Source organism: Vibrio kagoshimensis (genome assembly GCF_050337535.1).
Lineage (GTDB): Bacteria > Pseudomonadota > Gammaproteobacteria > Enterobacterales > Vibrionaceae > Vibrio > Vibrio gallaecicus.
This window is the reverse complement of sequence record NZ_JAKJSZ010000018.1, coordinates 1-57,671: the sequence shown is the minus strand read 5'-3', so window position 1 is coordinate 57,671 and position 57,671 is coordinate 1. Positions and strand designations below refer to the sequence as shown.

47 protein-coding genes and 2 tRNA genes (1 of these 49 running past the window's edge) are annotated in these 57,671 nt (G+C 41.5%); 31 read left to right on the top strand and 18 right to left on the bottom strand.

The features are described 5' to 3' along the window. On the bottom strand, positions 1-383 hold the 5' portion of the coding sequence (locus tag L4C37_RS16820; RefSeq protein WP_273294410.1) for a helix-turn-helix transcriptional regulator. 346 nt of this gene lie to the left of the window's left edge; the window shows 383 of its 729 coding nt (coding positions 1-383); it begins with the start codon at positions 381-383; the stop codon falls past the left edge of the window. Positions 384-457: 74 nt separating this feature from the next. Between L4C37_RS16820 and L4C37_RS16815 the strand changes: the two genes are divergently transcribed. Next, positions 458-775: a hypothetical protein gene (locus L4C37_RS16815; protein WP_429769241.1), complete on the top strand. Its 318-nt coding sequence runs from the start codon at positions 458-460 to the stop codon at positions 773-775. A 97-nt stretch (positions 776-872) separates the two neighbouring features. Then, positions 873-1,724, top strand: coding sequence for a hypothetical protein (locus L4C37_RS16810; RefSeq protein ID WP_429769240.1), 852 nt, complete (start codon positions 873-875; stop codon positions 1,722-1,724). Between the two features lie 117 nt (positions 1,725-1,841). Here the strand turns inward: L4C37_RS16810 and L4C37_RS16805 are convergent, their stop codons facing one another. The 4 genes from L4C37_RS16805 to L4C37_RS16790 form a co-directional block, all read right to left on the bottom strand. Next, on the bottom strand, positions 1,842-2,318 hold the full coding sequence (locus tag L4C37_RS16805; protein ID WP_372266440.1) for a hypothetical protein: 477 nt from the start codon (positions 2,316-2,318) through the stop codon (positions 1,842-1,844). 105 nt (positions 2,319-2,423) lie between these two features. Continuing rightward, a complete protein-coding gene (locus L4C37_RS16800) occupies positions 2,424-5,249 on the bottom strand; it encodes a M16 family metallopeptidase (RefSeq protein ID WP_429769239.1) in 2,826 nt (941 codons plus the stop codon). Further along, positions 5,246-6,949 (bottom strand): ABC transporter ATP-binding protein/permease, encoded by a 1,704-nt coding sequence (locus L4C37_RS16795; RefSeq protein WP_429769238.1) that lies wholly within the window; start codon positions 6,947-6,949, stop codon positions 5,246-5,248. The genes L4C37_RS16800 and L4C37_RS16795 overlap by 4 nt, the downstream gene beginning before the upstream one ends. Before the next feature lie 77 nt (positions 6,950-7,026). Then, entirely contained in the window at positions 7,027-9,378 is a 2,352-nt protein-coding gene (locus L4C37_RS16790) for a TonB-dependent receptor plug domain-containing protein (protein WP_429769237.1), read from the bottom strand. Between the two features lie 515 nt (positions 9,379-9,893). On the opposite strand from L4C37_RS16790, the gene L4C37_RS16785 reads away from it, so the two are divergent. From L4C37_RS16785 to L4C37_RS16755, 7 genes are all read left to right on the top strand, one after another. Further along, positions 9,894-10,637, top strand: a complete 744-nt coding sequence (locus tag L4C37_RS16785) for a DUF3450 domain-containing protein (protein WP_429769236.1) — start codon at positions 9,894-9,896, stop codon at positions 10,635-10,637. A gap of 2 nt (positions 10,638-10,639) precedes the next feature. Next, a complete protein-coding gene (locus L4C37_RS16780; protein ID WP_429769235.1) occupies positions 10,640-11,989 on the top strand; it encodes a MotA/TolQ/ExbB proton channel family protein in 1,350 nt (449 codons plus the stop codon). Further along, the gene (locus L4C37_RS16775) at positions 11,983-12,495 is read left to right on the top strand and encodes a MotA/TolQ/ExbB proton channel family protein (RefSeq protein ID WP_429769234.1); all 513 of its coding nucleotides are present in this window, start codon (positions 11,983-11,985) and stop codon (positions 12,493-12,495) included. Before L4C37_RS16780 ends, L4C37_RS16775 begins: the two co-directional genes overlap by 7 nt. Further along, entirely contained in the window at positions 12,485-12,889 is a 405-nt protein-coding gene (locus L4C37_RS16770; RefSeq protein ID WP_429769233.1) for an ExbD/TolR family protein, read from the top strand. Before L4C37_RS16775 ends, L4C37_RS16770 begins: the two co-directional genes overlap by 11 nt. Then, positions 12,864-13,523 (top strand): energy transducer TonB, encoded by a 660-nt coding sequence (locus tag L4C37_RS16765; protein ID WP_429769232.1) that lies wholly within the window; start codon positions 12,864-12,866, stop codon positions 13,521-13,523. Before L4C37_RS16770 ends, L4C37_RS16765 begins: the two co-directional genes overlap by 26 nt. Positions 13,524-13,527: 4 nt before the next feature. After that, positions 13,528-14,709 carry a tetratricopeptide repeat protein gene (locus L4C37_RS16760; protein ID WP_429769231.1) on the top strand — a complete coding sequence of 394 codons (1,182 nt, stop codon included), beginning with the start codon at positions 13,528-13,530 and terminating at the stop codon, positions 14,707-14,709. 433 nt (positions 14,710-15,142) lie between these two features. Continuing rightward, entirely contained in the window at positions 15,143-15,928 is a 786-nt protein-coding gene (locus L4C37_RS16755) for a substrate-binding periplasmic protein (RefSeq protein WP_137375307.1), read from the top strand. Between the two features lie 49 nt (positions 15,929-15,977). Here the strand turns inward: L4C37_RS16755 and L4C37_RS16750 are convergent, their stop codons facing one another. Continuing rightward, entirely contained in the window at positions 15,978-16,727 is a 750-nt protein-coding gene (locus tag L4C37_RS16750; RefSeq protein WP_429769230.1) for a phage tail protein, read from the bottom strand. Positions 16,728-17,264: 537 nt separating this feature from the next. Between L4C37_RS16750 and L4C37_RS16745 the strand changes: the two genes are divergently transcribed. The 9 genes from L4C37_RS16745 (at position 17,265) to L4C37_RS16705 (ending at position 30,404) form a co-directional block, all read left to right on the top strand. Further along, on the top strand, positions 17,265-17,465 hold the full coding sequence (locus L4C37_RS16745; RefSeq protein ID WP_429769229.1) for a hypothetical protein: 201 nt from the start codon (positions 17,265-17,267) through the stop codon (positions 17,463-17,465). Next, positions 17,462-19,234 (top strand): thiamine pyrophosphate-binding protein, encoded by a 1,773-nt coding sequence (locus L4C37_RS16740; protein WP_429769228.1) that lies wholly within the window; start codon positions 17,462-17,464, stop codon positions 19,232-19,234. The genes L4C37_RS16745 and L4C37_RS16740 overlap by 4 nt, the downstream gene beginning before the upstream one ends. Then, positions 19,222-20,961: an FAD-binding oxidoreductase gene (locus L4C37_RS16735; protein WP_429769227.1), complete on the top strand. Its 1,740-nt coding sequence runs from the start codon at positions 19,222-19,224 to the stop codon at positions 20,959-20,961. Before L4C37_RS16740 ends, L4C37_RS16735 begins: the two co-directional genes overlap by 13 nt. Positions 20,962-21,348: 387 nt before the next feature. Next, a complete protein-coding gene (locus L4C37_RS16730) occupies positions 21,349-25,425 on the top strand; it encodes a protein kinase domain-containing protein (RefSeq protein ID WP_429769225.1) in 4,077 nt (1,358 codons plus the stop codon). 15 nt (positions 25,426-25,440) lie between these two features. Continuing rightward, entirely contained in the window at positions 25,441-26,358 is a 918-nt protein-coding gene (locus L4C37_RS16725; protein WP_429769224.1) for a hypothetical protein, read from the top strand. Between the two features lie 68 nt (positions 26,359-26,426). After that, complete coding sequence (locus tag L4C37_RS16720; protein WP_429769223.1) at positions 26,427-27,665, top strand: YcaO-like family protein; 1,239 nt, start codon at positions 26,427-26,429, stop codon at positions 27,663-27,665. Continuing rightward, the gene (locus L4C37_RS16715; protein WP_429769222.1) at positions 27,662-29,002 is read left to right on the top strand and encodes a TfuA-like protein; all 1,341 of its coding nucleotides are present in this window, start codon (positions 27,662-27,664) and stop codon (positions 29,000-29,002) included. Before L4C37_RS16720 ends, L4C37_RS16715 begins: the two co-directional genes overlap by 4 nt. Then, positions 28,999-29,343 (top strand): hypothetical protein, encoded by a 345-nt coding sequence (locus tag L4C37_RS16710; RefSeq protein WP_137375316.1) that lies wholly within the window; start codon positions 28,999-29,001, stop codon positions 29,341-29,343. Before L4C37_RS16715 ends, L4C37_RS16710 begins: the two co-directional genes overlap by 4 nt. Positions 29,344-29,420: 77 nt before the next feature. Then, positions 29,421-30,404: an FHA domain-containing protein gene (locus L4C37_RS16705; protein WP_137375317.1), complete on the top strand. Its 984-nt coding sequence runs from the start codon at positions 29,421-29,423 to the stop codon at positions 30,402-30,404. A 92-nt stretch (positions 30,405-30,496) separates the two neighbouring features. Here the strand turns inward: L4C37_RS16705 and L4C37_RS16700 are convergent, their stop codons facing one another. From L4C37_RS16700 to L4C37_RS16670, 7 genes are all read right to left on the bottom strand, one after another. Then, positions 30,497-30,991, bottom strand: a complete 495-nt coding sequence (locus L4C37_RS16700) for a P-loop nucleotide/nucleoside kinase family protein (protein WP_137375318.1) — start codon at positions 30,989-30,991, stop codon at positions 30,497-30,499. Between the two features lie 181 nt (positions 30,992-31,172). Continuing rightward, positions 31,173-31,601: a hypothetical protein gene (locus L4C37_RS16695; RefSeq protein ID WP_137375319.1), complete on the bottom strand. Its 429-nt coding sequence runs from the start codon at positions 31,599-31,601 to the stop codon at positions 31,173-31,175. 242 nt (positions 31,602-31,843) lie between these two features. Continuing rightward, entirely contained in the window at positions 31,844-33,154 is a 1,311-nt protein-coding gene (locus L4C37_RS16690) for a DUF1501 domain-containing protein (RefSeq protein ID WP_429769221.1), read from the bottom strand. Next, the gene (locus L4C37_RS16685) at positions 33,151-34,806 is read right to left on the bottom strand and encodes a DUF1800 domain-containing protein (RefSeq protein WP_429769220.1); all 1,656 of its coding nucleotides are present in this window, start codon (positions 34,804-34,806) and stop codon (positions 33,151-33,153) included. Before L4C37_RS16685 ends, L4C37_RS16690 begins: the two co-directional genes overlap by 4 nt. Before the next feature lie 581 nt (positions 34,807-35,387). Next, a tRNA-Gly gene (locus L4C37_RS16680) sits at positions 35,388-35,462 on the bottom strand. 37 nt (positions 35,463-35,499) lie between these two features. After that, positions 35,500-35,574, bottom strand: a tRNA-Gly gene (locus tag L4C37_RS16675). A 160-nt stretch (positions 35,575-35,734) separates the two neighbouring features. After that, entirely contained in the window at positions 35,735-37,270 is a 1,536-nt protein-coding gene (locus tag L4C37_RS16670; protein ID WP_429769219.1) for an EAL domain-containing protein, read from the bottom strand. A gap of 219 nt (positions 37,271-37,489) precedes the next feature. On the opposite strand from L4C37_RS16670, the gene L4C37_RS16665 reads away from it, so the two are divergent. Beyond that, a complete protein-coding gene (locus L4C37_RS16665; protein WP_137375361.1) occupies positions 37,490-38,653 on the top strand; it encodes a threonine/serine exporter family protein in 1,164 nt (387 codons plus the stop codon). 48 nt (positions 38,654-38,701) lie between these two features. Here L4C37_RS16665 and L4C37_RS16660 read toward each other — a convergent pair whose 3' ends face one another. Next, positions 38,702-38,968: an alternative ribosome-rescue factor A gene (locus L4C37_RS16660; protein ID WP_429769218.1), complete on the bottom strand. Its 267-nt coding sequence runs from the start codon at positions 38,966-38,968 to the stop codon at positions 38,702-38,704. A 358-nt stretch (positions 38,969-39,326) separates the two neighbouring features. Between L4C37_RS16660 and L4C37_RS16655 the strand changes: the two genes are divergently transcribed. The 3 genes from L4C37_RS16655 (at position 39,327) to L4C37_RS16645 (ending at position 40,721) form a co-directional block, all read left to right on the top strand. Then, on the top strand, positions 39,327-39,536 hold the full coding sequence (locus tag L4C37_RS16655; protein ID WP_137375363.1) for a cold-shock protein: 210 nt from the start codon (positions 39,327-39,329) through the stop codon (positions 39,534-39,536). A 113-nt stretch (positions 39,537-39,649) separates the two neighbouring features. Then, complete coding sequence (locus tag L4C37_RS16650) at positions 39,650-40,189, top strand: YaeQ family protein (RefSeq protein WP_372268200.1); 540 nt, start codon at positions 39,650-39,652, stop codon at positions 40,187-40,189. Next, positions 40,182-40,721, top strand: a complete 540-nt coding sequence (locus tag L4C37_RS16645) for a hypothetical protein (protein WP_429769217.1) — start codon at positions 40,182-40,184, stop codon at positions 40,719-40,721. Before L4C37_RS16650 ends, L4C37_RS16645 begins: the two co-directional genes overlap by 8 nt. Before the next feature lie 171 nt (positions 40,722-40,892). Here L4C37_RS16645 and L4C37_RS16640 read toward each other — a convergent pair whose 3' ends face one another. Together L4C37_RS16640 and folE are read right to left on the bottom strand one after the other, a co-directional pair. Then, on the bottom strand, positions 40,893-42,428 hold the full coding sequence (locus tag L4C37_RS16640) for a sensor domain-containing diguanylate cyclase (RefSeq protein ID WP_429769216.1): 1,536 nt from the start codon (positions 42,426-42,428) through the stop codon (positions 40,893-40,895). Positions 42,429-42,824: 396 nt separating this feature from the next. Further along, positions 42,825-43,478: a GTP cyclohydrolase I FolE gene (gene folE / locus L4C37_RS16635; protein WP_137375367.1), complete on the bottom strand. Its 654-nt coding sequence runs from the start codon at positions 43,476-43,478 to the stop codon at positions 42,825-42,827. Positions 43,479-43,663: 185 nt separating this feature from the next. Here folE and moeA point away from each other — a divergent pair, with 185 nt between their 5' ends. The 7 genes from moeA (at position 43,664) to L4C37_RS16600 (ending at position 52,267) form a co-directional block, all read left to right on the top strand. Further along, entirely contained in the window at positions 43,664-44,899 is a 1,236-nt protein-coding gene (gene moeA, locus L4C37_RS16630; RefSeq protein ID WP_429769215.1) for a molybdopterin molybdotransferase MoeA, read from the top strand. A 12-nt stretch (positions 44,900-44,911) separates the two neighbouring features. Further along, positions 44,912-45,661 carry a molybdopterin-synthase adenylyltransferase MoeB gene (moeB, locus tag L4C37_RS16625; protein ID WP_429769214.1) on the top strand — a complete coding sequence of 250 codons (750 nt, stop codon included), beginning with the start codon at positions 44,912-44,914 and terminating at the stop codon, positions 45,659-45,661. Positions 45,662-45,868: 207 nt separating this feature from the next. Beyond that, on the top strand, positions 45,869-48,019 hold the full coding sequence (locus tag L4C37_RS16620; RefSeq protein ID WP_429769213.1) for an LruC domain-containing protein: 2,151 nt from the start codon (positions 45,869-45,871) through the stop codon (positions 48,017-48,019). A 14-nt stretch (positions 48,020-48,033) separates the two neighbouring features. Further along, positions 48,034-48,495 carry a hypothetical protein gene (locus tag L4C37_RS16615; RefSeq protein WP_273295149.1) on the top strand — a complete coding sequence of 154 codons (462 nt, stop codon included), beginning with the start codon at positions 48,034-48,036 and terminating at the stop codon, positions 48,493-48,495. A gap of 167 nt (positions 48,496-48,662) precedes the next feature. Further along, complete coding sequence (locus L4C37_RS16610) at positions 48,663-48,992, top strand: hypothetical protein (RefSeq protein WP_429769212.1); 330 nt, start codon at positions 48,663-48,665, stop codon at positions 48,990-48,992. Further along, on the top strand, positions 48,992-49,846 hold the full coding sequence (locus tag L4C37_RS16605; protein WP_429769211.1) for a sulfurtransferase: 855 nt from the start codon (positions 48,992-48,994) through the stop codon (positions 49,844-49,846). Before L4C37_RS16610 ends, L4C37_RS16605 begins: the two co-directional genes overlap by 1 nt. Positions 49,847-49,972: 126 nt before the next feature. Continuing rightward, complete coding sequence (locus L4C37_RS16600; RefSeq protein ID WP_137375374.1) at positions 49,973-52,267, top strand: bifunctional diguanylate cyclase/phosphodiesterase; 2,295 nt, start codon at positions 49,973-49,975, stop codon at positions 52,265-52,267. 132 nt (positions 52,268-52,399) lie between these two features. On the opposite strand, the gene L4C37_RS16595 is transcribed toward L4C37_RS16600, so the two are convergent. Beyond that, positions 52,400-53,767, bottom strand: coding sequence for a glycoside hydrolase family 18 protein (locus tag L4C37_RS16595; protein ID WP_429769210.1), 1,368 nt, complete (start codon positions 53,765-53,767; stop codon positions 52,400-52,402). Between the two features lie 178 nt (positions 53,768-53,945). After that, positions 53,946-54,950 carry a sugar-binding transcriptional regulator gene (locus L4C37_RS16590; RefSeq protein ID WP_137375375.1) on the bottom strand — a complete coding sequence of 335 codons (1,005 nt, stop codon included), beginning with the start codon at positions 54,948-54,950 and terminating at the stop codon, positions 53,946-53,948. 452 nt (positions 54,951-55,402) lie between these two features. On the opposite strand from L4C37_RS16590, the gene tal reads away from it, so the two are divergent. Both tal and L4C37_RS16580 read left to right on the top strand, forming a co-directional pair. After that, positions 55,403-56,353 carry a transaldolase gene (gene tal, locus L4C37_RS16585; protein ID WP_137375376.1) on the top strand — a complete coding sequence of 317 codons (951 nt, stop codon included), beginning with the start codon at positions 55,403-55,405 and terminating at the stop codon, positions 56,351-56,353. A gap of 89 nt (positions 56,354-56,442) precedes the next feature. Further along, positions 56,443-57,671: transketolase family protein (locus tag L4C37_RS16580; protein ID WP_429769209.1), on the top strand; the 1,229-nt coding region annotated here is incomplete at its 3' end.

Below are 57,671 nucleotides of genomic sequence, written 5' to 3'. Positions count from 1 at the left end.
GATTTTAACCCACTCACTTTTCGTCGTTTATCAGGTGATAAAGATGCTTCTAGCTGCCTCTTAATCGCCGCAAGATTTGTCAAGAAAAGCGGTGACCCCATTTGTTCGGCTATCGCCATACTTATCATCAATTCAACAGCTTCAATATAACTAAGATTCAACCGACCAACGCCCCAATTTCGGTCTACCCGTACTCCTCCTCCTCGCCCGCGATCAGCATCAATAGGAACTCCTTGATCTCTTAACAGCTGGATGTCTCTCGCAATTGTACGTTCACTCACGCCGTGGAGAATAGCCAGTTCTTTCTGAGTACAAAGATGATCTTGTTTGAGATCGGCTGCCAGCTTTTCTAGCCGCTTAATTCGAGTATTAGTATTAGTCATTCATTTAATATGACAGAAATTGTCATATTTATAAATACACTGAATACAACAACCACACTAGACAAGGAAATACTATGTCAGCTATTACTATTTTTGCACCTATAACACTCGCGCAAGGATTCACAGAAACCGACCTATTAAATGCATCTGCCAATTTCCAAAAGGATTTTGTCGCTAATCACACAGGGATATTGCGCCGTGAGCTTGTTAGGAAAGGAGATGGATCTTATTTAGATATAGTGAAGTTTCGTAGCCGAGAAGACATGGAAGATGTCATAGAAAAAGAACAAAGCTGCGAAGCGGCAGCAAAGTTTTTCTCAATAATGGATCTATCCGACTATAACCCTGAAGAAGAAATGGAAACTTACGCTTCTTTAGTGACCTACAAATAAGGGTAATCATTGATACTAAAATTCTAGATAAAAGGAATAAAGGTTGCCAATAGACGCTGCCTTTCATTAGATGATAACTCTCAAAGGTTTACCCCACATGATCCGATCACCCATCATTCCCGACGCGCCAAAAGCCATTACCAAAGGTGTGCCACTAAAGCTGTTAATTAATGATCCAGCTATTGAGTGTTTAGCTCTCAATATTGTTTACGTCTATCGCCAGTTTAATGTTGATGCCTTTTGTAATCAGGCTAAATCAGGTTTAGAAGCACTTTCATTGATGGAAAGAGGAAAGCATGTTGCCGTGGCTTTGAAATCGAATCTTCCTCAGAATTACACCCAAGCTATAACTATTATAATGAACTCACTCACCCCGGAAGAAGCGTTTACCGAAGAGTTTGGTCTCTCTGGTTTCTTTTATCTGCCTCATAGCTTTTTCATTTCAGAGTACGGACTTGATAAAGAAAATAATGGTGGGGAAGATCCTTTTGATGTCTCGATGAATGCGATGTTTAAGCTCACTAAACGTTTTACAGCTGAATTCGCCATTCGCCGCTTCCTCATTGAACAGCAAGATCGAACTTTAGCGCACCTCGAAAAAAGACTAAATGATAACTGCCCAAATATAAGGCGACTATGTACGGAAGGCACCAGACCCAAATTACCATGGGGAAAGAGAATCCAATCTTTCGTCATTAACCCCCAACCAACGCTTCCATTTATTGAAGCATTGAAAGATGACGAATCACTATTTGTGAGAAGAAGTGTCGCGAATCATCTTGGGGATATTGCAAAAGATCACCCACAGATCGTCTTCACATTATGCGAGAGTTGGCTCGAACAAGGAGCCTCCGATGAAGTCAAATGGGTAATAAGACACGCACTGCGCTACCCAGCAAAACAGAAGAACTCACAAGCCCTTTCAATAAGAAATGCAGCTAAAATATAAGAAGTTACAAGTAGATAAACAAGATCTAAAAACGTGATATTTGAGCAAAGGTATAATGAAAATTGATTAAAAAAGCATATCAAGCGCTTGATATGCTAAATCATCTAAAACGTTAAACTATTTGCAGCTTGGCAGTAATGTCTGATACATCGTTTTAAAGCCTCGTAACGAGACAGCGATCTTCTCAACTTCTTCCCCATCACCTTGCAGTTCCACCTTCAAGGATTCTGCGCTATAAAACGACTCCAGTAAGTCTAATGGTACCGTTGCCCAATGTGTTTTACCTTTGATCCAAACATCCATTGTGAACGTTTCAGCATTCTTAAATGATGCGCTTGCAGAATAACCCAGCTCTTGCCTTGGTAAACCATTAAAAAACAATAGGTTCACACCCTCTGTTGTACATCGCAATGCGACAGTTTCCGTATTACCATCACTCTTAACACTAGAGACCCCAAGAATCACCGCTTCGCCCGTATCGAAACTCTTCGATTCATAATGTTCCCAATCTTGATAAGTATTCGCTAACTCCAAACCGGCGACGGCATTAAAAGTACATATGGAAAGTAACCCGAGTAATAACTGTTTTTTCATCTTTATTGTCCGATAAATAAGTCACACACTAGCGCCAATCATTCTACGTAACTCATATGTAGAATGATTAAAACGCTTGCGTGACTTAGATATTTATTTGAATTATTAGTTTGACTTATCCGCAGCCAATTCAGGTAGCAGCACAGCCTCAAAACGATTAGCCTGAGTTAAAAACTGACGCATAACTCCATCAATTATCAACTTGTTCGCCTCACTGTTCGCTCGGCGTTGAGCTTGAATTAAGCGCGGGCTATCCGTCAGTAGATAAGATTGTTCCATCGCATTTAACATACCTAGATCTGAACGCAGGTAACGGTCAATTTGGTCGTCACGTTGAACTAATTTATTCTCAAGCACTTGTTCATCGGCTCCTTGAATTGCAACTGAATTCAGCACTGAATGCGTCAGTGATATTAATTCATCGACTCGCTCCGGTGCGCAAGTGAACAAAATTCGTCCTTCGGCTTGCGAGCTGTAATTATCTTGCCAAAACCAACTCGCCACACCATAAACTCCCGATGCCTGCTCTCGAAGCTTCAAGCGTAACTGCTCTTGAACTAACTCGCCGCTCAACTCCAAGTAGTAAGCATTATCTGGTCGCCACTGAGAATCTTGAACTAAGTAGATCTCAACTTCTGCTCTCGGCTCTTTAGAATCGGCTTTGCTGTAACGCACTTCTGGCGACGACGCTCTTAACTCGTAGTGATCTCTCGAAGGCTCTTTCACCTCAACCGAGGATAAATAGCGCGCGGCAAGTTGTTCAAGTTGATGAGCGGTAATATCGCCCACGACAAAATAGGTGTAATCCGTTTTACCAGCGATGTATGCTTGATAAACATCACTAAGCCCTTGTGTCGTATAGGATCCCGCTTGTTCACCATTATCGCTATACACTGTCGGAATGTCAGGAAAGCGTAGCTCCGAGACCTTTCTAACAAAGCGATCGGCACCGTCAAACTGGCTGCCAGTTAAACGCTGCTCCATCTCAACTTGGTACTCTTTTAGTGATTTTTCCGATACTGGACTTGCCGCCAATTTTAAATGAAATAGCTTTAACATCTTTTCAAAACTGTCGGTCTTCGCCCAACCAGAGAAGCCTTGTTGGTAATCTCCAACCAGTGTCGACATCACTACAGGGTTACCACGGAAGATGGTTTGAATATCAGCCTGTGGGACAATACCGACTCCCGTATCATCCACTAGACTGACCGCAGTTTTTAGAGCTTGATAATCTTGTTGAGGAATTGAGCGTAAACCGCCTTCAGTTAACGCTTTAAAGTGGACTTGACCAGGGTTGCTGTCGCTATAGCGATAGACAAGTTTACTTCCATTGCTCAAGCGATATTCAGTAATACGATGTTCCGCCCACTTTTTCTCTTGCTTGAGTGTCCCTAACTTTGGGTCAACAACTGGCAATACAGCTTGGCTGTCATCGATAACCCATAGCGGCTGTTTGCTAAGCATGTTCGACTGCCATTCACTCTCAATCCACTCAGTCGCCAATTTAGGTTGTCGCTTATTAGTTGGTTGAGTTAACAAAACTAAACGCGATTTAGGTTGTATAACTCGTCGGAAAGCTTCATTCACTTGCTTAACGTTGATACGGTCTAAAAAGTATTTGTTAAGCTGATAAGCTTGCTCTTTATCTATCAATATCTGTTTGCTAGCGGCTGATACCATAAGGTCTCCAGCAAGGTCGATACTGTAATTTTTTTTGTCTTGGTTTCGGTCAATAACACCTTTAAGACGACTGATTTCTCCGCGCACTTCCTGTTCAGAAAAGCCGTGCTGAGTGAGCTGAGCAACAAATTGGAACAATCCTTGTGTTGCCTGCTCATACTGCCCTTCAACAAGTTGTAAAGAGAACACCGCTTGTGATGTTTCTCTACCTACATTTGACGAGTAAAAGTTTGCTGCGTTGACCACGTTATCTTCATCTTGTTCCCAACGTTGAAGACGAACATTGAGCAGACGCGTCGCTATTTGATGAGCAAGATCCTCTTGGTAGCGAGCGTAGCTAAGATCTGGTTGGAAAGTTGAGAAAAAGCTGACCTCCACTGATGGCGATGAGTACCCCTCTTCTGATACCACTTCACTACGCCAGTCTTCCACTAGTGGGATGCTGTAATCAACGGTCTCTAACGGTGAATCAGGCGCTTTGGCATCACCTAATTTACGAGTAATTAGCTGTTTGATTTGTTCAGTTTGAACATCGCCAACGACCACAACCGACATATTGTCTGGGCGATACCATTTAGTATAAAAGTCCGCAACTCGATACTTTGATACATTTTTAATGGTGTGAGGGTCACCAATTGGGTCACGCATAACATAGCGTGAACCAGCCATTTCAATCGCACTTTTCTTATCACCCAACCTTAACATTGGACCTAATCGAGCACGCCACTCCTCCAAAACAATGCCACGTTCTGCATCTAAATCCCCTTTGAGCATAGTGACATTACTTGCCCAATCAGAAAGTACATCCATCACCAATTCAAGAGTTTCCGGATCGTTACTCGGCAAGTTAAGGGTGTAAACCGTATTTTCAAAGTCGGTAAACGCATTGATGTCGACACCAAATTTCATTCCCGCTTCTTCCAATACTTTAATGACTTCATTCCCGGGGTAATGTTTTGTGCCATTAAAAGCCATATGTTCAACGATATGAGCGACACCTCTTTGATCATCGTCTTCGCTCATTGAACCAGCATTAACGACCAAGCGGACATAAACTCGCGATTCAGGATTAGTATTTTCAGCAATGTAATAGCTCAAGCCATTTTCAAGCTTGCCGACTTCTACGTTGCTGTCAAAACTCAACGTCTGAGATAGGTCCAAAGTCGAATCTACACTTTTAGTCGGTGTAATCACCTGACAAGCCCCTAAAAGTGCCGCGCTTGCCAATATCAGTATTTTGTTAATCTTCATAAATATTTAAACGATTGTGTTTGTGTGCATAAAATAAGTTGGTTTTGCTCTTCTTCGTGACTCTCGCGATGTGAGACTTCGACGATATAGCTATCTGGGAGTTGCACCTTCATTACTTCACGAATTGAGCGGTAGCTTTCAGGATCGAGCGCCGACATTGCTTCATCCAAGAAAAGCCATTGCGGCTTTTGAACCAAACTGCGTGCCAGCATGATTTTCTGAAGCTCACCGCCTGAGACATTTTGCTGCCAGTTATTTTGCATATCGATTTGATCACTGAACTTAGCAATACCTGCGAGCGTTAACGCTTCAGACAACTCTTCATCAGATACTGAATTGCAGTTCGGATACAAAAGAATGTCACGCAGAGTCGCATTAGGCAGATACGGTTTTTGTGGAATAAACATACATTCGCTGTCGTCAGGCATGCTGATCTCACCATTTTGATAAGGCCACAGCCCTGCTAACGAGCGAATAAAGGTACTTTTCCCGCCTCCAGACACACCTTTAATGACGATACTTTGAGAAATAGCACCACTTTGTTCCGAAAGTAACGGCTGTTGTTCAGGTGAATACAAATTGAGATCACGCCACTCTGGCTTCTCTGATCGTGGTAATGAATTTGCATTTGGTAACGCTTCTAATTGAGCGTGGAATGTGATTAATCGGTCGGTGACGGCGCGCCAATCTGAAAGTTCTTCATAAGAGTCGACAAACCAACTGAAGGCTTCTTGAACACGATAAAAACCCGTTGCAGTTTGCATCATATCGCCAAGTTGTAACGCACCACTCATCAATCTTGGTGAAGCAACCAAGTATGGGAAAATTCGCGCAACCTCATTGTAGCCACTGGTAAACGCACCATATTTTAGCTTCATGCCAGTGAGCTGTTGCCAGTTGTCCCAAACCTTACCGAATAAGGTTTGTGTGCGGCTGTTTTCTGCTAGTTCGCCACGTTGTAAAGCAATAGATTCCGCATGCTCTCGTACACGCATTAAGTGGAAACGAAAGTCGGCTTCACTTTTTTCTTGTTCAAAGTTCAGTGGTACCAAACGCTTGGCAATTTTATGCGTCAACCAAGTACCAATGATGGAATAAACAATCGCAACCCACACCATGTATCCAGGAATCACCCACTCACTATCAGCAAACTCAAACGTTAGGCTCCCAGACAAATTCCAGAGAATGACTACAAACGAAAATAAACTGGTTACAGTTCGAAGTAACCCCAACCCCATCTTCAACGTTTTATCACAGAAATCTTTCACATCCTGCGAGATTCGCTGATCTGGGTTATCACTGTCTGCATAACTGAGTTGATGGCGGTACAAGCGTTTTCCGCCTAACCACTTTTCGAGGAAAGTATGAGTAAGCCAACGACGCCAGCGAATACGCAAGGTTCTACGCAGATATTCCTCTGCTAAATCAATGACGGTATACACCACCATAATAAGCACAAATTGACCCAGCATATTCCAAAAGTTATGCCATTCTTCATTTTGCATTAGGTTGAAAAAATCACGGTTCCAATTGCTGTATAGAACCGCGACTTCAACAATCAAATAGTTCAAACCAACAACAAAGCCGAGCAGCAGCCAAGCAATACGTTTCTCGTCGCTGCTCCAGTACGGATGTGCTAGCGACCATACTTGAGAAAGGAAGGATTTGTCTTTTAGAGACAAAGGGGATGGGTTAGACATATTTCACCAAAAACGACAAGGCAACCAGTAGCTGAAAACCACTGGTCACCTATTATCAAAAAATTAAAAAGAAGTGATTAGAATTCGTAACCTAGCTCAAGCCAGAACTCACGACCTGGGGAGTACATGCCGTAATCGCCCTGTCGATTCGCTTTTATTTCATCTTTACGAACTTGGTCAAGTACATTTAGTACGTCCACTTGCACGTACGCAGAGTGTGTGCCGAATAGGCTTGGTTGGTAGCGTAATCGGGTATCCCATTGAGTATGAGTGCCATATTCATAGTGACGATACGCTTCAATATTATTGCTATCAGTAGACAGATACTCATATTTATCAACAGGTGCTTTTATGTAGACTTTGTTCGCCCAAGTCACATCATAGCTAGGGATTCTCATATCAAGACCAAAACGGGCAACCCACTCTTCTGTGTTGCTATTTACCTCTTTTTCCATTTGAGCTTTGGTCGTTAACTTGCCATCAAAGATGACTGTTTGGTTAGGATCCTCGATGTCAGATCTATCTGTAACCAAATAATCAATACCCACAGTTGTGGACCATTGAGTAGGACCAAGTACCCATGGAAGGATGTTGGTGGCTTGAAGTGTATAAGTATCGGTTGCGAAGCTTGAGCCGTTGTAATAAGTATAAATTCTCTTATTACCGTCTCTAGTTTCATTATGTTCTATCGTGTTTCTAAAGTTGCGATACACATAGCCTGCTGATACAAGGAAATTCCCAGCCACCTGATCGACACTAAAGCTGATTTCATCTGAATACTGAGTATCTAGATTTTTAATCGACTCGTAATCTCGCGTTTCATCGCCATTCAACTTTAAAATTTCGCCAGCAAGTTTCATCATTGCAAACGAGCGACCATAGTAACGGTTAGCGCCCAAATTCACCGTTGTATCATTTGTTGCAGTCCAAGAGCTGCTGAAGCGATAGGCAATATTGGTATTTTCAAGGTAGTCATCTTGATCTACACGAATACCTGGTCGGAATGTAAAGTCATTCCATTTAATAATATCTTGAGCATAAAATGCGTAATCTTGATAGTCGGTAGAGACAGTACCTTTACTCGCAGTGCTCGTGCGGTCGTCGATTACCATACCGTAGAAGTAAGTCACGATTCTCTGAGTTGCATCCTCATCACGGTTAAAATCAAAGTCCGTTTTTCGATAGCTCGCACCAATAGAAGGCAAGTGAGAAGTACCAGCTAACTCCATACGATCGAAATCGTAATCCAGTTTCAATTCGACATTCTGTTGAGTCAGTTGACTATCTCCATAGCCACCTTCCTCATAGTCCATATCATTATCTAGGTCACTTGTTACAACAGCATAAGTAGAATTTGATTCGCGCTCATCTTGAAACTTATCGTAGATAGCCGTCGCTGATATTGCCCCAGAGCCAAGACGTTGATTCCACTTGATAGTTGAACCATAAGCCAAGTGTGTATCTTTTACGTTTCCGTCCAAGTTAGTTGCATAGTATTTCCCTTCTTCATAATCAGATAGACGAAATCCAACTTCAAGGCTGCGGTCAACACTTGGTATCCAATTAAAATTAGCGAGGAAGTTATCTGACTGACGAGTATGATCCCTAAAATCAGTATCTCCGGCTTTGTTAATTAAACGCTTCTGACTAATGTCTGATTCACGACGACTAAAGCCAACAACCATGCCTATATCGTCTGTTAGGGACTGTTCAGCCATCACGCTGAAGAAATCTTTCTTGTAATCAGGTTGATATTCTGCGCCATACCCATTTGGAACAGCGTTTTCTAAATCAGATTTAATATTGCTATCAACTTGCATTTCAGCCCAATCAGATTGAGTTGTTCTATAGTTCAGTCTTACACGATCTTCACCGCTATACTTGCGCGTTTTGGCATCAATAGCACCACCCGTAAAGCCACCTAAGTGTGCTGGAACATTAGATGTGTAAACTTCTACACCACCTAATAAATTCGCATCAAAGTAATACGCTTGCCCTGAACTAACGCTAGGAATAGTGCCAGCAGTTCCATCAAACAAACCAGATAAAATACCGCTTGGATCAAGATCATTATTGACGTTTGCACCATCAACAAGATAAGCCGTTTGTGATGGTTCTGCGCCATGAATAGACACAGAAGCAGGTTTAATTTCACCACCTTGAAAACCATTTAAATCACCACCAGCAAAACGCACATTTGGGTTATCTTTTAAATAGTCCGTTAAGTTCCCGTTTGATGACGGTGTATCTTTAATGTCATCAGCATCAAGCGTCTGTTTAGTTGAAAGATCATCATCTCTCGTATCGGTTACATTAACGGTAAGATCAGTTTGAGTATTCGATGGTTTTTCTGTTTCTGCATAAACGCTGGACACAGAACAGAGCGACGCAATGGTCACGGCGAGGATAGTTTTATTAAAGGTGTGCATTTCAAAAGTTCTAAGTGATAATAATTATCATTAATACTAACAATAAGTCATTCAGGAAGTAAATCCCACTATGGAAACCTATTACCTTAGAATAATGCACTGCAATATCAGTTTTATTAATAGAATATTAACATTCAGAGAGATTATGGAATATCAGTAACCCTTCCAAAACCTTTATACATAAGGATTTAAGTGATAACTAATCCTATTTAGAATAAAATATCGTACACACTTTATTACAAACAAATTGTTAACAATGATTTTTTATAAAAAATTCACTTTTGTTAAGGCAATCGATAAAATGAAGGTTGGCGTTATTTAAAATAAATTTCCATCCCCCTTAAAACAAAATCAATATAAATAATTTTTATTTAATTATTAATCAAATAGTTAACCAACAAAAATATCCACAACTTTAAAAATATCGCTTTCTTTATAAATAAAAACGATTATCATTCTCTGGTTTTTAGTGTTGCTCTCAAGAATAGCACCAACCAACTATAGCAATAAGACTGATGATTCCATTTCGATTTATACCTTTAGTAATATTCTTAATATCACTGCAAAATGTATCTTTTGCAGAATCAACAACTAGTCATAAGATTCAAAAACAAACAGGTTATATTGAATCATCTTCCACGATTCAGAAGCACGTAGAAGCAATCGACGACCAAACTCAGCTTCAACGTGAAATAACAAGAAACTTGGATCATGAGATAAGGCTACAAACGCGCTATCAAAGCCAACTTCAAAGACAGCTAGAGCAATTAGAAAGTGTTGTTGATGAGTTAGAGAGTGAAATGAGTAACATTCGCCAAACAAAAGTGAATTTGTACCCTCTACTGGAAAAGATGGTCACTACCTTAGAAAACTTAGTAAGAACCGACCTACCATTTGATAAACGACAAAGGCTTGAGCGTGTTGAACGCCTCAATTTAGATTTAGATAACCCGCAAATGAGTGAAGCCGAAAAACTTGAACGTATTCTGATCGCGTATCAGACAGAGATCCAATACGGGACTCAAGTAAAAACTTGGTTTGGTCGCTTGACCCCAACTCAAGAAGTTCAATTCATCAGAGTTGGACGTTTAGGCTATTACTATTTGTCGCTGGATACCTTAACTGCAGGGATGTGGCTCGCAGCTGATCAGAAATGGGGAGCACTAGGTGCTGACGAAACTGCGCAGATTGAACAAGCTCTCATCACTCTCAATGATGGCGGCACTTATCCAGTTATCACACTTCCAAAGGCGCAATAGTCATGAATACATACTCTTCGAAGTCCTGCTCTTCATTTCTATTAACTGTATGCCTAATAGGGGTGTTCAATGTCGGTTCCGCGATAGGAGCCAGTACCACAACGTTACCAAACAACAGCCCTAGCGAAACGCTGCAAGGTATCTTTGAACGTGTTGAGCGCAGTAACAAAGATGATGTTCGACGTTATGAACAACTAAAATCTCGTAAACAAAGCCAGTTATCCGAAGTCAATGAACAAGTCAGTTCACAGCAATTTAAATTAAATGAACTCAACGAAAACAATGCACGACTTGAAGAAGATATTCTTAGGCTGCAACAAAAATTACGAGACAAGCAAAAACAAGTTGAAGCCGCTCGATCTGGGATCATTGAAGTAATAGACCTGACGTCTGCTCAGCAAAATAACTTTATCGCGAATAATCAACCTTTGGCGACTTGGTTTAATAGCCGTATGCCTAAGCCAATAGAAAAAAGTGATTTCAACATCACAACAATTAATACGCTTTGGCTTACGATGATTCAGCAAATTTCGGAATCGAGTGAACCAAGAGAATATATAGGCGATATATTATTGCCTAGCGGTAAAGTTGAACGTGCTTCAATTCAGCAAATCGGAGCATTTAGCCAATTTTCCAAAGACTTCGGCTGGTTGAGCTTTGATGGTGCCCGTCAGCAATGGCAACAAATCACACCACACCCCCAATTTAACCGCACACCAGATCAATGGGTTATCGACCCTAACTTTGGTTTGGGTTTTATCGCATCGGCAAAACAGCCTAAGTGGTACGAATTTTATAAGCCCGCTGGCATTATTGGTTTACTTATTACCTTCATTGCAGTGATTGGATTTTCTATCGGCTTGGTTCGCCTCATTACGCTGACTAAAGAGAAAAGAGCGGTAACCCACCAAGCCAGCAGGCTGAGTGCACTCTCAAATGGGAACATTCTAGGGCGAGTACTCATTCAGCTTAAAGAGTGCGCGACCGAACAAGAAATGGAAGACGTGGTTGATGCAAATATCAGTCGCGAAATGCCTTGGTTACACAAAGGCATAGGAACATTAGCAGTATTGGCAGCCATTGCCCCTCTTATGGGGTTATTAGGTACCGTTGGCGGCATGATCGAGACATTTTCGGTGATAACTGCTCAGGGCGTAACAGATGGGGATCTACTTTCTGGCGGTATTGCCGAGGCACTACTCACAACCAAACTAGGGCTTCTTGTGGCTGTACCTTTACTTATCATCCATTGCTTAGTTAAAAACCAAGCACAACAACTTGCCGAAATTTTAGAATACCAAGTCACCAGTTTAGTGGTCGATATTCGCTACGGAAAACGTGAGCCATGTTAGATCAACTCATCAATGCTCGCTTACCAATAGACCACCCTATCATGTGGTTTATTGGTTTTATATCGCTTGTAATGTGGGGGCTAATCATTCAGTGCTATTCACGTCTGCGTTCGCTGAAACATATCGATTTATCTTCGCAAATTGAAGTAATACTGACTCAGTACGCCAACATTAGTTCAACTGAACGTAACTATTTACGGCAGGGTTGGGTAAGCCAAATTAGCCAGTACCTCAGCGTAGGACTTAGCGAAATTCGCTTATTTGTTCGCATTCTTCCAATGCTTGGCCTGCTTGGCACTGTCGATGGAATGATGGCTTGTTTTGAGCAACTCAATAGTAACGATGTACTCAGCGCCGTCTCGAATGGTATTAGCCAAGCTATGCTAACGACTTTAGCTGGCTTGCTTGCCGCCCTATCAGGTATGTACTTGGCTTATAACCTAAAAAGACAGCATCAAAAGCTCCTCGGCCACTATTCTAATCAATGGAAATTCCATGAAAATTAAATCTTTCACCGATAGAGAGGAATCACCTCAAGTCGACCTGACTCCGTTGATTGACGTCGTGTTTATTCTTCTGATCTTCTTTATTTTATCGGCCAACTTCCAAAAGGAATCAGCTATAGAAGTGGATAGACCTAGTGCCTCTAGCTCTACATTAAAGTCCGAATCAAAAACACTCACTGTCAGTGTCGATCGCGAGCACAATATTTGGTTTAACGGACAAAACATCAACCTAAGCCAATTACAGTTTCAAGTAAAAGCACAGTTAGTAGGTAACAAAACGACGAATGTCATTATCAATGCCGACCGAAGCTTAGATACCGGTACACTTATCTCCGTAATTGACACACTGCGCTTATCAGGGCTAACTAATGTTGCTATCGCTACCCAAGACTAGTACAGCAAAGTTGCTCGCTATTTTACTGATGACTTTACTCATCAACATGTTGTTGGTCGCTCTTTTGCACGTATTAATCTCAACACACAAAAATCAAAAAGTTCGTCCATTACATACAACGTATGTTCAAACAATTTCCTCTCAGAAAAAGCAAGAGGAACCGGCTATAAGCAAGCCCATTGTTGCAACCTCTGCCCCGACTTCCGCGCCTAGCCGCCCTGCTTTAATTAATTTTGCTATACCAGATATTGAGAGCTTAGTAACACTGCCAGAAGTGACATTTAAGCCAAGTGATGAAATTGATATCCACCTAACGTTTGATTTTTCTTTTTCTGGGCAAGGAGCACAACAAGGAAGTGATTTTCAGTCGAACGTGGTAATGGCAAAGCCGACTTACCAAATTCCACCAAAGTATCCTACAAAAGCAAAACGTAACGGAATAGAAGGTCACATCACTTTCTCTTTATTAATTAATCAGCAAGGCGAAGCGATCCAATATGAGGTTATTGAAGAGATACCTAAAGGGGTTTTCCTTCGTTCGTCGTTAAGATCCGTCATGCGTTGGAAGTTTGTGCCACCACAATCTGGCGAACAATGGCAGCAAGTCACTGTCAATTACAGCCTAGAGGGCTAATATTATGAAAAAACTCGCCCTACTATGGTTAGCTTTGGTTAGCTACATTACGCATGCAGAAGTAGACATTAAAACTTTTGAGCGTTACCAAAAACTCAGCCACTTTCTCGAACGTGACAGCATAAGTATCGATAGTTTTGCTCGATTCCACGATAACCATCAAGCTGCAAATTCAGAAACTAAAGAGCTTACTAAGAGCCTTTATTTGCAGGCTTGTTTAAAGCTTGAAATGGTAAGATGCGCACTTGATAGAACGAATGAACTTTTAAAGATCACGGAAAATCTTGCTAACAAAGAGCAACTTTTACGCCTTTCTGTACAGCTTAACTACCAAAACCAGCGTTACTTTGATGCGTTGGATAGATTCAATACATGGCGAGACTTGCATGTTTCTGAATCCGTCGCCTTAAAGCCCACACTCACGGCATCACAAACCGCAGCTATTTACACCATTGCCGGGCACAGCACTTATCACATTGAGCAATGGCAACAAACTGTAATGATAATGAAAGAAGCAATAAGGTTAGATGCAACACAGCAGCATTATCAACTTCTGCTTGCCAGCTACCAACGACTTGAAGCTTTTGGCAAGGAGCGGGCTTTGCTGTTCAAGGTGACAGCGCTCTACCCTAATCAAGACAAGTACTGGTCTCGATTGGCACAATCCAGTGTCCAACACGGAGAAAAACGTCAGGCGATCACGGCTCTTTCTGTCGTTAATAATTTAGGAAAACTCTCGGAGCAACAGCGCATTTTATTAGCACAGCTACAGCTAGGTACTGACACTCCAGCCTTGGCTTACCAGACACTTAATGGCTATACGCCATCAGCAGAATATAAAGATAAGGCTAATACTTTAAAGCTACATGCTTTACTGCGATCACGCCAACAACACGAAGCGATGCAACTTCTAGAGTCACTTTCTAGCCAGAGCTCATTGGCAACAAGAGCTCAATTAGCCTATGCAGAACAGCGTTGGGAGCAAGCTATCCCTCTAATAAATAAGCTTCTTACTCTTCAACCTAAAAACAAACGGTGGCAACTCTTACAAGCAATTGCTCATTTTGAGTTGCACCAATATAACGAAGCCAAACCATTGCTCACATCTTTAGTAGGTGGGAAATTCGATAGTTCAGCCAAACAATGGCTTGCGCAAATCGCCTACTTGGATGATGCCCAGCAGTAAGAATGTGAAAACAAAATTCAAACGACAACATCCAAATTTTCAGTAAAGTCGTCGAGCTTACATAAAGTAGCTGAGCAATGTAGCCAAACCATCCAGTTAATGAACTAGCCTTACAATGCCCAAGTAGCAATTCAAGTAGTTCAAAGGTTTATCTTCCAGTACATTTACACAACAATGTAGATAGGCATACAGATAACATTTATGGATGTTTCGAGAGCAACAAAAATCCACTATTCGCTTCATTTCATTACAAATAATATTTACTATAGCGATTAATACATTAACCCCATCAATACTAGAGATACCACTGAGTAATGTAGATTAATAAACTATGAGGGGTATCTTGGGGAAGCAGTGCTTAAATTGGTATAACTATATTGCAATATAAACACTCTATACTGACATACATAGATTAAATCTAGGGAAAGAACCAATGCATTATCTCTTCTTAATACTAGTCATGTTTCTGAATCCTATTGCTGCACATGCCTCCTCAATAAAGACGATAAAGCTTGCTTACTCAGACATTGAATCCTTTCCATTTCAAATGGGCAATGGTACTTCTGTTGCAAAACCACCTGGTTTATCTATAGATATTCTAGAGCACGCCGCGACTACACTAAACGTTAACATCGAATATATAAGACTGCCGGGTAAAAGAGTACTTCATCATATGAAAGCCAACCAGGTGGATGGTGGGTTCATTTTTTCTTACAACCAGAAACGTGCTAAGTATGCGGATTATCCGGTAAAAGACGGACAAGTTGATAGCACATTACGCATCGCAACATTGGATTACTTTTTTTATAAGCTGAAAGAGCAAGAAGTAAAGTGGGATGGTACAAAGCTAGAATCTGTGGGGAATAGACCTGTTGGAGCTCACAACGGCTTTTCAATCATCAATAAATTGAAAAAAAATGAAATAAGCACGCTTGAAATGGAAAGTACCGATCAATTGTTCGCGATGTTGAAGAAAAGACGAATCGCCGCGGTTGCCATTCAAAGCAACATAGCCGACAGTTACATTAAAGAAAATGAACTGTCTAATATCGAAAAAATCACTCCCCCTATCTCAACAAAATATTACTATCTCATCTTCAGTCATAAATTCACAAAAGAGAACCCTGAGTTAGTCCAAAAAATGTGGAAAGCCATAGGTAAAATTCGGGATGAAATTATAGCCCGCAACATGAAAACTTACTTATCAGAAAGCAACTAATATGAAGTGTAGAAACCTGAGCGCTATACTAACCTGAGCTAAAAAATAGTTACGGTCTAGGAGGATAAAGTCCAAATACCGCAATACAATGAGTTAAGCCAACGTAAGGTTGTCGGTTTGTAAACTTCTCATCCTTTCCTGTTGAATCAACCTTACCTGTCATGAAGTTGTTTTGATTGAACTGTAACTTACCCGCACCTGTGCCAACCAAATTTGCCCCTTGCGCACTATCTCCGTTCCCATAGATCTTAGCGTCTTCATTAGCACTCATATTATCTTTACCTACCGTGTGCAAGAAAGTTTCTCCGCTCGCTGGTACTTGATTACTCGTTCCACGATCAGCAAAGAGAGGGATTTCCACGGCGACATCGACATTAGCATTGCTTACATTCATTACTACACCATTACCAACGTTATGAGTATGGGCCGGTAAATTATCTTCCGTGAGGTTGATTGATTCATGCCCTCCCATTTCCCCAAGTTGAATCAAACTTAAACTAGGGCCAGTACCTACACCAACCGCAGTACGACCTCTCATATCTGGCAACTTAAAATTGACTCTGCCATCTCCACCGAAATTAGTCCCCAGAAGAGAGAACAATGCTGTGTAGTCATCGATATATAAAAGTGCGCCGTCTGCTTGCATATAATAGGAAGAGGGACAGTAACTTGCAGCCGTCACACACATAGACCCTATATATGGTTCAGAGCTGCATCCCGCCGATGCACTTCCAGGCGAGAACATGCCAATCATTACAGCTATTGGTGTTAGCTTAAATATCCATTTATTGATGCGCATTCGAGATTCCTTGATATAGCTCCGTTGATCAAAAAACCTTATCCCTTTGCTGATATTGCGCAGACACGATGGCTTATAGAAAGACAACCGAAGACTGTAGATCTGGTTCAAATAGTCTTCATCGTATTTAATAGGGTCAGGTTCACGATACATTACGTTCCTTGTTGGTCTAGCTATTAGCAGACCGTCTAACCTTTAGGAAACGTACATTGTTCGCGCTTTCAAGGAATATACCGTCCGATAATCTTCAGAACTATTACACGATATTACACATCACGATTTAGAGGCTAAGGTGCTTTCTGCTTTTCTGCTTCGTTGCTTTGTCGCTTTAATCCTTTAATCCTTTAATCCTTTAATCCTTTAATGAGATTGGTAGCCATGAATTCAGCAAGTTTACTTGGCTTGTTATCCTGCTCTTCTCTCCTCAAAAATTGCAACCTGAACCTCACATTCCCCAAGCTGTAATAAGGTGTAATGGAATAACAAAACGCCTGCTGTACATTTTGATGTTCATTGAAAAGGACGGATAGAATCGAAATGAATGATGATCTTGATATTGCTATCGTTGGGGGAATTGATCCATTTGGAGGAGCTTGGCATGAATGGAAAGCCAACCATTTCTCCGTTGATTGCAGAGCATGGAATTGTTCGGTTAAAGCTTCAACTGACCAGTTGAATACTTACTCCGACACACTCAATAAAGTCACAGAGTGTGCTTATGAAGGGAGTCAATCATGAATACTCAATGGATCAGTGTTGCCGATTACTTATTGTTACGTCTTAAAGAGCTAAACCTTGATAAAATCTTTCAAGTGCCTGGCGACTATGTAGAAGAATTTATAACAGCCTTAGAACGTTTCGAGGGTATTGACGCCGTTGGTGACGTAACTGAACTCGGCGCAGGTTACGCTGCAGACGGATATGCGCGCTTCAAAGGTATTGGTGCGGTCTCAGTCCAATATGGAGTCGGTACTTTTAATGTATTAAATGCCATCGCTGGTGCCTACGTTGAACGAAACCCAATTGTTGTCATCACAGCCAGCCCCTCATTAAATGATAGAAAAGTACTCCAACAAACCCACGCACGGTTTCACCACTCAATTGGCATTCCCGATTGTGACAAAACCATTTTTGAACACGTTACCGTTGCTGCGGAAATACTTAGTCACCATGTTAATGCTCCAACACAAATCGATAGCGCCTTAGAAGCCGCTCTGCTACACCGACGTCCAATATACCTTGAAGCTTGGCAAAACGTCTGGGGAGAATTAGTACCGCCCCCACGTCAGCCATTGTCACAAATCACGCTTGCTCCTTCCAAAGCGATGCAAACAAATTTAATAACCGCAATAGAGCACCAGCTGCGCCAAGCAAAACGCCCGCTGCTTATGCTTGGGATAGAGCTTTCGCGTCTTGGTCTCCAGCAAGAAATCACGACACTCATCGAAACATTAAATATTCCGTATACGACCACTGCCCTAGCGAAATCACTGATAAGTGAAGCTCATGGAGTAGGAAAAGAGAATTTTATTGGAACATATTCTGGAGAGGCGTCCAGACAAGCTACGCAAGACATAATCGAAGAGGCTGACTTTATTCTAGCGTTAGGCGCTATGTTCACTGACGATTACCTCCCCCTGCTTCAACACAAACAAGATCAACTCATCAGAGTGAATATGAGTGATGCACTAGGCGAAAAGAATGACCCTTATTTGCAGGTTAGTTTAACCGATACTATTGACCAGTTGACCTATGGCTTCAAATCGCCTTCTCCAATTACTAACTGGTGTCCTACGTTACTTAACGATAATCGACTTCCTTTCCCCGAACATCATGAGAAAATCACTTATGAAGGGTTCTTTTCAGCCTATCAACGGGCACTTGAGCATAACGATACTATCCAAAACAGTAACCTCATATTAGGTGAAAGTTCATCGCTAAATATAGCTGCGCGTTTGTCCGGATTTAATGAAAGCCATTTTATCTGTGACGACGCATGGGGATCAATCGGTCATGAAACTGGCTCCGCACTCGGTATTTCTATGGCGAGCCAACGCCAAAGTATTGTGGTTACTGGAGACGGCGGGCTAATGATGATGTGCCAAGCTCTGTCCACGCTATCCAAACATCATTCTAATAGCGTAGTTTTTGTTATGAAAAACGATGTTTACGCCATTGAACAATCATCTGTTGATAGCTGTGCATTAACATCAGGCGACCAACTTGCCCCTTTTAACGATCTCCCATCATGGAATTATAAAGCGCTAGCAGAGGCGTTTAACACTGCATATTTGCATGTTGAAACTGTCGGGGATTTAGACAGTGTTCTTGACAAAATATCGGTTGAATCCACTCAACCAACTTTAGTGCAAGTCGACATAAACAAACCCGATTTAGCACCTGAGACTCGATCCATCGCTGGGTCGGTCACCGAGCAAGATATTAACGAGTGCCCAATTAACAACGCGCAGCATACTTCAGTTGAGGAACCGTCATGGACGATATGAATACACAATTCGATTTATCAGATACACCGCATGAGCAATTACTAGAAGCACAACGTCTCATGGCAATATATAAAAACAACGCTGCGCGCTATGCCTATCAATTATCCCTACTTGGTGTTGATAAAAACCAGATTTTAGGATCACATCGTTCCCAACCTTCTCAGAGCCCTGGGTTAAGTAAATATCAAGCTCAAACACTTATCTTTAATACTCGGCTTATTGCTTACCCATCAGTGATTGTCATGTGCAAAAGTGAGTCAGACGTAATCACAGCCTATCAATTAGCAGTGAAGTTTAACTTACCCGTTAAAATACGATCCGGAGGACATGATCACGAAGGAGAATGTACGGGGAATGATGTTGTTCTATTAGATTTAAGTGGATTAAAGAGAATTAGCGTGAAGCAAGACTCCAAAGGTTATCTTGTTCGTATTGGTGCCGGTTATCGCTTCTACCAGCTGGTGCCTCTTTTAGCCGACACAGAAAATGGCACACGCCCAGCACTAACCATACCTCATGGTACTTGTGCGACGGTTGGGCTGGCTGGTTATATTCAAGGTGGAGGTTGGGGACCATGGACTCGCTTGCACGGCATGTGTTGTGAACATTTGATTGAGGCAAGGGTCCTATTAGAAAGCGGAGAATTGGTGGTTGTGAACGAAGAACATTATTCAGATCTACTCTGGGCGCTTCGTGGCGGTGGAGCTCTGAGTTATGGCATTGTTTTAGAGTTTACACTGCGAGCTTTTGAGATCCCTGATGAAATTCATCGTTTTGAATTGGATTGGAATACACAAGAAGTAGATACAGGACAGGCATCAACTTACAGCGTTTTAGAACAATGGGAAAACACAATTAACGATAAAAGCACTGTCGAGTTAGTTGGAACTAACCTAAAAATCAACGCGATCCCCTCCACGTTCATTACCGAAAAAGAGTGCATTAGAGATCTCCAGCACCCCAGTACTATGTACGGATACTGGAATGGTAGCGAAGAGAAACTAAAACAGTTTGCGAAACAAAATTTTTCAACGGGTAGACTTAAGATTACGGGTACTGACAGTAAACACCGTTATGATTCTTCATTAATGGGGCACTGGGCGAGAAACTCACTGTACGATGTGAGGCGCTTATCGTCGGGTCCCAATCAAAGTAAACCATTTACCCCTGATTTTGATTCCCCTGCCCCACACAAAATCACATCGAAAGTCGTAGCAGAAAAGGGGCTCGGTGACCTTGGTAAAGAGCAATTGATCCAATCATTAACGTCGAGCCTAGTTTTCGAGGACAATGAATCACTGGGACTGTTCTGTTACGTCACTCTAGGCGCTATTTCAGGGCCATTTTATGCAAAAGACACCAACGAAACAGCCAGTAAGCGGGTAGCTTTTCCCTATGCAACTTCCCAATACACAATCCAATACCAAACTTGGTGGAACGAAAAAGTATACGAAGTTGAAAAAGGTCAACATAACCCTGTATACAATTATGTGAACAGAGCTTTAGATTGGATGGAAGTCTGTCGAGACACTCATATATGTGGCACTAGAGGCGCATTTATCAGCTTCAAAGACAGCTCAATCCCAACACGAGAGTATTTTCAACAACATTACCAATCGCTAATTCAGACCAAAGAAAAATACAGTGGTCTTTGCCAAGACATCCAACCAGGCTCAGCCTCAGATATAGGTTATAACCATTTGCGGTCACGAAAAACGATTTACTGACACTCTCAACCTATTTAAGTAACCCTATGGCTACCCAGAATATTATTGATATCAAAACAACGTGCTTCGATAAAACTGGGGAGCCGATTACCCTAATCAACTTACTCTATTACTCTATTAGCCTGTTTAGCCTAAAAGGCAGTTAGCAATAGACGTCTTAATACAGCAAGGCATTCGCGTTTATTCATGGTTAAAATGACTAACCGCTCTTTACCGCATCACGCTCTACTGAACTCCCCCTAAGAAAGAATACAACCCAAGTCACGGAAATATAAACATTGATGAATACAATATGAAGGATCCATCAAAACTAGTGATAATAAATATCGATACTCATCCTGAAGTACTAGACTGATATTCCTAACGATGGCATTCAAGAGTAGGTACATGATTCAAAAAGAAGACACGACGGACACAATAGAAGCACGCTTTCACTCCCAGCATTACACTTTACTAGAGCAAATAGGCGAAGGTGGATTCGGAAAAGTCTATAAAGCGCTGCAACTCAGCACTGAAAAAGTCGTCGCGATAAAGTTTCTTACATTAACAGGAACTGAATGCCCTCAGAAAAGACAGAAAAAAATTGCTCGTTTTAAACGTGAATGCGATTTGGTTCGTCGACTCAACCACCCCAATATCGTATCTCTCCTAGACAAAGGTCAGCAAGGCGAGTGCCTTCTATACGCTGTATACGAATTTGTTGATGGTACAACATTAAAGGAATATATCGACTCTCAAGGTCAAATAGCGCCAGCAGAAGCCGCTGAAATTATGGCTTGTGTACTTGACGCATTAGCTCATGCGCATGAACTTGGCATCATCCATAGAGATATAAAACCCGCTAACATAATGCTTTTCAACGTAGGTGCAAAGCAGCATGTAAAAATCCTCGATTTCGGGATCAGTACGCTCAAAAATGATGGGAAACATTCTGACTTTCAAACATTAACATTGAGTGATGAAACTCTGGGTACACCTCAATACAGTGCGCCAGAACAATTAAGAGGCGAGCCATCTTTACCCCAAACCGACGTTTACGCTTGGGGGCTCGTATTTCTAGAATGCCTCACCGGCACTCCCACGATCAAAGGCAACAGTGCTGCATCAATTTTTTATCATCAACTTAGCGCTGCCAACATCCCTTTAGGAACCCTTGCTGGGCATCACTCTGCACAGTTCTTTAGACGAGTACTGCATAAGAAAGCGTTAGAACGCCCTGGCAACACTATTGATTTATATCGTGAATTTCGTAGATTCAATTTTTCAGACCTAGTACCAACTGCATCGCGCGCCCCATCAACACAAGCTTTGTCGTTACAGCAAGAATCAATAACACAAACTGGTTTTTTATCATCCACGAGATCACAATTCACGGAGCGCAAGGAAATCACCGCACTGTGTATCATTCTCTCGGAAGACAGAACTAACTCCAACGAGTCCGCACACGATAAGCAAGACATCGCCGAGATGCTTTTATCAGATCATCACCACCAGTGTGTAGATATCGCACTTCGCTATGGAGCCACTCAGGTTGGAACCGTTGGTGATACAACGCTATTTTATTTTGGCTACCCAGTAGTCAGTGATAACGATAGCCGACTCAGTGCAAGAGCTGCGCTGGATATATGGAACAATCTTCATTCTAAGCAAGCATCGCTCAGTGAACTGCATGACATTAAATTCGAACTTAGAATAGGCCTGTCTAAAGGGATGATGAGAAGTATTGATGGAGCAATACCAGAAGGTCGCGTTTCAACCGAAGCTATGGCTCTGGCGCGAAATGCTCAACCAGAGGAAATCGCTTGTTCGCCTCTGTTTAAAGACATGCTCAGTCATCAACTTTTATTTGAGCCAATTAGGAACGATTCAACACCCGCGGCACCTTATGGATACAGGCTTAAAGGTGAACGTTTATCTGAAGCCTTCTCATTTTTACGTAAATCACAATCAAACAATGCGATTTTTGGTCGGCAAGAAATCCTTGAGAAACTTTTGCTTTTAAATCGTCCTTACGGTCAGTATCAACTCTTTCATATTTACGGTGAAGCTGGTATCGGTAAGTCTCGTTTACTGCTTGAGCTAAAAGAGTGTTTAAGTCATACCAATGTCTTTCCTCTACAGTGTCTACCAGAATTTCAAACCAATGCTCTTTATCCCTTACTCAACTTTTTTTCGACCCATTTCGACCTAAATGGTGAACATGCTGAGTACAATTATAAACATGCAATAGACTCGCTATCACTTTCACCTTTGGAAAAAGAAAGAGGTTCCGCCATTCTATGGGCATGGTTACAGCCTTACTCAAACTTATCTCGTCACAGTGAAAAAGAATTCCAGCAATCTATCTCTAACCTTTCGCTTAGCCAACAAAAGTCGTATCTTTTTTTAACTTTATCCCACCTTCTACAGTTAGCCTGTAGTGAGGGTCAAGAAGCAAATGGTAAGGGATCATGCCTATTTGTTTGTGAAGATCTCCATTGGTCTGATGCTACTACGTTAGAGTTTATTCGCTATTTAGTTGAAAGCTCGAATTACATGAGTCAGCCCTTTCGCTGGCTAAGCACTTCACGAACACAGCACCCAGATGAATTCAAGCAGGCGAAGATTTTTGAGATAGAGCTCAGTTCTATCTCACCGATAGAATGCCATCATTTAATTGAACATTTATTCGATAACATGCCCATTAGCGACAGAGTGAAACAACTGCTCACCACAAGAAGCGACGGGAACCCACTCTTTCTTGAAGAATTGGTGCTCTATGCACAAAAAAATGGGCTTGTTAAGAAAGTGAATGGTCATATTGACTTCGTTGTATCAGAGCCCGAATCGCACGTGCCAGAAAACCTTAGAAGCTCCTTGCAACAAAAACTCAATGACCTGACCTTTGCAAAAGACACAGCACAGCTTGCAGCTGCCATAGGTCGAACTTTCAGTAATAAGTTAATTCAGCAAGCTTCAGATAAAAATACAGGTCAAATTCAAGCAGATTTAGATGAACTGCAACGAACCAATATTATATTTATACAACGCAGTGTTGAAGGGAGTCAGTATCAATTCAAACATGCTCTGATACGTGATGCCATTTATGAAAGTTCAACGACACAGCACAAAAGTCATCAACAGCTCGCCAATGCTATGGAAGCTAACATTGCCGAAACAGCTTACCCTTCAGCTTTAATTGGGGATCACTGGGCAAAGACACTTTCACCAAGTAGAGCTACACCTTATTACTTAAAAGCCGGAGAGCAGGCAGCCCAAGCATCCATGGTAGATGATGCTATTCAATACTTTGAAAAATCGCTAAAAATATCATTACACGAGAATGAAGAGGATCGTTTTAATTCGGATAAACTCTCAGCACTTGTTGGTCTTGGTGATAACTTAATCCGTTTGGCCAAACACGACGAAGCACGAGCTTACTACTTAGATGCTCTTCAAGAGAACAAGCTAGGCGATGCTTTAGTCAGTGCAAGTTTGCATGTTAAGTATGGTAAATCTTTAGAAACCCATCATTTACATGCTCAGGCGCTAAAAAGCTATGAGCAGGCTGAAACACTGCTGAATACCAATACTGTTAAGAACACGCGCTGGTATAACACTTGGTTAACCATCCAACTGTGTCAGTTATATATTTATTACTGGCGCAATAAATTGCCAGAGATGCAGAACGTACTCCATGTTATCGAAGCACACCTTGACCACTTTAACGATCCGCTCTCACAGGCTCAGTTTTATGACGCAAAACTACAATTTGAATTACGGAACAATCGTTACGATCTGAGCCAGGAACAAATCGACTTAGCTCAACAAGCTTACGATGCCTCATTAAAAACAGATGATCATCCACTGCAAACACACTGCTTATTTAGTTTAGGGTTTACATGCTTGTTCAGCCAACAGTATTCCACGGCGAAACAGCATCTTTTAGCGGCACTAGAACACGCCAACGAAAAAGCAGATACGACACTTAAAACCCGTTGCCTTGCCTATCTTGTTGTGCTTTTCCGACTGCAAGGCGACATCGATAATACCCGTATTTATTTAAAGCAAGCCCTCTTCTATGCTCGAGAGTCTGGAATGGATGACTACGTCGCTATCGCCAGTGCAAATGAAGCTTGGCTCACTTATAAACAAGACGATTTTTCTGGTTCTCAAACGTTCATTGAAGAAAGTAACCAGATTTGGAAGGCGTTATCCAATGAGTTTCCATTCCCGCTACAGTGGCTAGCTTTGCTCATTGAACTTGAACTACTCGCTCACGCTCAACCCGACAAAAAAAGAGATAGCGCTCAAGAGCGCATCATTGCCGTGGTCACAACGTTGCTAGATAGCAGCCAACATGCCCTTCCTCATTCCGTCGTTAATCCACTGAAGGAAATAATCAACGATAGAAGCAACCACGAATACCATCAACAATTGGTAGAAAACGCACTAACAAATGCAAAAGCGCTAGGTTATTTATAATTAAAAGGACAAAATATGAACAATCCATCCATAGAAGAGCTTCAAAAAAGACTGAGCCCTTACATCGATGATCAAGGACAACTTACCCTACGTTCACAAGATATTTATGTGATTAGGCAAAATGGTCACCAGGCAACGCTGATCAATCACAAAGACTATACTTCTGATGCGATGAAATGCATTGAATGGTGCTACAGCCCATCCGATTACCATTTCTTTTTTGGTTCTAAAGTCGAGGATCAAAAGCTCCAACAAATCAATATAATGGGACCAGCGCTGACTAAAGTCTTACCTTGGAACCTAAGTAATGCTCAATGTCCACCGGATGTTAACATTACCGATTTGGAGCCAGGTTACCTACTCGACCTGCGCGTTTTACAGCTTAATCGATTACGAGCTCCTTTACGTGAATCGCCCCAGCTTGATGTCGCTAGAGACACCCCTATCAGCAAATTAGACCCGAGCTCTACCGCACCAATTATAAAGTTCGTTAATGACCACGTTCCTTTATCAGAGGTCAAACAACTTAAACAACCAGTTCCTGAGAACCTCTATATCGTTTCCTATGTGAATCCACTTTTGGTCAGAGATGACAATCAATTTTACCCATATCACATTCACTATTTGAGCCTAGATAACTTGAATAGTTTAGAGACATTGAACCTCGAACATGGTGCAGAAGACGACCTCAATCAATTACAAGAAACGATCGAGGAATTAAAAGCCAGTATTCATCGTCACCAAGATGATCTCATACCTTATTTAGACACGATAAAGCAAAACAGTGACACACTAACCGCACAATCACTGGCTCGCTATTATCGTGATGCTGGGGTTCAAGTAGGGGCTGTTAACCCTAAGGATTTACAGGAAGAAAGCCTACTTGTTGGCACAGTTTGTACCGTTGCCAATCTGCAAAGCTTCTTGAAATAAAACGCGGTTAATACGAAAGGAGCCAAACCATCACTTGGCTCCTACTCTTTGTCATGGAAGGACAATGAATGAGCTATAAAAGACACCAAAAAGGGTCGCATCGTCTGTGTTCTCCACAGTCCACTTTCGACAAAATATCGCCTTTTTTTAAAGAAATGGGAATCACCCGCGTTGCCAATATTACAGGGTTGGATCGTATTGGCATTCCAGTTGTCACGGTATGTCGACCTGATTCTTGTGCCATTTCCGTTGCTCAAGGAAAAGGCTTAGATTTAATGTCTGCAAAAGTGTCTGGAGCAATGGAAGCGATTGAGACTTATCACGCTGAACACATCGATTTACCACTAAAGCTAGCCAGTTATTCTCAGCTATCGAACAAGTATTCAGTACTAAATGTCGATGGCTTACCCAAGTTAGCGTTCAGCCAATTTTCTCCGCACGAACAACGCCTATGGGTTGAAGGAATTGAGTTGTTCACTCAACTAGCCACTTATGTTCCTTATGAGGTTGTGCATTGCAACTACACGCTTCCTTTACCCACTGGCAGCGGTGCTTTCGCAATGAGTTCAAACGGTCTTGCTTCAGGTAACAGCATGGATGAAGCCATAGTGCACGGTCTATGTGAGGCGATAGAACGCGATGCTTTAGCATTATGGAAAGTAGAACAACGCTATTCGAACCATCCAGAAACCAATCAATTAGATCTTAAAACAATCGATGATGAAGATTGCCTAGAGGTTATCAACCAATATTATCAGGCGGGCGTTAATGTCCAAGTTTGGGATATCACAACCGATATTGAGTTACCCAGTTTTTATTGCCGTATCGTCTCGGAAACATCGCAAAACTCAGACCAAGGCCCATCCTATCCAGCTTTCGGCTCAGGTACTCATCCTTGCAAATCCATTGCTCTTTTACGGGCGTTAACAGAAGCTGCGCAAACCCGATTAACCATGATCTCTGGTTCTAGAGACGATATTAACGCCAATGCCTATCAACGCCTTGACTCAGAAAAGGAGGAAGGAACTCCGCTAAACCCGCCACCTCATTTACTGAGAAACTTTAACGATATTCAGTCTTGGAGCAATCAATGCTTTAAAGAAGACATTAAGCTGATTACAAGCAAACTTAAGCAAGTCAACCTTGTTCAAGCCGCCTTTGTAAACCTTGAGAAAAGTGAATTTCAAATCCCAGTGGTCCGTGTAGTCGTTCCAGGGTTAGAAGGCATTGATGAGCTGCCCGGCTATCAAATGGGAACACGAGCATTAGCCATCAAAACCTTGGCAAGTTCAGGAGAACAAGCATGAGTGTGATTATTTTTTCAGGACCAACACTTAGCGCACCTGACATTAAAAACATTTTGAAGGCTGATTGTCGACCGCCCGCCAAGCAAGGTGATATTTATCTAGCCACCTACGACCAACCTAATGTTATTGTTTTGATTGACGGCTACTTTGAAAATGTCCCGGCTGTCTGGCACAAAGAAATACTCTACGCCATGTCTATTGGTATCAAAGTGTACGGTTGTTCAAGCATGGGTGCACTAAGAGCTGCCGAGCTTGCACATTTTGGAATGCAAGGTTTTGGTGACGTATTCGAAAGCTACTACACTGGTGTTCTGGAAGATGATGATGAAGTGGCATTGATTCACGGACCTAAAGAGCTTGGCTACCCACAGGTATCGACTCCAATGGTCAACATTCGCGCTACCCTAGAGCAAGCTGTAGAAAGAACAATACTTAACCAACAAGAGTCGGACCACCTTATTGATTCAATAAAACAGCTTCATTATCCAAAGCGTTCTTTCTCCGTACTTCATGACTACGCAAAACAATACTTGGGCGACACAAAAGCTCAATCATTGCGTGAATTTACAGAAAATCATTCCATTGATATAAAGAAACGTGACGCAGTCACACTTCTCAAACAGCTTTCTGAGCGTCCAGAACTTCTGCATCCCCTCAAAGCTGAAAATAGACACCGTTTTATACCGACTGATGCTTGGGAGAGATTAGTTTCTCAATTAGATCACCAAAGAAAACTCTCCACACATTTCATGACAACAGAAGAACTCCACCGAGAACTAAAGTTAGATGGTTGCTTTTGGGATCTGAAACAACAGGCTCTGTCCCGAAAAAGCGCGTTGAGAACAGCCTCTATTCACAACCCAACGATTTCGGATAAACAAAAGCAGAGTGCCTTACTTGAACTGGCATTCAAACAATCCGCTTACACAAATCAAGACTTAGATTTTGAGCATTTAGCTACTTGGTTAGCATCACAGAACATCAGTACTCATGATTTTGAAACACTCGTATCCAATGAGTCTCTATTCGCGTGGCTAAATGATAACCATCAGTACTTTGATAGTGAACTCATCGATCTATTAAAGCTCAATCAGCGCTATTCAGACTACCAGTCTCGAATCACATTTAAACGTGACACTCAGCAACTCTCTTTATCAGAACTAAATATTAATGAACAACAGCTATGGGGCTGGTTTTTTTCTACCAAACACTCCAATAGCCCCACGCATAACCCTCAAGATTTGTGGCCAATTCTTGGTTTTACATCCTATGAAGAATTAAAAACCGCCACCATGCATGACTATCAATTTTACCTACAATCAGGAAATCACTTATGAACTACACACGAAAATTAACCCTTATTGCATCCTTGAAGATTGACCGTGAACAGGAAGAGGAATTCATGGAGCTAGCGAAGTTAGTTTTCCCCCCACTTGCCAGTGAAACAAAGTGGCAACTGACCTCACTCAAGTCATTCCCAGAAGAGAATGTGCAAACAATAAATATCCAAAACCTATGGCGAACAAATGATGAAACGGCAGAACAAGTAGAGACCGGGCTCCAACGAGCGATAGAAACGCTTACTCAGAATGTTGCTGATTATCAACGACAGCTCGAAATGTTAGACGCATTAATTGTTGAAGAAACCATTAGCTATGCCACTGGCTATACCATTTAACGTCATATAAAGTTAAGGCTCGTAATATAAAGCGAATGGCAACGTCTTATAAAGGTCTGAAATAGTGAGGGACACACATGGCTTATCTCAGTAATCTACGATTTACTCACCCGATATATCTTAAAGCGTTTCACCAGTTTGGTCGGCTGTCTTCATCTGTGAATACAACCATTAATCTACCTGACGTTTCGCGACTACACGCCATTATAGAGTTCCAGAAGCAGTGGTTTATTCGTGATCTCAGCCAGAATGGCGTGCGAATTAATGGCCAAATGATAGAGGCCAATCGACCTCATTTACTCAATATTCATGATCAAATTTGGTTTTCTAACGCTCAACAGGAACCGTTCATTATTGAGAGTCTCGAACCACCAAAAGACATTTTACTGCCAACGCAGCAAGAGGTTTATGTTGAACCAGACCTTAAGCCAATTTACCTAGATCGTTACCACTTCTTACCCAATGATACGGCCCCTGAACTGGTGGTCTTTTATGATCAAGATGAACAAGAATGGCAATGTGAACATTTTGAGAACAATTTGTGCAGTATCTTGAACGACGGTGAACAACTTAAATTTTCGGAAAAAACCTGGCAGTTATTCAAAAGCACAGAGACTGAGGATATGGAAACGATGTGCCTAAAAGCGCAACCGACCGATAACCTATGCTATGTCTTCAATATCAGCCAAGATGAAGAACTAACGGAACTCATCATCCAAGATGCACAGCGGTCTATAAATTGCCAAACTCGAAGTCATCATTATTTAACAGCCATACTCGCTCGCTATAAAGCAGAGGATCTAAAAAGCAATGTTCCCGAGCCATTGCAGGGTTGGCGTTCAATTGAACAATTAACCAAAGATTTGGGACTAGCGGAGACCCATATTAATATTCAAATACACCGGGCACGCAAACAACTTTCAGACTTATTGGAACCAGAAGGTGTGTTAGTTCCAAACCTTATCGAAAGAAAACGAGGAAGAATAAGGCTAGCGGTAAGAGACTATCAAATCATTAAAGGCAGCACATTAGAAGTTGATTCGAGAAGCTTGGTAGCTTAGTCAGAACATTCCCTACAACAAACGATAAAGGTTTGGAAAATATTTAAATGGTTGTTAGATGAATATCTTGCAACCTTTTATGCACTACCCTCTTATATAATCACTTTAAATCCATTCACCAACTCACTGTCATCAGGAACTTCAAACTTAGGCTCCATAAAATTAAACATCATATCCGTAACTTCGAAGGAATAAATTTTAGGGTCTTTTTCTACGTTTCGATTTACGATCCGTTGTCTTCGAGTTTCTTTCAACGCATCAAGGTAGTGAATTTCTACTTTGATATTCAACGAATTAGCTTTATTTACAAAGATGTCGCGCTGAGCCTTTGTTGTAAAACCCAAATCAAGCACAACATTGCCACCTAACGCTAAAATTTGCTCACTCACCTCCCATATTTGGTCATAACAACGACTGACACGTTCCATAATCAAAGTGAAATCAAGTGAGGTCATATCTTTAGCAAATAGAGTCTGCATCCATGGATCTATTGAGAACTTAACTGCTTCAATTTCCTCACATACCGATATTGAGTATGTTGTCTTACCAGCACCAATAGGTCCACAAACTAGTATTAACCTAGCCATTTTCAAAATCCTTTCCGTATTATCCGTGAGTGGCGCGAATACTGTGAGATAAAGGTAACTTGCGTGATACCTCCACGAACTCACAATGGGAAGCGGAAAATAGGTTTCAGCCATATCGGCTAAACCCTACCTCTTCCCTAATCGATATTACGTAACACTCATTACCTTTTTCTTGAACTCGCTATCTTTCCCATTGCTGTGGAGCAACCGCCGCTTGTGTGCCGACCTTAACGACTTTCCCACCATGGTTGTCAGCATAGAGAGTGGCATCAGCCGCATTAGCGAACCAAAGAATTGGATAGCCTGCATCACGTAATTCAATGCTATTAGGGAGGATTGAGCCTTCTGGAGCAGTAATGATGTGCTGTTTAAATTCAGCCCAGCATTTCGCCCCATTTTCAGCAGCGAGCATCTGTAATAAATGTTTACGTTGGATAATCTTCGTGTTGCTCTTGAGTTCAACCAGTGAGGTATTAGTCAACACCTTAGAATTAAGCAGTCGCCTAAGTACAGGTAAAGAATGAGCCAACGATGCTGACTGAGCTAACTTTTGTAAACCTTTAGCTTCTCGAAGCCATAGTTGGAGATCTGGGTTGTTTTGATGACGCATATCGTCCTCCGTTTATTCAACCTACTCGCTATCGGTTACGGGGTGATATACAAGTGAAATGCTTGCTTATATATGTTTACGCGTTGGTACAATCGTTTTTACGAGACAGGCATCCAACTTGCCTAGCTCCAAAGGCTACTACTCTTCGTTTAAATAATCAACAGCACTCAATAATTAAACTAAGAAGAATCAGAACTGATCATTGGGATTCGGAGTACAAACTGAAAAGCCATAAGCCTAGATTATTTTAAGAATCCTAAGTCTTGTACCGAAAAATTGGCTAAATTTGGAAATATATAATCCATTGCACTATCCGTTCTCACTCCCATCCATTTCGCGATTGTTGCACCAATTTGCTCAACGGAAGTGGTCGGGATCATTCGCCCTTTATTGAAATCATTCTCTCCATCAAGGATTAACGATGGCCACTGTCCGTATAACTGTCGGCCATTTAGTGCGCCGCCCATCACAAGGTGATTGCTTGCCCAACCATGGTCGGTTCCAGACCCATTACTCGCTAAGCGTCGACCAAAATCAGACATCGTCATGGTGGTTACTTTATCGTTTAGTCCTGATGCCTCCATCGATTGATTGAACGCGGCTAGCGACTGGCTCAAAGCGCTCATTAATTCTGCATGGTCATTCAGTTGGTTAGCATGTGTATCAAAACCACCTAATCCGACAAAGTAAACTTGTCTTTGGTGACCTAGCTGATCACTCGATTTGATCAGTCGTGCAACTGTATGTAACTGATGACTTAGAGAAATATCAGGGAAATGTTCCTCTTCCGGTATCGAATCAATTGCTGTTGCAAGTGTATCTCTTATCGAAATTGAATCACTCTTCACACGATCAAACTCCCGCCCAAATGCAGTTAAAGGAGACAGACTCATCACTTGATCAAAACTCTTACGGCGTTGGGTATTATTAATGGCATTCACTTTTGGCAACGACGATGCATTAATAAGGTTAGCGCTATGATCGCTACCGTTCAGTAGCTGAGCATATCCATTAAGGCTAAATGTTGGGCTAATGGCGTCAGTCTCGCTACTGAGTACATCCATCAATCGTCCGGCCCAACCTAACGTTGTTGTACTTCCAGACCAACCCCGTTGCCATTCAGTTTGTTGTGAATTGTGAGAGAACAAAAAGGGGGGCATCGCATGTGTCCCGTCCTTTAACCCCACTTTTGTTGAAGGTTCAATTAAGACTCCGCTGTTAGCAATGGCAATCATGTTTCCACTATCAAACAGGCTTTGAACATCAACCATGGATGGGTGTAAACCTAATGTCAGCTCTGACCCTGTATTCAATGCTAAAGGCAGTAATGACGCTTGAGGGATAGCAATATCTGGACGCGCAGCAGCGTATTCATCATAGTGAGTATTATCATTCGGCATCAGCATGTTAAAGCCATCATTGCCACCGAACAAAAACACACAAACCAGCGCTTTGTAATCATTATTTGGCAACGCATGTGCCGAGCCGGTACCCATCATCGAAACAAGTGGTGTCGATGCCATAGCAGCCAACAGTTGACGACGTGAAATCATTGGGCTAGCTCCTCAATATGAAACTCTTGGCTCGTCACGACAATATAAAGTGCATTGCGGACCTTTAAACTTTGCTGCGTATCGCGAAGGCTTTCTAAAGACTCCAATACCACAGCTCTAAGTGGCTCACTCATTCTTTGAGAAAGTAAACGCCTCTCAAGTTCTTCGATCAATGCTGTATGGTCATTAGCGATCGCTTCTAAAGGCGCCGTATTTATGACAATGCGTTTAGGATTATCTTCATTCTCGTAATTTGTTCGGCCCGTCGCATTCCAAAGCTGATTATTGGTGAGAATGAAATTATTCCAGCTCAGTATCTCGAACTCTGGAGCAACATCATTTGCGGTAGCGATCTCACCATTTGGGGCGTAGTCTGGAGAAAAGAAATTGAACACACTAGGCGAACCAAGTGGAGACTGCCCATATGACCTGAACATGTCGATAGAGTTATGGAATCGTCCTGAAGGGTCGGCTGATTTTGCTTCAAATGCGCGGAAAAAATTGGTCATGGCTATCAAGGGCTCTTTCATCTTAACGGGTGAACGATCACCACCGTTAAGAGCTTCGCTATCCGTTAGAATCCCACGAATCACCGCTTTAAGATCACCTCTAACGCCTTCACCATTATCGCTGAATAGTCCACTAATTCGAGCGACATAAGCTGGAGAAGGGTTGGAAGTAACCAATCTCTGGATAAGATGCTTACTGATTAACGGAGCTGTATTCGAGTGATTAAGCAGCATGTCCATGGCTTGTGCCATATCTTGCTCGGCAGTTTGCCCTTGCGCAAACACTTCGCCCAACACCATCTTTTCTTCATCATCATGACGTTCAGGGTAAGCGACCATTGGCAGGAACCAATTCCCATCTTTAGAACCCCACGATGGTCTAGATTTTTCAGCTATGTGCCAACCAGTAAATACCCGTGCAAGGTTTTCTATGTCATCCTGCGAGTAAGTCGGGGTCAGTTGACCTTGGCTGTCAAGTTTCTCTGTACCATCGGAATTTAATTCATAAAGCCCGATGCTAAACAATTGCATAACTTCTCGTGCATAATTTTCATCGGGGTAGCGATTGTTCTCAGGATCAGCTTTTTGGTTAGCCATCATTGACAAATAATCACCCATCGCAGCATGAAGCGTCACTGATTCAATCAGATCACGATAATTGCCAAAAGCATGCTTGATGAGCATGTCGTAGTAGTCGGTCATCTCTAGTGCACGACCACCCAAGCTAGCGCCATAACGCGAAATCACGAAAATTTCACTCAATGCAAACGCGACACGCTGTCGTAATTGATCTGGTGCATTAATGCTGATATCCCACCAAACTGCCACGCGATCTGCTTGGTTGTAAGTGTCTTTATCAGCTTCAAGTGGGTAAGATTTCAGGCGTGTTGAGTGCAAACTTGGGACCGCAGAAAACTGCTTATCTAGCCAATTAATATAGCCTAAGCTTTCTAATTCTTGATAGGAGTTTGGCTGTGGACCAAATGTCGAACGATAGAGAAGATCGTAACGCTGATCTTGAGTCAGGGAAGCAGGTTCAGGAGTACCACCATTTCCCGAACTACTATCTTCTCCGCCACATGCCGAAAGCAATGAGAGGCTAACGAAGCATATACATAATTTGAAGCTAAAACGCTTTAACATAGAAAACAACTCAGAAATCTTATTGCTGCAGGTGATTTTTCCGAACACTAACGAAGATCATCATCTACAGCAATCTAACCCAATATAAATTGTGCGACGGGTTCATATTTGACAATGAAGTAGCAAAATTACTCAAGCCATATCGCTGATTACGATATACACACCCACTTAGCCTTACAAAAGAGTGTAGCTCATTCCTCGAAAAAGCTATTTGTCACCAACTCATCCAACTCAAGCTGAGACTTTGCTTCTTCTAGAAACATTTACCTGGTGACTTCTATAAAATTAGTATCGTATTGAGATAATTGCCTTTGTGAAACGCCAATCGCTTTCGATACGTTCGTTAATGAAGCTCGTTCTCTATCCATCAGTTTATCTTTTGATGCTATAGAGTTGAATCTGCAGCGGATGCCTGATGGGAAGTTAAGAAAGGTGATACTGACGAGAAGCGGCAAACCTGAAAGAAAGGTACGCCTCAATAGTTTTTCAACAGATACGAAAAAACATCGCAACAAAGCGATAAGTTTTAAATTTATTGGAAACTGAATTGAGGAATTAAATATTGCTCTCATTGAGCTAATTGGAGCGTGCAGCGGGAATCGAACCCGCATCATCAGCTTGGAAGGCTGAGGTAATAGCCATTATACGATGCACGCATATTGTCTCGAAAAAAGACTGAATAGCGGCAAGACTTGGAGCGTGCAGCGGGAATCGAACCCGCATCATCAGCTTGGAAGGCTGAGGTAATAGCCATTATACGATGCACGCACATCGTCTTAACGAGATTGATAATGCCACATCTAACTGAAAACGAAACCTTTTTTATTACCTTTTTCGTCTAAGTGGCCGTATATTCAGCAAAGCGCTAGTTTTTTACACATTACGTAGCTCTCGATAAAATATAAATGTGATCTAGCGCACTATGTTCTTACTCTTCACTAAGGAGGCGGACTAGCTTTTCATAACTCATTGGTCTGCCAAACGCCCAGCCCTGGGCATATTCTATCCCCATTTTGGCTAATGCTTGGTGCTGAACCGAGGTTTCGACCCCTTCAGCCACGAGTAACATATTCTCAGCTCGAGCAATATCAACAATATGTTGGATTAAAGATGAACGAATTGCCCCATCTTCAACATCAATAACAAAGCTTCTATCAATTTTGAGCACTTGGCTGTTTATTTTCCGTAGCTGATTTAGGTTAGAGTAACCTGTACCAAAATCATCAATGGCAATATCCACACCTTGTTTTTGTAATTGGCTAAGCGTATTGCAGGCACCATCTCCTTCTAAATACTCACTCTCTGTTACCTCTAGCATGATCTTTCCTGGAAAGTCGTTGAATGCACTCAGTTCGAGTAAAGATTCAACATTCCCATTGGCTATATCTTGAGGATATATGTTCATGCTCAGTTTAAATCCACTATGGCTAATTGGTACTGTTTCCAGCATAGCTTTGAGCATGACCTGTTCCGTGAACTGCCAAGTTTTATTTAACTGGCTAATTAGCGGAATAAACTCGTCGGGAGTTAATGACCCGTACTGATCTTCAAATCTTGCAAGCATTTCAACACCGATTATCTTCCCACTTTTCAGCTCAACGATCGGCTGATATAAACAATAAAATTGGTTAGAAGCTAAACCTCTCTGCACCCGTTTAATCGGTGTCCATTGAACTCGAAAATACTTATGTACTAGCAAGTAGGCAAAAACCGAAAAACAAATGGAAAGTAACGTAGTTAATTCAAACAATAGCGGTGGGTATTCACTTCGGTTTAATAATTTTGGTTTAACCGCCACACAAACACGCTTATATGAGTTGCACTTTATGACAGAAACCAAAGCCGGAGACATTAGGCTCATTGGCTGCTCTTTCCTTGCTTCATCGGCAACACCCTCTTGTCCCGCCCATGTATAGGTTTGATTATTACCGTTGAAGAACATCTCCCATTCATAATCCTCACTAACTAAATGACCGAATGTTGTTGGCTCAACCACGACATTATAGTTTTGATAACGAGCAATCAGTGCAGAGTGCTCTTGGTCAAAAAAGATTAAGTGTTCAAAACTCCAATACTCAATTCCATCTTCAGTCACAAAATTTGGTGGGGTTCTATCTTTAAACGGTACATCTAATTGTCCTAAGCCTGTCGTGCACACTAAGTCTCCATTAGTGAAATAGCCGACATCCTTAATGTACTGAGAGCGAAAAAGTGTCTTACGCATTTCCAATAGATTTTCATCTGAACATTGCTCAAAAGGAAGGATATTTAGGTTTGTTAAGCTCAGTATGATCTCATCTTTAATTTCGTTGGCACTTGCTAGCATTCTGCTTGCTTCAACGGTCGTTTGCTGCCATAGCTGGTATGACAAAATTCTTGAAATCACAACTGACGAGCCAAAATAAATAAAGATGGCAATAACAACAGATACGATCATTTGTCGACGTTTCGTTCTTCGATCCAATCTCACTCCCTATACTTTTTTACGTATTGAAAACTTTATAAAAAATACATATATACAAAACTTTTTAATAAGCTTAGTACAAATTAGGTAGATGTAAGGCTCAAGTATTCAATGTTGGTAAAAAGTAGTAAAAAGTCTGCGTAAAATCACCTAAATATCTCGTTATTTGAAAACAGCTCTGGTACATTTGCCGCAAATTTGTTCATCCCTTAAATGCCCATGCCTTCGCAGTATAGAATTAACAAAATTGTTGAAATTGGAGACACTCTTCATCGCAGTGGTTGTGCCCCATATAAGCTCGAAAAATATACTCAATATTATGCAAAGAAGCATGGGGTTGATGTGATGATTCAAGCCACACCCACCGCGATCAATTACCAATTCCCTGATGATAATAATGCTGTCATTCTTAAACGCCATAAACCAGCATCCATTAACCTCAGCTTACTTGCGAATACGATCATTCGTATTAACCAACCGAGTAGCGAGCCCGTACCTGAGCCTGTTGGCTATTCAAAAGTGGTCAGTGCGCTTGCGAATATGGGCATTCCACCAGCTTATTTAATGTTGGTGGGCAGTACATTGGAAGCTGTCGCTTTTTCCGTATTGCTGGGTTTCATGGTATGGGTATGTCAGCAAGTTTGTCATTCACGAAGAGCCATTGCAGCTGAGTTTATCTCAGCTCTTATCACTGGTATTTTCGTCGCTTTCTTAGCCAGCACCGGTATGCCAATTCCTATTTGGGCACTTTGCATTGCATCTGTTGTTCTATTTGTACCCGGACTATCAATCGCAAATGCACTCGAATGCCTCGCCTTTAATGATTTAGTATCGGGAACCAGTTTATTAGGGCAAAGCGCGCTTTCTTTGATTAAGCTTTTTGTTGGAATAGTCATGGGGCTTAATATTGGAGAGGCATTATGGGGGCAAGTTGAATCCATCTCGTATACCAATGAAGTGCCAACCTGGATGCACGTTTCCGGACTAGTGCTCATATCTGTGTGTATCGGGGTGATATTTAATGCGCGTCCAAAAGACATATTACTTGGGTTGCCTGTCGCGGTACTGGGTATGTGGGGACCATTCTATTTAGGCTTTGATAGTGGTTGGGTTGTAGGAACTTGGGTGACTACCGTTCTCATTACACTTTATGGAACTTGGATAGCCAAAAGAATGAACCTAACAGGTGCAATTTATATTGTGCAAGGTATCATCATTCTTGTGCCAGGTAGCCGAGTATTGGTGAGTGCAAGCCAATCGGTATTTGAGCAATCTATATTACCAATCCCTAGCATTGGTTTGTCCGCATTATTCATGTTTTCTGCCATTGTTGCAGGGCAGATTACCGCATACTCCATTTACTCACCGAAAGTTGAGCGTTAGTCCTTAAGAAAGTACTAAGACTTCCGTACTTCGTTTTGCTCAAAAGTGTTAATCTATTGAGCAAAAAAAAACCCTATTCAAACATCGCTCTTCAGCAACTTTTGAATAGGGCTCTTTGCCTCTATGCTTACCTTTCCTTGTAAAACTTCCCTTTCCTTTTTTCGCTTTTTCTACTCTGCTTCTGAATATTCTACTGGTTACGACTGCTTTTAATGCGTTGTCTTTTACTATTCCCCGCCCTGTTTCAACTTCAATAGAGTCGGTTACATCGACCCGATTCAAAGCTGGCTTCAGAGCCTTACTTTTCTTACCCATAAGTTTTCCTTTCATTATTAAGGAACTGTGGATTAACCACATATTCATAACTATCATAATCTATTTGAGGCAAGACTTTCACAAAAAATATCAGAAAACGTCATGCTATTGTAACCCCATGATATTTAAGGAATGAAAAGTTTGACAGCCAGCATATATCGCTCGTTTTATCCCTTGTATTCGTTGACTTGATACTTAATTGATTTAGACTCGGAACCCGGCTAGAAAGAAAATTCTTTGTATATACACATACCGTCGGATTACTAGTAACCCCGTTGTGTTGTACACAATAGCAATAAATTTTTCCGCGCTATCGTGCCACAATTGGCTCATAATAATTAAATTTCAGGATATCAACATGTCTAACACAGTTACTGGTACAGTAAAATGGTTTAACGAAACTAAAGGTTTCGGTTTCATTCAACAAGAAAACGGCGCTGACGTATTTGCACACTTTTCTGCAATCACAGGCGACGGTTTCAAAACTCTAGCTGAAGGCCAAAAAGTTGAGTTCACTGTATCTCAAGGTCAAAAAGGCCCACAAGCAGACAGCATTAAAGTACTTTAATTAAGTCGCTTATCGCTTTCTAAGAATAGCCAGCATCTGCTGGCTATTTTTTTGCGCCTTAATCAAAGAATTAGGGTAATATCGCCTTCCACTATTTTATCTAAGATGTATCCATGGCTCTTAAACCAACAATTTATAAGTTTCGTATCTCTCTAACTGACATGAACCGCGATTATTACGATTCTTTTAATCTAACGATTGCTCAGCACCCATCTGAAACCGAACAACGCATGATGGCTCGTATCATTGCTTTTTGTTTGAATGCCTCTCCTGAACTTCAATTCACCAAAGGGTTATCGAGCATTGAAGAGCCGGATCTATGGCAGAAGACGCTTGATGATCAAATTGTGGAATGGATTGATGTTGGTGAACCTGATCCTGAGCGCGTTAAAAAAGCTACTCGATTAGCCAAAAATGTAAAAGTATTCAGCTTTAATACTAAATCGAATGTGTGGTGGGAACAGAATAAAGGCAAATTTGGCTACCTAAAGGCTGATATTACGCGTTTAAGTAATGATGGTATTGAGCAAATGGCAGCCATGACACAACGCACCATGGATTTATCTGTCATGCTTTCTGGTAACTCTGCATTTGTTAATAGTGATACTCAGTCTGCAGAAATTACATGGGAAGAATTGCAAAGCAATGACTAAACTGAGCAAAACGTTAGAACAGTCTGGTATTGATAACATACAAGCATTAGCTGAAGGTTATGACTCAGAGCTTGAAAATTTTATTGAGCACAACCAAGCTTTGTTTGCTCATGCATGCACTAACAAGCCTCAAAATTCACAGCGCCAGACTCTTCTTGGGCTGCTCACCAAAGCTCACATTGATGCGAGTTATGGTGTTGAGTCGAATAAAGATACTAGCCATGCCATGCAAAAAGTCTTTGAAAGTACTGTCGGGAATGAAAATAGTAAGAAGTTTCAAAACTCCCATATCAAATACTTAGTATTTATTACGCATTTATGGCTATTTGTTCAGGGAAGAATGGGAATGGATTTCAGTTTAGCGAATGATCATGCCACGGCGACTTCTAAACTTATCTTAAGCATTCAGTCAGGCGATATTGAAGTGCAAAGAACTGGTTTTATGGCAAGCTTTTACGACGGTTTTTCTCTGTATTCTGCCAACCAGCCACAATCTCGCTGGTCAAAATTATTGAATATGTTTAAGCGTTAGTTTTTGAATGCATTTTTAAATACATAATGTAAGCAGCCTCAAATACATAGTTCAGCAACATAAAAGACAAGTTGCGTGTATTTAGGCTACTTAGAACATCACCAACGATGCTCTTGGTTCTTTCAAATAAACGCCTGTCACCTCTATTTAATTACGTCACAGGCTTTGTAGTTACACTACAGGCTCTTTATTCTCATTAGCCTTATCTTGTTGTTCTGTTTGGCAGTGGCTATGCTCTTTATGGCTATTACCTTGCAGGTCATCATCACTCTCGACTAACGCGTTTCTTTGCCCTGCAATAACGACTTGGTTCCTCCCACTATCTTTAGCTTGATAAAGAGCTAAATCAGCCTGCTTAAATAATGCTTTCAAACTCACTTCTCTATCAGAACTACGGGACATAGAAACGCCCACAGAACAAGTAACAAAACCTAGCCCACCATTGTTAGGGTGCTGAATTTTCTTCAGCCAAACATTGGTTCTCAATAATTCAGCGAGAGAACTAACACCGCTAGCGGATGATTTCTCACAAACAATAACGAATTCTTCTCCACCAAACCGATACACTTTATCAGAGTGAGGGTTAATGCTTGTTCTAAATGCTTTAGCGACAGCTTGAAGGGCTTCATCACCCGTGGCATGACCGAACTCATCGTTATAGGCTTTAAAGTTATCAATATCGATGATAATTAATCCAAACCATCGATCATTCTTCCAGGAACTTTCTAGTGTTAAATTTGCTTGTGTTTCATACGCAAATCGTGAGTAGACCCCTGTCAACACATCAAATAAAGACTGCCTTCTAAGCCCTAACATTTGGTTTTGTATTCTACGAATCAACGATGCATAACGCTGTGCCAGCTTTCCTAATTCATCAGAACGATGTTGATCAGGAATTGAATCCACATCAATAGAATCAATATCCCCTTCCATACTTTCCGCTAAGCGGTGTATTGGCTGAATAATTCTACGGCTTGCCCAAACAATTAAGGCAATCGAGAATAAAATAGCAATAAATGCTTCACGAGCCAGGAGGAAGATAGTGTCAATCTTAAACTGAGTCAGACTTGTTGCATCGAAAACAGCCCATAAATAGCTGCCTTCAGAATTTAAAAGAGGAAGTTTGAGGTAAAGCAGGCAAGAATCTAGATCCAGAACATAATCAGAATGAGTAAAATCTGGCTCAAAATATATATTTCCAAATAGATTCTCAAGACGAATGTGGTTACTTAACCTATCTTGTTTATCGAGCAACCGATCAAGAACATAAGTAAGTTTAAACTTATCTTCTTCAGAAGCTGTGATGAGGCGTTCTCTTAGCCCCTTAATACTAATTTCTAGTTCATCATTCTGTTCAAATAACGCTTCTGTATTCCACAATTCACCGACATCTTTTGCCCATGCAACATTGTAGGATTCTTCATTTTTAGAGGTGGCGATAACTTCGAAATAAAATAAATTTGGCGTTTCGTCGTAACCAGCTAGGGCATGCTGAGTGGCAACATAATTATAATTCAGCCCTCTCGCAGCAAACGACACATCTTTCAAAACATGTTGCATAGACGAGTTTGCTAAACGAACTTCAGAGGCTATTTTTCCGCTCCACTCACTTGCATAACGCGTATAGCTAAAAGACCCAACGAGCCAAAGAACAAGCAGCATATGCGTAACAAATAATAACTGGTTTAAATTAAGCCTTCGAAGCATGTCGATTCATCGTATCTAGAACTATCTTGAAAAACTTGAAACTGATGACTTCCTGAGTAACCAGACCCTCTCAATAACTCATAGGGCATGGTTTAATCTTAGTAAGGTAGCTGGTGCAGTAAACAACAAAATACGTTGGTTTCGCTGTAAAAACCTTTACTAATAGTCTGGAAATTGCTCGTTTCAGATCTTTTTTATTCGGAAAAAAGTGACCGAAAGATAGCATTTATAAACAAAAGTAACTATTTATATTTAACTAGTGAATAGATTTCATTTCTATAATTTGACAAAGACAACAGTTGAATAAAGCATCAACCTCTATATTACTCCCCTAAAATGAAAAAGCCCCAGCATCAAAATGCTAGGGCTTAGAACCTTATAGTATCGTGTTAACTCTTATCGCAAACCATGCAGAAATTCATGTCGAGTCGCAGGGTTTGACTTAAATAAACCACCGAGTGCTGTCGTCGTCGTTTCGCTAGTCGCATCCATCACACCACGTGATTTTACGCAATAATGCACGGCATCCATAGTAACAGCGACATCGTCCGTTTCTAATAACGTCTGAAGTGCAATTAATATTTGCTGAGTCATGCGTTCTTGAACTTGCGGGCGCTGTGCAAAGAAACGAACAATACGGTTTATTTTTGATAAGCCGATAATCTTCCCTCTTGGGATATAAGCAACCGCGGTTTTACCATCGATAGTAACAAGGTGATGTTCACAAGTGCTGGTCACGGTAATATTTTTTACGCAAACCATTTCACTCACTTTCATCTTATTTTCGATAACTGTGATTTTAGGAAAATTAGCGTAATCCAAACCAGAAAACACTTCATCAACGTACATTTTTGCAATGCGCTGCGGGGTTTCTTCTAAACTATCGTCGGAAAGATCGAGTTCAAGAAGAGTTAAGATCTCACGCATATGATGCTCAATGCGCTCTTTCTTTTCTTCTCGGCTGACATCATTCGGGCTCATTGGTGTTTCTAACCCGCGGCTTGCTAGCGCATCTTTAACCAACTTCGCTGATTCGCTAAGACCTGACATTGAACTTCCTCTTCTTTTATTACCCCTTTTGGATGGCTGAAAGGATACTCGGAATTTTGATTAATTACACCCATATTTTAAGGGAGGTCATTATTTACAAACCCCAAATATGCTAGAGTGCCCGCAGTTAAGTCAGTCCTGCTGACCTATAAATCAAAATAATAAATGTTAAAGGAAATTCAATTATGGGCTGTTGCGACGCTCCTGGCTTAATGCCAATTGAAGAAGCATTAGACAAAATGCTGTCACCAATAAAACCAATCCAAACGACCTTATCTTTACCTCTTGCCGATGCGCTTGGGTATGTTCTTGCTGAAGATGTGCTGTCTCCTATTTTTGTGCCTCCTTTTGACAATTCAGCAATGGACGGTTATGCCCTAAGATTGGTCGACTTCGAACAGACACGTGTACTCCCACTAGCAGGTAAATCTTTTGCAGGTCAACCCTTCTCCGGCGAGTGGCCAGCTCAAACAACAATTCGAATCATGACTGGGGCTAAAATCCCAGAAGGTTGCGATGCCGTCGTAATGCAGGAAAACACTTTAGTCACTGATGCGGGCATCCAAATCACACAAGAACATATCCAGCTGAATAATAATATTCGTCCAACTGGTGATGACATTAAACAAGGCGATATTGTGCTGAATCAGGGCGCTCGATTAACGCCTCGTGACATTCCAATGATTGCCTCTCTAGGTATTAGCCATGTCAGTGTTGTTCGTAAACCTAAAGTCGCATTTTTCTCAACAGGGGATGAATTAAAAACGTTAGGTGAACCGCTAGCTGAAGGACAAATCTATGACAGTAATCGCTACGGTATAAAACCTCTAATCGAAGCGTTTGGCTGTGAAGCCATTGACTTAGGAATCATTCCTGACTGCCCTGAAACATTAAAACAAACTTTCGATAAGGCTCAATCTTTAGCTGATGTTGTTGTAACGTCTGGTGGCGTAAGCGTAGGCGAAGCCGATTATACGAAAGATATTTTAGAAGAGCTTGGACAAATCGGTTTTTGGAAGTTGGCGATAAAACCTGGTAAACCTTTTGCTTTTGGTGAACTAGATAATGCTTGGTTTTGTGGTTTACCAGGAAACCCTGTATCTGCGATATTGACTATGTACGTTCTCGTTCAGCCTATGCTTGCAAAACTTGCGGGGCATTCAGCTTGGACGGCTCCGAAATCTATCCCAGCGGTGACCAAATCGGCTTTCAAAAAAGGACCAGGACGTACTGACTACCAACGTGGAATTTACACGATAGAAGAAGGTAAGTTTGTTGTGGAAACCACAGGAAATCAAAGCTCAGGTGCATTCCGTTCAATGAGTTTAGCAAACTGCTTTGTCGTAATAGAGAAAGATCGCGGTAGCGTTGAAGTTGGTGAAACTGTGCAAATTCAGCTCTTTAATTCGACTCTTTATTAACGAGGCATACGCATGGAAATTCTTTCTGATGCAGAAATGCTTCGCTATAACCGACAAATCATACTTAAACAATTTGATTTTGAAGGACAAGAAGCTCTTAAACAGAGCTCGGTACTTGTGCTTGGTGCAGGCGGGTTAGGTTGTGCTTCGGCTCAATACCTTGCAACGGCTGGTGTGGGTCATATCACTTTAATTGATGACGACCATGTCGAGTTGTCTAATTTACAGCGTCAAGTTCTTCATAATGATGGTGATATTGGGAAGAAGAAAGTGGATTCCGCCGCTCAATCTCTTAAACAATTAAATCCGCATTTATCATTAGATACGCGAGGCAAAAGGTTAAGAGATGATGAACTAAAGCTATTAGTTGAATCTCATACTCTTGTGCTAGATGCTAGTGACAACGTTGAAACACGTAATCAACTGAATCGATTATGCTTTTCTTCAAAAACACCTTTAGTGTCTGGTGCTGCGATTCGCATGGAAGGTCAAATCAGTGTATTCACTTATCAAGATTCGAATGAACCTTGCTACCAATGTTTAAGCTCTTTATTTGGTAACGCAGCATTAAGTTGTGTTGAAGCTGGTGTGATGGCGCCCGTAGTAGGGATCATTGGGGCAACTCAGGCACTAGAAGCCATCAAAGTTATCGCGAATTTCGGCACCCCTAAAAAAGGGAAATTACTGATTCTAGATGCAATGTCCTTAAGCTGGCGTGAAATGAAACTAATGAAAATACCTACTTGCCCTATTTGCTCTTAAATTATAATTAGTAAGTCAAACAAAATGACCAAGCCTCAGAATATTCTGGGGCTTTTTTATTAAACATGAGTACTCAAACACCTTCTCATTATGACAATCATTTTACCAAGGGTGTTTTTACTAAATATTTTCCATTAAAAATCAACAAGTTGAAACTGGCACGTAATTTGATTAATTAACTACATCACCCAATATAAGGATGTATACATGAGAATTACAACACTCAGTTTAATGCTAGGCATGCCATTTTTCGCTCACGCTGCCCCTTTCGATACCTGCCCTAGTCAGGCATATTTGTTTCAGTCAACACCTGTTCAAGTATACGGCATCAATCTCGTTACAGGTTCGACAACCTTGTTGCAGGCCGACACTGGAATAAATGCCAATATAAATGCTGTTGGTTTCGATTTTGATGACCGATACATTTATGGCTACGACACAACGAACAAACGTATTGTTCGTCTCGGTAAAGATTTCCAAGCAGAAGTCATCAATACAAGTAGTTTACCGACCAACCATACATTCTATGTTGGTGACGTTTTTGGGCATAAATATTACCTATACCGCAAAGGCGAAGGGCTATTTTCTATTGACCTAACCCCTCTTGATTCTGATAAAAATGCCGTATTACCTGTTACTCAAATCTCTTCGACGGCTACCATCAACCTAACAGATTTTGCTTTCCATCCCGGTAATGGCTTTTTGTATGGCATAGACAATAACTCTGGCTATTTGTATAGATTCGACCGTACCGATGGTTCAAGTGAAATGATTGGGGATACAGGAGAAACCGGAACATTTGGTGCTGGGTACTTCGATGTGAACGGCTATTATTATGTCTCGCGTAATCAAGATGGGAAGATATACCGAATCAACCTTTCCACCTCTAACCAATCCAATATCGACAATGGTATTGTGCCAGCCGTTGAGTTTGTCTCTAACGGTCCAGCCTCTAGCCAAAACGATGGTGCTCGATGTGCCAATGCACCTGTTGTTGATGAAGATTCAAATATTGACTTCGGCGATGCCCCAAACAGCTACCTAACGTTACTTGAGAGTAATGGCCCACGTCATGAACTTGATGGGCTTACATGGCTTGGTACCGCTCAACCTGATGGTGAACAAAACGGCTTCACCGCGCCTCAGTCTGATGAATCATCTGGTATCGATGACGAATGGTCAAATGGCGGTATTGGTTTTGTTACAGGTCTTGAGTCCGGTTTAGATTCTAAAGTATTAATCGACGCTTCAACTTCTGGTTATTTATCTGCTTGGATAGATTGGAACCAAGATGGCAGCTTTGATGGAGAAAACGAGCAAGTCTTTACTGATCAAGCTCTGTCCGCCGGGGAAAACACTCTTTTCTTAACAGCTGATATTGGCGCATTAACTGGCACAACTTGGGCAAGATTTCGATTCAGTCAGCAAACAGGCTTAGATTACTTCGGCGGCTCCACGTCAGGTGAGGTGGTTGATATTCAGGTAGATGTTTTGAATGACGGCGCTTCAGCTCGCTACTTCCCTAGCGCTTCTGGCTACGCAACATTAGCTTATGAAGATAATTGGCCATACAAAGCAGATTACGATATGAACGATGCCGTAATTTTCTATCGAATCACGGAAATATTAAAAGATGGGAAAGTGGTTAAATCAACTATCAATGGCAGATTGGCAGCCGTTGGGGCTGACTATCTAAATGGCTTTGCGATTCGAATGGAAGGTTTAACACCGGCAATGGTCAACGCGTCTAGTTCATACATGAAACATAATGGAACGTACGTTGACTCAGGTGTAAACGATACTTTAGGGCTTGAGAACAATCGATCAGAAGCCATTTTCGTCGTGACTGAAAACTTAACGGCTCATACATCGAATGGCTGTAGCTTCTATAGAACCAAATCTGACTGCAAGGAAGCTGAAGAATTTGAGTTCCAGATAGGGGTAACAATTAACGGCGAAGGTATTGAAACTAATATTTGGACTGATATGCCCTACGACCCGTTCATTTTTGCCACTCCAGGGCACTACCACGGTCCAAATTTACCATTACATCCAGGAAGAAGTTGGGAAGTACATTTATCCGATCACTCTCCAACAGAAGCTTTCGATAGCGCTAATCTTTTTAACACTGGTCTAGGGGTTGATGACAGCCGACCTGCCGAAGGTAAGTATTTTAAAACAGTCGAAAATCACCCTTGGGCGTTATTGATCACTTCACCAGATGAGTGGGAATGGCCGCTTGAACGAGTCAACATTGTCACCGCTTACCCTGACTTTGCGAGTTACGCAGAATCGGAAGGTCAGCAATCTACTGATTGGTACAAAGTACCAGCAGCTAACCAATGCTATATCCCATAGGTAAGGAGCTCAACATGACTTTATTCAATAACTCTATTTTCAAAAACAGCTATCTGGTGGTGTGCGCGCTTTCTACTTTATTACTAAGTGCATGTGGGGGAGACAGTGGCGGAGGCTCAGGTGCTGCAGCTACACCTGCACCAGCAACTGCAACAAAGATGGAAGATCTCGTTGTACCTGATGGCTTTGATTATAACCCCATGGGCGACTATGAACTGGACATCGATATAAGTAGTATCACAACCGCTCGATCATTTGTCTCTGTATATACTCGGTTCTCGATCAAGAATGACTCTAGCTACAAGCCCGATTATTCTAGTAAGGTTATCGCTGGTTCTTTGAACTCTGGAACATTTGATAGCAGTTTTTCTGCTCCATCGGTAGAGGATGAGTTTCTTGTTGAAGTATGGTTTTTTGATGACCAACCGCCCTTACAGCAAGTATTCTCTACTTCTGAGAGCCAATTAACTTGGTAACTAGCCGTAGCTAGGAAAAGCTAAGTATTCAGATAATAATCATAAACCGCAGCTCAATAATGAGTTTGCGGTTTTCTTTGTTAAAGCACATATTTCAGCTAACAAGATTCCATTTATCCTGTTTGTACCGTATCTTATATGAATTATTTATTCAGTATTTCAATGGAATGAAGCAACTTAAAGTCGGTCTAATAATTCTTTTCATCGGGTGCATCACGCTTGTTTTGCTTTCTCGTTATCCACTGAGCACACCTACTAAACACAAGATATCGGCTACTGTTATTGCCAATACTCTTACACAATCGCTGGATGGACACAGGCGATATTTGACCCTTGAGCACTCAGAACTCGGAACATTTCGACTTGGTATTCCCCCGACTACAAACTGCCAAGTCAACGACTTAGCTTTACTTCAAGAACTCTCGAATAAACTCACGCAAAAAAGCAGCTACCAGTTTATAAGCTGCTCTGTCTCTACAGAAAAAGGAACATTGTAATGAATCCAATACTTATATCTGCTGAACAATTACAGACGATTTATAACGATCCAGACACAATTATCCTTGATGCCAGTATCGAGTTTCAAATCCCTGGCGAATCTCCAAAGGTTACTGGGCAAATGATTCCCAATGCGATTCAATTCGACTATGACAAAGACTTTTGCAACCGTCACACTCTACTCCCTCATATGTTTCCTTCTGAAAAGCATTTCAACGAACGAGCACAAGCACTGGGTATCAACAATTCAAGTACCATTGTGATTTATGACAATGCAGGGACTTATGCTTCACCTAGAGCTTGGTGGATGTTTAAAGCTATGGGACATAACAAAGTATTGATCTTAGATGGCGGTTTACCTGCATGGATAAAAAATGGAGGAGCAACAACCGCAGATTATAGAGAGGTCACTCAAGACGGTGATTTCAGTGGAACACTTGAACATGGTTACTTTATTAATGCTCAACAAGTGTTAACCTATTCAAATGCACAAAGCGCAAATATTATTGATGCGCGTTCACAGGTTCGATTTGATTCAAAAGTACCAGAGCCAAGAAAAGGTTTGCGCAGTGGGCATATTCCTCACTCCCTTTGCCTTCCATTTGCATCAGTCCTGAACGATGGTCACTTAAAAGATACGCAAGACTTGAAGAACATCTTCAATCAACTACCATTAGATGAATCTAACCCCATGATTTTTAGTTGTGGTTCTGGTGTTACCGCTTGTATTTTACTTGTAGCATCATACATTGCAGGTTATCGAAATAGCATGAGCATTTACGATGGTTCATGGACTGAGTGGGGAGCCGACTCGAACCTTCCTATCGCTGTGACCCAAAATTTAAGCAGCTAATTTTAGTTTCAGTAGCCGTTGCTTTAACCTCAGTAATAGTGGCTTTAAATCCCAGAATTCAAGCGATTGAAAACCAAGCTTAAAGAACTAAACGAGTTAAGAATTTCATCACAAAAGAAGACTTCTATGGCTGTATTCAAGAAAAATATCTGGATGTTGTATTTTCTGATTGTCTCAATCACCCTGATACTTTTCACATTGCTAGGTTACAACAAGTGGGATGCGAACAGAGAAGACTTTGTAGACAAGCAACACCTACAAGTCGAACTCTTTTCAACATCAGTCAATTCTCTATTAACCAGTCAAGAAGCTCTACTAGAGGTGGTTGGTCATCAGCTCGTACAGCAATCTGACTTCACGCGTACAGCAGCCCTACAGATTAGACCAATACTTGACCAATTACTCGATACTCACCCCGCGATTGCCGCTTTCGGACTTACTAACAAAGAAGGAAACTTCATTGCCGTAAGTTCCAACCTCAGCTTATCGACTTTGCCCGGCTTAATGGAAAGGCCACACACCAGAGATTCATTTATAGAAGCTCTCAACAGTGACAAGATGATTCTAGGGCGAACTTATTTTCACGAGTCTCTCAATAGCTTAATCATTCCGATTAGAAAAGCGATTTCTTTACCTGGAAAAGGCGTGCAAGCCGTTATGACAGCTGGTTTGCAATTGAATAGTACTTTAGTTTTTAACGATAATACTCACTATGGCGATTACAATGAATTACTGCTCATACGCGCCGATCACTTTCGTCAATTTGAATCATCACCTATTCATTCTGTAGCTCGATATAATGAAACTGTTGATGCGAACATGTATAAGGTCATCACGGCTAAAGTGGCAGAACAACATGACATTAGCATTGAGGAAATAAAACTCAGTAATCAAAGCTATTCCATCGCTACCTCTGACCCTCAAATAAATGCCATCGTTACCGCAAAATATCTTCGAGACTATAAATTGTGGGTGGTAGGTCAAACAGATCTCACGTACGTAGACGAGCTCTTCGCTAAAGAATTTCTTGTTTATTTCTTAGTCTTTATACTTTTACATATTGGTTTTTATTTACTCGTAAATTCTATTGCCAAAAGTGAAATGGTCGCAAAAGAGCAGCTAGTGTATCAGGCAAGTCACGATCCTCTGACTTTATTGCCGAACAGGCAATATATGAGGAATGACATCCATCACTGGCTAGGTAACAAAACCAAACCATTTTCATTATTGTTCATTGATATCGACAATTTTAAAAGTGTGAACGATACGCATGGTCATGATTTTGGTGACAAGGTTCTTAAGCAAATATCAAAACGTCTTATTAATATTCATACCAGTGAATGTTTAATTGTCAGGGAATCCAGTGATGAATTCATCTTACTGACGCCTCGAAATCATGAACAAGATGTTAAAGCCCTCGCCCAACGGATCATTGATGATTTGGCGGTGCCTTATGAAGTCAATGACTCCCAGTTTCTACTCGGCTGCAGTATCGGGATTTCAATGTTTCCTGAACATGGAAACGACTTAGATAGCTTACTTCGAGCAGCCGATATCTCAATGTATAAAGCAAAGAAGCAACAAAATTCTTTCAGTATTTTTACTTCTGAAATGCAAGAAACTCACCTTTATAAGATGAAGGTAGAACAAAGACTAAGACTTGCAGTTGAGAATAAAAGCTTATTCATGGTCTTCCAACCACAAGTGAATGCCGATGGTAGTACCTATGGAGTTGAGGCTTTAGTTCGATGGATAGATGAAGAGTTAGGTTTTATCCCGCCAGATGTTTTTATCCCTATAGCCGAGAATACAGGTTTAATGAATCGCCTTGGTACTTTCATTATTGAGTCTAGCATTCAACAAATAGCTAGACTGCATCAATCTGAGCAAATCAAATTTGGGCTTTCAATTAATATCTCAGTCCGTCAATTTATGAATAAACGATTTTCTGAACATTTGATATCGACACTTGAAAGATATCAATTTAACCCTGATTTACTGACTTTAGAAATTACTGAAAACCTGTTTATTGAAGATTTAAGTCACGTAAAACCAATATGTGAATCCTTACATGAGAAAGGTATTAGAATTTCGCTCGATGACTTTGGAACGGGTTACTCATCATTAAGCATGCTAAAAGCGCTACCGATCAATGAGTTAAAAATTGATAAGAGTTTCATTGAGAACATACATTGTGATCAACAATCTCTTACTATGGTTCAGAATATTATCGCTATTGGCAAAAACTTTGGAATGATTGTATTGGCTGAAGGTGTTGAATCTAATCAACATTTTGATGTACTTAAAGAGTGTAAGTGTGATTTGATGCAAGGCTACTACTTTTCCCGCCCTATCTCTTCAGAAGAGTTGGCTGTTCACCTAAATCAGCAGGAGACTAAGTATGCTGAGTTTTCTATTTAGAAACATGAGCAAGTGGATTAACAAAGTAAGTAGATAAGTAGATAAGTAGATAAGTAGATAAGTAGATAAGTAGATAAGTAGATAGAAAAACACCTAGCATATTTGCTAGGTGTTTTATTTTTAATGAATGAATTATTTATTCATTTCATTATGCATGACATCTATCAGTTGACCTGTAGGATCACCGGATAATTCCCAAGTAAAAATACCACCTAGGTCAGATTTCTTCGCCCATTCGACCTTTGCTTTAATTGAACGCTGATCTTCGAAAGATATGAATACTTTTTTGTCAGGGTTCCACAAGTAAGGTGCTTGAGCTTGTTCATCGTACTTGTACTCATAACCCTGCTTGCTACTGTAATTATTCATAAGATCCCAGAACATGAAGTAACCGTTTTCGCCAGTACCAAACTGCGCACCTTGTTCTGAAACCAGATCACCTTTCGGTAATTCTCCAGCAAAGTCTTTTGTGCCTTGCCAGCCTCGACCATAGAATGCAGCTCCGATCACCAGCTTTTCACTAGGGATACCTTGTTCAATCATTTGATTAATGAACACATCAGCTCCCATTCCCCACCAACTGCGCTCTGTGGCATGTAAATTTGTTGTGTGTCCAGTCTGTGTTCCCCACCCGCCGAGGAAATCATACGTCATCGCAAACATATTCGTTAAATATGGGCTGGCTGCATTCCAATCAATTTGTGCAGCTTTAGCACCCACGCCTACAGCCGTTGAAAGTTCATAGTCTCTTCGCGTTTTTTTCGACAAAGCGTCTAAATCACTTCTAAGCGTTTTCACTAACAGCGTGAAAGCCTCTCGTTCTGACGCTTTCTGCTCATCAGTGAGCTTAGTTTCTGGGTTCCAAGGCGAAGTGGTTAAACCGCCGCCTCCTGGGTATTCCCAATCAAGATCAACACCATCAAAAAAGTCATATTTTTGGATCAACTCAACAGCCGTTTTGGAAAAGTGTGCAATGGCTTTAGGATCTTTCGCCATCGCATGAAAAGGTTCAGACATTGTCCACCCGCCGAATGATGGCAATATTACAATGTCTTTATTGTCGGCTTTAAGCTGAGCTAACTGGGCAAAATGACCTTTATAGCCAACATCTACATTCACATCACCAAAATCGACTTCTAATGCCGATTTTTTATCCACAATAATCGCAGTAAAGGGTTCTTTATCCGCACATTGCTGCTGAATTTGTTTTTGGACTGGCTCACCGGCTCCTGTGTGGGGACCACACATGCTTAAGAAGGCGTAGATAATATGAGATAGCTTGTCTGCTGGTATGTCATCAACAGTATAAGGGTTGTCTTTATTCAGGTATTGCCAATCAGCAAAGTACCCGGCGACAACTTTATCATCGGCATGTGCTGTAGGTGTGAGTATACAAGCTGCTGCTATTAAGCTAAGCGCGCTGATAGGATTAGATTTAAAGATAGAACTTGATTGATCACTATTGCTAGAAATGGCTCGTGTAATAAATGACAGTTTCATAATTATCTCCTTTAATGTGGCTTAACATTAAAGAGTGATAATTCTTTCAACCGCTGAACAAATTCACTATTCGAGTCATGTCTAATTGTTATCCCCATTATTACACCGGTTTCAACTAGGGGCGTTTTTTCCATGACTTGATCAAATAGTGAATTCAGCGATACAGGGAGTTGCTTTGCTATTCACTGCCGTTTGGGTTGCTCACGCTGAGCTGCTCGTCTAGATTTAAAACCGTTAAAGCATTACTTACCGTCGTGGCAATTACATCTACAACTCCGGAACGCAACGCACCTAATAAAGCGAGTGGCTTACTGTTTTCCGCCGCAATAGCAATAACATCAGAGATTGCGCGATACTCCTCTAAGCCCAATCCAATTACTCGGTCACTCATGACAGTATTTGCAGCTTTACCATGCACATCGAAGAAGTCGTAACCAGCAAAATCCCCAACCACGCCTTGCAGTAATCGTGACTGAACCACTTCATCAGCGGTAAACCAGCCTAAGTCAACCATGTAGCTGTTCTCGCTCATATCACCAATACCGACCAATGCAACATCTGCTTTACGTGCCAAATCCAGAGTTTGCTTGACGGTCGCGTTTTGCATGAATGCTAACTTTTGGTCTCTGTTTTCCGCATACGCAGGGGCATACAAGGTTTCTGAACTGCCGCCATATTTTTTAGCTAGCTGACGACAAATATGATCCGCGTTAAACATACCGCCTCTTGGGTGAATACCGCCAATACCGCAAACGAACTTACAATCACGTGGCGTGATTACGCCAACATGGTGTGCAACAGAAGATACATTTCGCCCCTGCCCTACTGTCACTACCATTCCATTCTTAAGTGAGCTGGTTAAGTACTTTGATACCAATCCTGCCACCTGTAACCGTTGCTGTTCTTCTTGAGGTTGGTCAAGCGCCACTAAAGCTCGTTTAACACCAAAACGTTCAATCAATCTCTGCTCAATTTTGGCACTAAACACTGGGTGGTACTTCACCGTAATATCGACTATCCCTTCATCTCTCGCTTGTTTGAGCATTCGCCCTACCTTTGCACGTGAGATTGAGAACTTTTTTGATATTTCTTCTTGAGTCGCTCCGTCTTGGTAATAAGCAACGGCAATTTCTGTTAGTACATCGGTATTTTCTTCCGAAACATCTTGAATATTATTAGACATATTCTATTTAACCCACCATTAACAATTATTTCACCTAAGATAGACTTCGCCATATTCTTATCTTTTCATCTAAACTCATTATACACACTGAGCATTTGCTCATTCAAGTTACATATTCTCAGGCATATTTAGGTGAATATAGGATGGGGATAAAAGGGATTGAATTATTGCTAAACGTTTGCTTGAAAGCCTTATGGTGACTGATGATAAATATATTTGATTAAAGTCACTATTAACAGTCATTCGTAATTGACTTTACCGCTAGATCAGATAAATATGGCTACATCATTTACTCATTGAGCGATCATATGTTCGAGACAAATGTTCGCTCAATTGAAAATTTAAACTCATACACTTTCTACTAACCAAATTTATGAATGTGGATGAGTTAGCTTGCAAATGCCCACGCTTCATTTTGATGAAGTGTTGCCCAAGACATAGGATGATCAACAATGAGCAATAAATTAGAGCAACTACGTAAACTTACAACTGTTGTAGCGGACACTGGTGATATCGAAGCTATCAGCAAGTACACACCTGAAGATGCAACTACTAACCCTTCTCTAATTCTTAAGGCTGCTCAAATTGCTGAGTACGCACCTTTAATTGATGCTTCTATCGAATACGCTAAAGCTCAAAGCGGCGACAAAGCACAGCAAGTTCAAGATACTTGTGACATGCTGAACGTAAACATCGGTAAAGAAATCCTTAAAGTTGTTCCTGGTCGTATCTCAACTGAAGTTGACGCTCGTCTTTCTTACGACTTAGAAGGCAGTGTGACTAAAGCTCGTCAACTAATCAAAATGTACAACGACGCTGGCATCACTAACGACCGTATCCTTATCAAACTAGCTTCTACTTGGGAAGGCATCCGTGCTGCTGAAATCCTAGAGAAAGAAGGCATCAACTGTAACCTAACGCTTCTATTCTCTTTCGCTCAAGCTCGTGCTTGTGCTGAAGCTGGCGTATTCCTAATCTCTCCTTTCGTTGGTCGCATCATGGACTGGTACAAAGCGAAAGAAGGTCGTGACTTTGAAGCTTCTGAAGATCCAGGCGTTATCTCTGTTTCAGACATCTACAACTACTACAAAGAGCACGGTTACAAGACTGTTGTTATGGGCGCAAGCTTCCGTAACATCGGCGAGATCCTTGAACTTGCTGGTTGTGACCGTCTAACTATCGCACCTCAACTTCTAGCTGACCTAGAAGCGGCTGAAGGTGAAGTTGTAGAAAAGCTAATCGACTCTAACGGTACTAAAGAGCGCCCTGCAGCAATGACTCACGCTGAGTTCCTATGGGACCACAACCAAGACGCAATGGCTGTTGAGAAACTGGCTGAAGGTATCCGTAACTTCGCAGTTGACCAAGGTAAACTAGAAGACATGATCGCAGCTAAGCTGTAATCACTACCATATAAAAAAGAGGAACGAATTTCGTTCCTCTCTTATTTCAAAACTATAAATTTCTAATTTAGACTCTATTGGAAGCAATTATGAATCGCAAACATCTAGCTAACGCTATTCGTGCTTTGAGCATGGACGGTGTACAACAAGCAAACTCTGGTCACCCAGGCGCTCCTATGGGTATGGCTGACATCGCTGAAGTACTTTGGCGTTCTCACCTAAACCACAACCCATCAAACCCTGAGTGGGCTGACCGCGACCGTTTTATCCTGTCTAACGGCCATGGTTCAATGCTGATTTACTCTCTGCTTCACCTAGCAGGTTACGAGCTTTCAATTGAAGATCTTAAGAACTTCCGTCAACTACACTCTAAGACTCCAGGTCACCCAGAGTACGGTTACGCACCAGGTATCGAAACAACGACTGGTCCTCTAGGTCAAGGCATCACTAACGCTGTTGGTATGGCAATGGCTGAGAAAGCGTTGGCTGCACAGTTCAACAAAGAAGGTCACGACATCGTAGACCACTTCACTTATGCATTCATGGGTGATGGCTGTCTGATGGAAGGTATCTCTCACGAAGCATGTTCTCTAGCAGGTACACTAGGTCTTGGTAAGCTGGTTGCTTTCTGGGATGACAACGGTATCTCTATTGATGGTGAAGTTGAAGGTTGGTTCTCTGACGATACACCTAAGCGTTTCGAAGCTTACGGTTGGCACGTAATCCCAGCTGTAGATGGCCACGACGCTGACGCTATCAACGCTGCAATCGAAGCCGCTAAAGCGGATCCTCGCCCGACTCTAATCTGTACTAAAACAGTTATTGGCTTTGGTTCTCCAAACAAAGCAGGTACGCACGACTGTCACGGTGCACCACTAGGCGCTGAAGAAATTGCAGCAACACGTAAAGAATTAGGTTGGGAGCACGGTCCTTTTGAAATTCCGTCGGAAGTTTACTCAGAGTGGGATGCGAAAGAAGCAGGCGCAGCTAAGGAAGCAGCGTGGAACGAGAAACTTGCAGCTTATGAAGCAGCATACCCTGAGCTGGCAGCTGAATTCAAACGCCGCGTAAACGGTGACCTTCCAGCTGAGTGGGAAGAGAAAGCATCGGCAATCATCGCTGATCTTCAAGCTAACCCAGCTAACATCGCATCACGTAAAGCATCTCAAAATGCTCTAGAAGCATTCGGTGCTATGCTACCTGAATTCATGGGCGGCTCTGCTGACCTTGCGCCTTCTAACCTAACTATGTGGTCTGGTTCTAAGTCTCTTGAAGCAAATGACTTCTCTGGTAACTACATCCACTACGGTGTACGTGA

What these genes read in the sequence shown, in the direction of transcription:
- L4C37_RS16815 (WP_429769241.1), top strand. Translation starts at nt 458, where the DNA reads ATGTCAGCTATTACTATTTTTGCACCTATAACACTCGCGCAAGGATTC.
- L4C37_RS16810 (WP_429769240.1), top strand. Translation starts at nt 873, where the DNA reads ATGATCCGATCACCCATCATTCCCGACGCGCCAAAAGCCATTACCAAA.
- L4C37_RS16805 (WP_372266440.1), bottom strand. Translation starts at nt 2,318, where the DNA reads ATGAAAAAACAGTTATTACTCGGGTTACTTTCCATATGTACTTTTAAT.
- L4C37_RS16800 (WP_429769239.1), bottom strand. Translation starts at nt 5,249, where the DNA reads ATGAAGATTAACAAAATACTGATATTGGCAAGCGCGGCACTTTTAGGG.
- L4C37_RS16795 (WP_429769238.1), bottom strand. Translation starts at nt 6,949, where the DNA reads ATGTCTAACCCATCCCCTTTGTCTCTAAAAGACAAATCCTTCCTTTCT.
- L4C37_RS16790 (WP_429769237.1), bottom strand. Translation starts at nt 9,378, where the DNA reads ATGCACACCTTTAATAAAACTATCCTCGCCGTGACCATTGCGTCGCTC.
- L4C37_RS16785 (WP_429769236.1), top strand. Translation starts at nt 9,894, where the DNA reads ATGATTCCATTTCGATTTATACCTTTAGTAATATTCTTAATATCACTG.
- L4C37_RS16780 (WP_429769235.1), top strand. Translation starts at nt 10,640, where the DNA reads ATGAATACATACTCTTCGAAGTCCTGCTCTTCATTTCTATTAACTGTA.
- L4C37_RS16775 (WP_429769234.1), top strand. Translation starts at nt 11,983, where the DNA reads ATGTTAGATCAACTCATCAATGCTCGCTTACCAATAGACCACCCTATC.
- L4C37_RS16770 (WP_429769233.1), top strand. Translation starts at nt 12,485, where the DNA reads ATGAAAATTAAATCTTTCACCGATAGAGAGGAATCACCTCAAGTCGAC.
- L4C37_RS16765 (WP_429769232.1), top strand. Translation starts at nt 12,864, where the DNA reads ATGTTGCTATCGCTACCCAAGACTAGTACAGCAAAGTTGCTCGCTATT.
- L4C37_RS16760 (WP_429769231.1), top strand. Translation starts at nt 13,528, where the DNA reads ATGAAAAAACTCGCCCTACTATGGTTAGCTTTGGTTAGCTACATTACG.
- L4C37_RS16755 (WP_137375307.1), top strand. Translation starts at nt 15,143, where the DNA reads ATGCATTATCTCTTCTTAATACTAGTCATGTTTCTGAATCCTATTGCT.
- L4C37_RS16750 (WP_429769230.1), bottom strand. Translation starts at nt 16,727, where the DNA reads ATGCGCATCAATAAATGGATATTTAAGCTAACACCAATAGCTGTAATG.
- L4C37_RS16745 (WP_429769229.1), top strand. Translation starts at nt 17,265, where the DNA reads ATGAATGATGATCTTGATATTGCTATCGTTGGGGGAATTGATCCATTT.
- L4C37_RS16740 (WP_429769228.1), top strand. Translation starts at nt 17,462, where the DNA reads ATGAATACTCAATGGATCAGTGTTGCCGATTACTTATTGTTACGTCTT.
- L4C37_RS16735 (WP_429769227.1), top strand. Translation starts at nt 19,222, where the DNA reads ATGGACGATATGAATACACAATTCGATTTATCAGATACACCGCATGAG.
- L4C37_RS16730 (WP_429769225.1), top strand. Translation starts at nt 21,349, where the DNA reads ATGATTCAAAAAGAAGACACGACGGACACAATAGAAGCACGCTTTCAC.
- L4C37_RS16725 (WP_429769224.1), top strand. Translation starts at nt 25,441, where the DNA reads ATGAACAATCCATCCATAGAAGAGCTTCAAAAAAGACTGAGCCCTTAC.
- L4C37_RS16720 (WP_429769223.1), top strand. Translation starts at nt 26,427, where the DNA reads ATGAGCTATAAAAGACACCAAAAAGGGTCGCATCGTCTGTGTTCTCCA.
- L4C37_RS16715 (WP_429769222.1), top strand. Translation starts at nt 27,662, where the DNA reads ATGAGTGTGATTATTTTTTCAGGACCAACACTTAGCGCACCTGACATT.
- L4C37_RS16710 (WP_137375316.1), top strand. Translation starts at nt 28,999, where the DNA reads ATGAACTACACACGAAAATTAACCCTTATTGCATCCTTGAAGATTGAC.
- L4C37_RS16705 (WP_137375317.1), top strand. Translation starts at nt 29,421, where the DNA reads ATGGCTTATCTCAGTAATCTACGATTTACTCACCCGATATATCTTAAA.
- L4C37_RS16700 (WP_137375318.1), bottom strand. Translation starts at nt 30,991, where the DNA reads ATGGCTAGGTTAATACTAGTTTGTGGACCTATTGGTGCTGGTAAGACA.
- L4C37_RS16695 (WP_137375319.1), bottom strand. Translation starts at nt 31,601, where the DNA reads ATGCGTCATCAAAACAACCCAGATCTCCAACTATGGCTTCGAGAAGCT.
- L4C37_RS16690 (WP_429769221.1), bottom strand. Translation starts at nt 33,154, where the DNA reads ATGATTTCACGTCGTCAACTGTTGGCTGCTATGGCATCGACACCACTT.
- L4C37_RS16685 (WP_429769220.1), bottom strand. Translation starts at nt 34,806, where the DNA reads ATGTTAAAGCGTTTTAGCTTCAAATTATGTATATGCTTCGTTAGCCTC.
- L4C37_RS16665 (WP_137375361.1), top strand. Translation starts at nt 37,490, where the DNA reads ATGCCTTCGCAGTATAGAATTAACAAAATTGTTGAAATTGGAGACACT.
- L4C37_RS16660 (WP_429769218.1), bottom strand. Translation starts at nt 38,968, where the DNA reads ATGGGTAAGAAAAGTAAGGCTCTGAAGCCAGCTTTGAATCGGGTCGAT.
- L4C37_RS16655 (WP_137375363.1), top strand. Translation starts at nt 39,327, where the DNA reads ATGTCTAACACAGTTACTGGTACAGTAAAATGGTTTAACGAAACTAAA.
- L4C37_RS16650 (WP_372268200.1), top strand. Translation starts at nt 39,650, where the DNA reads ATGGCTCTTAAACCAACAATTTATAAGTTTCGTATCTCTCTAACTGAC.
- L4C37_RS16645 (WP_429769217.1), top strand. Translation starts at nt 40,182, where the DNA reads ATGACTAAACTGAGCAAAACGTTAGAACAGTCTGGTATTGATAACATA.
- L4C37_RS16640 (WP_429769216.1), bottom strand. Translation starts at nt 42,428, where the DNA reads ATGCTTCGAAGGCTTAATTTAAACCAGTTATTATTTGTTACGCATATG.
- folE (WP_137375367.1), bottom strand. Translation starts at nt 43,478, where the DNA reads ATGTCAGGTCTTAGCGAATCAGCGAAGTTGGTTAAAGATGCGCTAGCA.
- moeA (WP_429769215.1), top strand. Translation starts at nt 43,664, where the DNA reads ATGGGCTGTTGCGACGCTCCTGGCTTAATGCCAATTGAAGAAGCATTA.
- moeB (WP_429769214.1), top strand. Translation starts at nt 44,912, where the DNA reads ATGGAAATTCTTTCTGATGCAGAAATGCTTCGCTATAACCGACAAATC.
- L4C37_RS16620 (WP_429769213.1), top strand. Translation starts at nt 45,869, where the DNA reads ATGAGAATTACAACACTCAGTTTAATGCTAGGCATGCCATTTTTCGCT.
- L4C37_RS16615 (WP_273295149.1), top strand. Translation starts at nt 48,034, where the DNA reads ATGACTTTATTCAATAACTCTATTTTCAAAAACAGCTATCTGGTGGTG.
- L4C37_RS16610 (WP_429769212.1), top strand. Translation starts at nt 48,663, where the DNA reads ATGAAGCAACTTAAAGTCGGTCTAATAATTCTTTTCATCGGGTGCATC.
- L4C37_RS16605 (WP_429769211.1), top strand. Translation starts at nt 48,992, where the DNA reads ATGAATCCAATACTTATATCTGCTGAACAATTACAGACGATTTATAAC.
- L4C37_RS16600 (WP_137375374.1), top strand. Translation starts at nt 49,973, where the DNA reads ATGGCTGTATTCAAGAAAAATATCTGGATGTTGTATTTTCTGATTGTC.
- L4C37_RS16595 (WP_429769210.1), bottom strand. Translation starts at nt 53,767, where the DNA reads ATGAAACTGTCATTTATTACACGAGCCATTTCTAGCAATAGTGATCAA.
- L4C37_RS16590 (WP_137375375.1), bottom strand. Translation starts at nt 54,950, where the DNA reads ATGTCTAATAATATTCAAGATGTTTCGGAAGAAAATACCGATGTACTA.
- tal (WP_137375376.1), top strand. Translation starts at nt 55,403, where the DNA reads ATGAGCAATAAATTAGAGCAACTACGTAAACTTACAACTGTTGTAGCG.